A 55289-nucleotide genomic window follows, 5' to 3' on the forward strand; every position below is an offset into this window, starting at 1 on the left:
TTCGACGGTGATGGTGAAGCTGTCGCCGGCTTCGATCGTGCCGCCCAGCGTCACCTGGGTGACCTGCGCGGTGCCCGTCTTGGCCGCCGTCGTCGTGTTGGCGGCCATGGTCTGGCTGTTGTCGAAGTAGGTGATCGTGCGCGACTCGTCGCCGTCCGTGATGATGAACGACCGCTCGCGGCCCGACGCGCCGCGGACTTCGATCTGCACGTCGGAGAAGCTGCCGAGCGTGCTCGCCATCGTGCCGGACAGCTTCAGGCCGACCAAGCCGTGGGCCATTTCGGCGCTGTTGATCTCGCCGGCCGCGCCCTCGATGGAGCCGTCGCCCTTGATGCGCACCGTGTAGGTGTCGGCTGACACCACGTTGGTGATGCGGGCGTTCTCGATGCCCTGGATGGTGTTGACGGCGCGGCGCGACTCGCTGGTGGAGTCCATGCGCAAGCCGTTGCCGGCCAGCAGGTTCTTGCCGGCATAGCCGCTGTCGCCGGCCAGCTTGTCGATCTGCTCCTTCAGCGCGTTGAACTGCGAGGCGAGCGTCTTGCGGGTGGCGACCGCGCCGGCGTCGGAGCCCAGAGCGGAGTAGGCGGCGGTGGTCAGGCCGCGCGCCTGCTCGATCATGCTTTCGATCGCGGTCACGCCCTTGTCGGCGGCCTTGATGGTGCTGATCGACTGACCCATGGCGTCCTTCAACGACGACAGGTCACCGGCGCGCTGGGTCAGGCTCTTCGCTGCGAAGAACGAAGTCGGGCCGTCGAGCGCCGAGTTGATCTTGTTGCCGGTCGAGAGGATGTTCTGCTTGACACCGATCTTGTCGTTCACGCTCTGCAGCTGCAGCAGATTCGTGCGCATTGACGCGGTGAGAGTGACGTCGTTGATGGCCATGGTTCCAAGTCTCCTTCTGAGGCTCGCCCCGCGGCTGGTGCTTGAAACCGAAGCGAGGCAACGTGCATTTGCGCGGTCCTCCCCTATCAAGACCCGTGCCAGTTTGTGCGTTTTCCAATAAGATATTGATATCAAACAAAATAAATGATGCTTGCGCGATGAGTCGCCGACAGCCGCCGGGATGGTCCTTCCCACGGTGGCGGAAAGTTTTGCCGGGCAGAAAGGGTGTTGCGCTCCGGACTCCGGGACAAAACTTCCCAGTTGGGGCGAGTGCGTGCGGTGCCGGTAAGCTCTTGGTGACGGCGGAGGAGGGAGCTATCGTCGGGGTCTCGCACCCATCGGGGCGCCACCCATCGGAGCGTACTCGGCGCCCGCAACGAAGACGGAGGGATGAGCATGGCCGGACGCATCGAGGCGCGGCTGAAGGAGTTGGGGATCGAGCTGCCGCAGGCGGCGGCTCCGGTGGCGGCCTATGTGCCCTACACCCAGTCGGGCAACACGCTCTACGTGTCGGGGCAGGTCACCGTGTGGAACGGCGAGCGCCGCTTCGTCGGCAAGCTGGGCCAGGACTTCACGGTGGAGCAGGGCCAGCAGGCGGCGCGGCTGTGCGCCCTGAACATCATCGCCCAGGCGAAGGCAGCCTGCGGCGGCGATCTCGACCGGGTGGCGCGCGTGCTGCGGCTGGGCGGCTTCGTCAACGGCACGCCGGATTTCCACGACCAGCCGCTGGTCATCAACGGTGCGTCGGAGCTGATGATGCAGGTGTTCGGCGACGCCGGGAAGCACGCCCGCGCCGCGGTCGGCGCCCCGTCGCTGCCCGGCAACGTGGCGGTCGAGGTGGACGCCATCCTCGAACTGGCCTGATCCGGGCTCCCGATCGGGGGGAGGGGGCGGGCCTCTTGCCGCGGCGCGGCAAAGTGCCCACCTCCCTCGGCGTACCCGCGAAGGAGAGAGCATGCCCGACGGCAAGGACAGCGGCCCCACCCCCGGCGCCGACCCCGCGGCCGGGGGGACGATCACCGTCAAGGTCCTGACCGGCATTGGTCTGGCCGATCCCCAGGAATGGGACGCCTGCGCCGGGCCGGACAACCCGTTTCTCAGCCACGCCTTCCTGCTGGCGCTGGAGGAATCGGGATCGACCGTCGGCCGTACCGGATGGCAGCCCAGTCACCTCGTCGCCCTCGACGGGGAAGGGCGGATCATGGGCGCGGTGCCGCTCTATCTGAAGAACCATTCCTACGGCGAGTATGTCTTCGACCACGCCTGGGCGCACGCCTATGAGCGGGCGGGCGGGCAGTATTATCCGAAGCTGCAATGCGCCGTGCCCTTCACCCCGGTGCCGGGGCCGCGCCTGCTCGTCCGGCCCGGCGCCTCGACCCAGGGGATGGACGCGGTCGCCGGTGCCCTGATCCAGGGGATGGAGGAGGTGGCGCGGCGCTACGGCGTCTCCTCCGTCCACGTCACCTTTCCGGAGGAGGGCGACTGGCGCCGCCTCGGCGAGGCCGGCTGGCTGCTCCGCGAGGGCGTGCAGTATCATTGGGAGAACCGCGGCTACACCAGCTTCGACGACTTCCTGGGCACCTTGAACAGCCGCAAGCGCAAGGCCATCCGCAAGGAGCGCCGCGAGGTGGCGGAGAGCAGCGTCCGCTTGCACAGCCTGACCGGCGCCGACCTGAAGCCGGAGCATTGGGACGCCTTCCACCGTTTCTATCTGGAGACCGCCGACCGCAAATGGGGCGGCGGCTATCTGAACCGCGCCTTCTTCCGGTTGCTGGGCGAGACCATGGCCGACCGGGTCATGCTGGTGATGTGCGAGGACGACGGGGAGTGGGTGGCCGGCGCCCTGAACCTGATCGGGACCGATGCCCTCTACGGCCGCAATTGGGGCTCCGACGGCAGCTACCGCTTCCTGCATTTCGAGGCGTGCTATTACCGCGCGCTGGACTTCGCCATCGAGCGCGGCCTCGGCCGGGTCGAGGCCGGCGCCCAGGGGGAGCACAAGATCCAACGCGGCTATCTGCCGGTGCCGACCTACAGCGCCCACTGGGTGGCCGACCCCGGCTTCCACCGCGCCATCGCCGACTACCTGCGCCGCGAGCGGCCCGGCGTGGCGGCGGAGCGGGAAGCGCTGATGGAGTTGTCACCCTACCGCCGGGACGGCCATTTGGATCAGTAAGGAACGCGGTCGGGACGGGCGGCCCAGTCGTCGAAGACGGCGCGCGCCTCGTCGGCCAGAAGGCGCTGCATGGGAATCGCCCGCTGCTCCAGCGGCAGGGCGATCTCGGTGTAGAGGAAGGCGTCGTCGAAGCCGATGGCCGCCGCGTCGTCGCGCGCGTTGGCGTAGACGATGCGCTCGATCCGCGCCCAGTAGATGGCCGACAGGCACATCGGGCAGGGCTCGCAGCTCGTGTAGACGGTCGCCCCGGCGAGGCTGAAGCTGCCGAGGTCGCGGCAGGCGTTGCGGATCGCGACGACCTCGGCGTGCGCCGTCGGGTCGTTGGTGGAGGTCACGCAGTTCCACCCCTCGCCGATGATCCGGCCGTCCCGCGCGATGACCGCGCCGAAGGGGCCGCCGGCGTTGCCCTGCATGTGTGTGCGGCTGAGCGCGATGGCGCGGCGCAGGCAGTCCGTGTCGAAACTCGTCATGCTATCCCTCTCCCAAACCCTAACCGTGTTGTCGTTCAACCGTTTGGCAACCGACCCACAGCCCGGTCGGACATGCGTCCGGGACATTGCAGGGGCGGCGGACGATTGGGGATTTCCCCTTTACTGCCCCTGCGCAAGGCGTAGTGTGGGCGCGAACAGCCGACCGACGGACCCGCCCGATGACCGACCGCACCATGGAATTCCTGAAGCAGGTGCGGGACCATCTATTCTATCTCAAACTGAAGCCGGGCGGTGTGCGCCTTCAGGCGAAGGGCGTCGATCTGTCGAGGCTCCGGCTGAAGGGCTTCAACCTGCAAACGGCTATCCTCACCCAGGGCAATTTCTCCGATGCCCAGCTCGAGGAGGTCAGCTTCGCCATGTCGGATCTGTTCGGGGCAAATTTCAGCCGGGCGAAGCTGGTGGGCTCCTCCTTCGCGCGGGCGGACCTGCGCGGAACGAACTTCCTGAAGGCCGACCTGACCCGCACCGACTTCGAGGGGGCCGATCTGCGCCCCGGCCAGATCATGGTCCACCGCGCCGGGCGCGAGGACGAGGAGGAGCGGCGGCCCGCCAACCTGACGGACGCGCGGATGGACGGCGTCAACTTCAAGGGCGCCGACCTCAGCCACGCCGAATTGGCCAACGCCTCGACGGCGGGCGGCAACTTCAGCAACGCCAACCTGTTCGCCGCCAATCTGGCCGGGGCCGACCTGACCGAGGCGAACTTCAGCGGGGCCAAGATGAAGCGCGCCGTGCTGAACGGCGCCAATCTGACCCGCGCCATCCTGCGCAACGCCGACCTGCGCGAGGCGACCCTGCGCAACGTCGACCTGACCGTGGCGGACACGCAAGGCGCCAACCTGAGCGGCGCCGTCTATATGAGGAACGCCGACGCTCTGCCGACGCCGGTGCGCGGCGTGCTGGACGCCCACATCCTGTGGATCAACAGCGGCGGCGGGGCCGGGCTGCGGGCGGACTTCACCGGGATGGACCTGCGCGGGCTGGACCTCACCGCCTGCGACCTGTCGGGCGGGGTGTTCCGCGACGCCAATCTGGACGAGGCCCGGCTGTCCAACGCCTCGCTTTCGCTGGCCGATTTCGGCGGGGCCAGCCTGCGCCGGACGCGGCTGGATCAGGCGGTGCTGACCGGGGCGAACCTGAGCGGGGCCGACCTGACCGGGGCGGATCTCCACGGCGCCGATCTCGGCATGGTGGAGTTGCGCAACCCGGACGGCACCCCGACCGGGCGGAACTGGCCGGCCAACCTGACGAACGCCACGCTGGCCGCCGCCGACCTGCGCGGCGCGCGGCTGACCGGGGCCAAGCTGGCCGGCGCCAGCTTCGAGATGGCCAACCTCGCCTCCGCCGACTTGCGCGGCTGCGACGACGCGGCGGCGAACCTGTCGAAGGCCAGCCTGATGGGCGCCCGCCGCGGCCCGCTGGACGCGCGGCCGCCGCGCGACGGCGGCGGGCCCCTCATCGCCCTATAGGCCTCACGTCCAGGTGGCGAGCACCGCGGCCGCCGTGGACTCGCGCAAGGGAGCCCGCTCGGGCGGAGTCCCGCCATCGACGCGCAGGCCCATCAGGGTCTCCACCAGCGGCTCCGGTCCCGACGTGACGCGGATCTGGCCGCGGGCGGCGATGTGCGGGTGGTCCGGCATTTCCGCCAGCGTCGGCAGCGCCTCGAAGCAGCAGTCCACCGGATCGAGCAGCGCCTTCCAGTCGGCGAGGCTGCGGCTGGCGAACAGGGCGCCCACCTCCTCAATCAGGGCGGTCTGGGGCAGCGGGTCGGCTTCTTGCCGGACGATCCAGTCGGGGCGTCCCACCGCTTCGCAGAAGCCTTGCCAGAACTTGGCCTCCAGCGCCGACAGGGTGGCGAAGCGGCCATCGGCGGTGCGGTAGATGCGGTAGCAGGCGGCCCCGCCCGACAGCAGCGCCTCGCCGCGGGCCGGGACCTCGCCGCGGGCGTCGGCGGTCAGGTTGACGCCCTGCCAGCCCAGCACCGTCTCCATGATCGACAGGTCGAGGAAGCAGCCCTCGCCGCTGCGCTGGCGCCCGAACAGGGCGGCGACCACAGCCAGCGCCGCCTGCTGCGCCGAGGCGAAGTCGGCGACCGGCGGGTGGCTGATCGAGGGACGGTCCGGTGTGCCCGACGAATCCAGCCCGCCGCCGACCGCCATGTAGTTCAGGTCATGGCCGGCCCGCCGGGCGTAGGGGCCGCTGCTGCCCCATCCGGACAGGCTGGCGTGGACCAGCCGCGGGTTCAGCGCGCGCAGCCGGGCGTGGCCCACCCCCAGCTTGTCCAGCACGCCGGGGCGATAGCTTTCCACCAGGGCGTCGGCCCCGGCGATCAGCCTCTCGAAGGCGCCGCGGTCGCCCTCGTCCTTCAGATTCAGGCGGATGACGGTCTTGCCGGCGTTGAGCAGCTTGTAGGCGGCGGTCGTGCCGTCTGCGTCGGTGGGGCCCATCTTGCGCAGCGGATCGCCGCTTGGGGCCTCTACCTTCACCACCTCGGCGCCGAGGTCGGCGAGCATCTGGGCGGCGTAGGGACCCGGCAGATACTGGCCGAGATCAATGACGCGCAGTCCGCTCAGGAAGGGCAGGGGCATGGTGCGTTTCCTCCGTCTTCATTCTGTGGGCGCCGCCGCTGAGGAGTGTCCGTGATGCGGCGTCGGGAATGCAACCGTCCGCCCCTCACATTCGTGCCGTCTCCGCCGTCCGTATCAGACCAACGGCGAGGAGGACAACATGTCCACGGGCAAGGCTCCCAAGTACAAGGTCTACAAGGATCACCGCAACGAATGGCGCTGGACCTTCCTCGCCGCCAACGGAGAAGCCATCGCCGTCAGCAGCGAGGGCTACACGGCCGAGCGCGACTGCCTGCACGGCATCGCCCTGATGAAGAGTTCCAACGACGCGGTCGTCCTGGTCGAGGAATAAGCGCCGGCAGGCTTTTCCGAATGCCGCACAAAAAGAAAGGGGGCCTTGCGGCCCCCTTTTTCGCGTTCCGTGCGACGTGGCGTCATTCCGCCAGTTCGTGCACGACCTCGTCCTCGTCCTCGTCGCCGGAGCGCCGCTTGCGCGACCCCTCGGTGTAGTCGAAGGCGGGCTTGTCGTCCTTCACCGTGACCTTGACCAGACCACCCTTGGCGAGCTTGCCGAACAGCAGCTCCTCCGCCAGCGGCTTCTTCAGGTGCTCCTGGATCACGCGGCCCAGCGGACGCGCGCCGTAAAGCGGGTCGTAGCCCTTCTTGCCCAGCCACTCGCGGGCCTGATCGTCCAGCTCGATCGTGACGCCGCGGTCTTCGAGCTGCGCTTCCATCTGCATGATGAACTTGTCCACCACGCGGTTGATGACCTCCTGGGTCAGCGGCGCGAAGGGAATGATCGCATCCAGACGGTTGCGGAACTCCGGCGTGAACAGCTTCTCCACCGCTTCCATGTCCTCGCCGACCCGACGCTCGCGCTCGAAGCCGATGGCCGGCTTGGCCATGTCCGCGGCGCCCGCGTTGGAGGTCATGATGAGGATGACGTTGCGGAAGTCCACCGTCTTGCCGTTGTGGTCGGTCAGCTTGCCGTGATCCATGATCTGCAACAGGATGTTGAACAGATCCGGATGCGCCTTCTCGATCTCGTCGAGCAGCAGCACGCAATGCGGATGCTGGTCGATGGCATCGGTCAGCAGGCCGCCCTGGTCGAACCCGACATAGCCCGGAGGGGCGCCGATCAGGCGGGAGACGGTGTGCCGCTCCATGTACTCCGACATGTCGAAGCGGGTCAGCTCGATGCCCAGCGTGAGGGAGAGCTGGCGGGCCACCTCGGTCTTGCCGACGCCGGTCGGGCCGGTGAACAGGTAGTTGCCGATCGGCTTCTCCGGTTCACGCAGGCCGGCACGGGCCAGCTTGATCGCGGAAACCAGCGCGTCGATGGCCTTGTTCTGACCGAAGACCATGGTCTTCAGGTCGCGTTCCAGGTTGAGGAGCGTTTCCTTGTCGTCGCGGCTGACCGACTTCGGCGGGATGCGGGCGATCTTGGCGACCACCGCCTCCACGTCCTTGACGGAGATCTTCTTCTTCCGCTTGTTCTCCGGCAGCAGCATCTGCGCGGCCCCGACCTCGTCGATGATGTCGATGGCCTTGTCGGGCAGCTTGCGGTCGCCGATGTACTTCGCGGACAGCTCCACCGCCGAACGGATCGCGTCGTTGGTGTAGCTCACCCGGTGATGCTTTTCGTAGTAGGTCTTGATCCCCTGGAGGATCTTGATCGCATCCTCGACCGTCGGCTCGTTGACGTCGATCTTCTGGAAGCGCCGGACGAGCGCCCGGTCCTTCTCGAAATAGTTCCGGTATTCCTTGTAGGTCGTCGAACCGATGCAACGCAGCGAGCCGGAGGCGAGGGCCGGCTTCAGCAGGTTCGAGGCGTCCATCGCACCGCCCGAGGTCGCACCGGCGCCGATGACCGTGTGGATCTCGTCGATGAAGAGGACGGCACCTTCCGTGGCCTCCAGTTCGGAGACGACGGCCTTGAGGCGCTCTTCGAAGTCGCCGCGGTACCGCGTACCGGCGAGCAGGGAGCCCATGTCGAGCGCGAAGATGGTGGCGCCCTTCAGCACCTCCGGAACCTCGCCATGGACGATGCGGCGGGCCAGCCCCTCGGCGATGGCGGTCTTGCCGACACCGGGGTCACCGACATACAGCGGGTTGTTCTTCGACCGCCGGCACAGGATCTGGATGGTCCGTTCGACCTCCTGCTCCCGTCCGATCAGCGGATCGATCTTCCCGCTGGCCGCCTTCTTGTTCAGGTTGACGCAATAAGCCTCTAGGGCTTCGCTGCCTTTCTTCACGACCTTCTCCGCCGCCGCGTCCTCGTCGGCTCCGGTAACGCGCTTCGCTTCCGAGCGGCCCGGGGCCTTCGCGATTCCGTGAGAGATGTAGTTCACCGCGTCGAAACGGGTCATCTCCTGCTCCTGCAGGAAATAGACCGCGTGGCTTTCGCGTTCAGAGAACAGGGCGACGAGCACATTTGCTCCCGTCACCTCTTCACGCCCCGACGACTGGACGTGGATGGCCGCGCGTTGCAGCACCCGTTGGAAGCCAGCCGTCGGCTTCGCATCATCGGGCCTGTTCGTGATCAGGTTCGCAAGCTCGTTGTCGAGGTAATCCGAGAGTTCGGCGCGCAGGCGGTCCAGATCGACCCCACAAGCGCGCAAGACGGCCATTGCATCGGCATCCTCGGTCAATGCGAGCAGCAAGTGTTCGAGCGTCGCGTATTCGTGCCTGCGCTCGTTCGCATGGGCCAGGGCTCGGTGCAGCGTCTGTTCCAAGTTACGCGACAGCATCTGTGGCCTTAATCCTTTTCTAGCGTACATTGCAGCGGGTGCTGGTTCTGGCGCGCAAAGTCCATCACCTGCGTGACTTTCGTCTCCGCCACTTCGTAGGTGAACACACCGCACAAGCCCACGCCCCGCCGGTGCACATGCAGCATGATCCGTGTCGCCTCCTCGCGCGACTTGGCAAAGAAGCGCTCCAAGACATGAACGACGAATTCCATAGGTGTGTAGTCGTCGTTCAACATCAAGACCTTATACATCGAAGGCTTTTTAGTCTTAGGCTTGGTTTTGATGACCACGCCCGTAGTGGTGCCCTCGTCGCCGTGTTTGTCGTTTTCGGCCATGGTCTCAACAGGTCAGCATCGCGATGTACGTCGCATGAATGATATGAGAACTCCGGGCACGGTGGGAAGGGGCCGTTTTCGGTGAGTCCCCATTTGGGAGAGGCCCATTCGGAACGAAACCTGCCCGGCTACCCCGGAATTGGTGGAAAACATCCGTTTTGCGGCAGAACTGCCACGCCGGCGTGCCAAAAATGGCACGGCCGGCGCCCGGTGCCGGCATCCTGTAGATGCCCATCGCCCGAAAACAAACAAGCCCGGCGGTTTGCACCGCCGGGCTTTCCCGGAACTTCACAATGCCGTGAGGCGGTAGGATCTAAAGCGGTACCGCCTTGCGCCGTCCACGCCCCCGGACGGTTGCGTCCCGGGGGCGATGGAGGTGGGAGCCGCCCCGGCCTCGCGGCCGGGCCTGTGAAATTGCTGGCTCCGGGTCATTTTGTCTCAGGCTGACGTCTGGGGCCGGCCTGGATCAGGCGGCCTTCGCCACAACCGTCTTGGACACCGGCTTGGACAGCGTCTCGACCGTGACCTGGAGGCGGTCGTTGATCGGCGCGAAGGCGTCCTTGGCGGTCTTCAGCGACAGCTCCTGCAGCTTGGCGCTCTCCTTGACGAAGGTCTCGAAGCTCGCCTTGGCGAAGCTGCTCTGCAGCTCGACCAGCTCCTGGATGGTCTTAACGGCCAGCAGGGCCTTGCCGGTGGCGGCGCTCTTCTCCAGCGAGGACTGGGTGAAGGAGGCGACCTGCTTGCCGGCTTCCTCGGCGCCCTTGGCGACGATGGTGCCCGACTTCACGACGGCGTCGACGTTGCCCTTGGTCAGGGCGGTCAGCTCGTCGAAGCCCTTCAGGATCTGGGCCGAGGCCTTCTCGAACTGCTCCTGCTGGGACTTGACCAGGCCGTCCACGTTCAGCTTGGCGGCGGACACGGCGTCTTCGAAGGTCTTGGTGGCGGCGGCGAACTTGTCGGTCATGGAACGGCTCCTCGAATTTCATCGGGTTGACCCGCGCCGGACCCACCGATTGGCGACCGCGCGGATGATCCGACCAGCGACCCCGTGGCTTCGGGCGTCGGGTCGATGCTGCAATGCAGCATGACTAAACTTAGGGCAGGGGAAGGCGCCTGTCAACGGGATTTTGTGCGGTGCACAAAAACTTTGGCGCGTCTCGGCCAGCCCCTTCACGCGCGAAACCCGGCCGTTGGGGAACGGCCGGGATTCGGCGTGCGGCCGCGTCAGGCGGCGATCGGCTTGGACAGGGTGCTGACGGTGACCGACACGCGGTCCTTCAGCGGGGTCAGGGCCGCCGTGGCGACGCGGGTGCCGATGCCCTGGAGGCGGGAGGATTCCGCGACGAAGGCGTCGAAGCTGGCCTTCACATACTCGCTCTGGAGATCGACGACCTCCTTCAGCGACTTGGCGGTCAGCAGGGCCTTGCCGGTGGTGACCGACTTGTCGAAGGAGGCTTGGGCGTAGGCCGACACCTCGCGGGTGAACTCCTCGGCGCCCTGGGTGGCGATGCTGCCGCTCTGGATCAGCGCTTCCACGTTGGCCTTGTTGAGGGCCTGAAGCTCGGCGGAGATCTTCAGGAGCTGGGCGGACAGCTTCTCGACCTGCTCCTTGGTGACGGAGGCGGTCTGCTCGAACGTCTTCGCGGCCTGCTCCTGGCCGGCCTTGACGAAGCCCTCGACCTGCTCCTTGGCCTGGGCGGCGGCGCTCTCGAACGCCTGGGTGGGGGCGGGGGCCGGCTTGGCCTTCGTCACGGTCGTCATGCCTTCGTTCCTTCCTTCGTCGAAGCCCGGCGCGCATCAACCCGGACCGGCGGACCGTCCGCCTGTGGGGCGCAGACCGGCTGCGTTGGGGAAGCCCGGACGGGTCCGGGCCCAAAATTGCTGCAGTGCAGCAATGGCTAAACTATGGGCAGTTGTCCGTGGAGTCAACAAAAAATCTTGTGCGCCGCACAATATATCAGTTGAGCCTGTCCCCTTTGCTTGGCGGTACGGCGCAAGCCCCACCGTTCCGCCAAAGGGGAAAACCGATCCACTTCGGTTCGACTGGGCGGAGCCTTTACGAAAGCTTTACCGCCGATCGTGCCCAATCCTACCCTGCCCGCCGAAGGGACGCGCTTCGGCCAAAGGTCAGACCAACCGCGGCGGAACGTCGCAGCTTTCAGTTCGGGAACGTTCTTTCATGACCTATTGCCTCGGCATCAAGACCCGCGACGGCCTGATCGGCCTGTCGGACGGGCGCATCACCAGCGGCTCGCAGCTGTCGTCCGCGCGCAAGGTGACCATGGTGGGCAGCGGCGGGGACCGCTTCTTCATCCTGAACTCCGGCCTGCGCAGCGTGCGCGACAAGACGCTGGCCTACCTGCGCCGCGACATGTCCCGGCGCCGCGGCGAGACCTACCCGACCATGCTGGACGCGCTGTCGGCCTTCACGGCCTGCCTGCGCCAAGTGGCGACGGAGGACAAGGAGTCGCTGGAGGCGTCCAAGCTGGCCTTCAACCTGCACGCCATCATCGGCGGCCAGCTCGCCGAGGACCGCGAACCGTACATGTTCCTGGTCTATCCGGAGGGCAACTGGATCGAGGTGGACGAGCGCACGCCCTATCTGTCGATCGGCGCCACCGCCTACGGCAAGCCGATCCTCGACCGCGCGCTGTCCTACAGCACGGACATGCAGACGGCGCTGAAGATCGCCTACCTGTCCTTCGACAGCACGCGCTTCTCGTCGAACGACGTCGGCTTTCCCATCGACATGGTGACGTTCAACGCCCAGGAGCGGCTGTGGCGCCAGTCGAACTTCGACTACGACGACCTGGTCGAGCAGCGCCTGTGGTGGAACCGGAACATCACCGAACTGGCCCGCCGCATGCCGGACGGCCCGTGGGTGGACACGCTGCTGTCCGCGGGCGCGCGGGCGGATGTCGCTGAAGAGGAAGTGGTCTAAACCTTTGCCCCCACCCTAACCCTCCCCCGCTATCGCAGGGGAGGGGACTGATCTCCCTCTCCCGCCCAGCGGGGGAGGGCCGGGGAGGGGGGAATGTCAGCCCTGCTCGCTACTTCCCGGCGAACAGCCAGGTACCGAAGGGCGCGGTAGGCCCGACCAGCGCGTCGCGGCCCACCTGGACCTCGAAGACCACGCCGGCGCTGTCCACCTGTCCGCCGGTCGGCAGGGTGCGCGGCGCGTCCTGCGGGCGCGGCAGGGCAGGGTAAGGCACGCCGGTTCCCTGGTCTCCGCCGTCAAGCTCCTTCAGCGGCCCGTCGAAACGGATGTCGGAGAAGCGGTCGGAGGGGTAGGGGTAGGCGTTGAAGAACCAGCTTCCCCGCCGGCAGCCGTTGATCAGCCAGTAGACGCCGTTGGACGGCAGGCGCACCCCGCTCGGCGCCGGCTCGAAGGCGCCGCTCTCGTAGAGGCGCAGGACGAACAGGGCGAACTGGCGCGGCGACAGTTGGGCCTTGGCGACCGGGCCGCGGGCGACCGCCGCCGGGTCGTCCAGGTCGATGCGGGCGAGGTCGGTGGCCTCCAGCACGCGCGCCTCGACCATCGCGCCGCCGGTGCTGCGGTCGCCGACGATGTCGTAGGTCCGCACATGCTTCTGATAGTCGGCGTTGAAAACCAGCCGGTAGCGGTCGGTCTCCCCCTTGGTGCAGGCGGCGCGCAGGTCGTCGCCGTTGAGGTAGCTGACCCAGGTGAGCTTGCGCGCCACCGGATTGTCGGTCGGCCCGACCGAGGCGCAACCGGCGAGGAGGCCCGCCACGGCCAGTCCCGCCGCCAGCCCCACCGCCCGCGCCATCCGTCCTCTTCGTCCATCCCGGACGGCAGCGCGCGAAATCGTCGGGCGTCGCTTGGGCGGGCGTGTCATGAGGTGCCTCGCGTCCGGTATGGATGGGGTGGGATGGTCCTGCCCTTCCGGGAAGATGGATCGACGGTCGCGCTCCTTCAACGCGGTTCGCCCCGGACGGGTCCCCGCCTTATCCAATTGCGTCACAGCGGCGCCGAAGAAATCGAGGCGATAAATTAACGAATTGTCGCTAGACACTGATTTCCATGGAATTTACCATTGCGCCAAACAGCAAGTATTAGCCTTTGGCGGGGGCATCATGAACGTAACGGGCCAGACCGTTCGAAGCCTGCTTTTCGCATTCGCTTGGGGCGGGCGCGAAACGGAGGGGGAACAGGCCACAGAACGTTTGGCGAATGGACGTTCGACTCTGGGAAGTGCCTTCGGCATTACCCCTTTCGTTAGAAGGCTGTGCGGCACGCTGGCGGTTCTGGCGGCGACCGTGCTGGCGCCGCTGCCGGCGCTGGCTGCGAAGTACGCGGCGATCGTCGTCGACGCGCGCACGGGTGAGGTTCTGCACGAGGAGAACGCCGACACCCTCACCTATCCGGCGTCGCTGACCAAGATGATGACGCTCTACCTGACCTTCGACGCGCTGGATTCCGGGCGGCTGCGGTTGGACCAGGCGCTGCCGGTGTCGGCCTGGGCGGAGGCGCAGTCCCCGACCAAGCTGGGGCTGCGCGCCGGCAAGACGCTGCGGGTGGAGCAGGCGATCCTCGGGCTGGTTACCAAGTCGGCCAACGACGCCTCGGTCGTGCTGGCGGAGGCGCTGGGCGGCAGCGAGGCGAAATTCGCCGAGATGATGACCCGCAAGGCCCGCGAGCTGGGCATGCGCAACACCGTGTTCCGCAATTCCAACGGCCTGCCGAATATGGAGCAGCTGACCACGGCGCGCGACTTCTCCATCCTGTCGCGGGCGATGCTGTCCGACCACTCCCGCTACTACCCCTATTTCAGCCGTCGCGCCTTCGTCTATGGCGGGCGCAGCCTGAACAACCACAATCGGTTGATGTCGCGTTACGAGGGCATGGACGGTATCAAGACCGGCTACACGGTGGCCAGCGGCTTCAACCTCGCGGCGTCGGCGGTGCGCGACGGGCGCCGGCTGGTCGCCGTGGTGCTGGGCGGCAAGTCCGCGGCCTCGCGCGACGCCCGTATGGAAGCGATCCTGGACCGGGCGTTCGACAAGCCGAGTCGCGGTTCGGAGGCGCCGGTCGTCGCCCGCGCCGGGGACGAGGACACGCCGCGCGCCACCGCCAAGGGCAGGCCGCCGGCCCGGCCGGAGACCATCGCGCAACTCGCCTCCACCGTCTCCACCCCCGCCGCGGKCCGCCCGCCGGCCCGCGCCCGTGACGAGGACGGCGACTCGCCGAAGACGGACGGGTCGAAATGGGGTGTGCAGGTCGGCGCCTTCTCCACGCGGGAGGCCAGCAAGCGGGCGCTGACCCAGGCGACCAAGCAGGCGCCCTTCCTGCTGCGCGCCGCCAAGCCGGCGGTGACCCCGGTGAAGTCCAACGGCTCCACCGTCTACCGCGCCCGCATGGTCGGGCTGGACGAGGGGACCGCTCGCAAGGTCTGCTCGGAACTGACCCGCAGCGGCCACCGCTGCGTCCCGGTGTCGCTGAACGAGAAGCTGTAGGCCGGCTTCTTCCAGCGGGCTCTTTTTCCGCCATATGAAAAAGGCGCAGCCGCGGGGCTGCGCCTTTTTTCATGTCCGCGGAGCGGGGGCGGTCAGGCGCCCGGCTCGTTGGCGTTCGGGAAGAACAGCGGTTTGCCGTTGATCGTGTAATCCGCGATGGCCTGCTGGCCCTCGGCGGAGACCAGCCAGCTCACGAAGGCCTGCCCGTCGGCGGCTTTGACGTGGCTGAACTTGGCCGGGTTGACCAGCATGACGCCATACTGGTTGAACAGTCGCCTGTCGCCTTCCACCAGCACATCGAGGTCGCCGCGGTTCTTGAAGCTGAGCCAGGTCGCGCGGTCGGTCATGGCGTAGCCGTTCACCGCGGCCGCGGTGTTCAGCGTGGCGCCCATGCCCTGGCCGATGGCGCGGTACCAGCCGTCACCCGCCGTGGGGTCGACGCCGGCGGTCTTCCACAGCGCCTGTTCCGACTTGTGGGTGCCGCTGTCGTCGCCGCGCGACACGAAGGGAGCCTTGGCGGCGGCGATGCTCTTCAGCGCGGCGGAGACATCCTTGCTGCCGCCGACCTTGGCCGGGTCGGCCTTCGGCCCGACGATCACGAAGTCGTTGTACATGACCGGCTTGCGCTCGGTGCTGAAGCCCTCGGCGACGAACTTGTCCTCGGACGGCTTGTGATGGACGAACAGCACGTCGGCGTCGCCGCGCTTGGCGATGTCGATGGCCTGGCCGGTGCCCTTGGCGACCACGCGGACCTCGATCCCGGTCTTCTCGGTGAACTTCGGCAGGATCGACTTGAACAGGCCCGAATCCTCGGTCGAGGTCGTGGAGGCCACGGTGATGAAGCGGTCGGCGGCGGTGGACGGCTGAACGGAGCCGAGCAGCAGAGCCGCCGCGGCGGCGCATCCCAGCACGAAAGAACGGCGCAGCATCGGACTATCCCTCTCCAGGTTCATGCCCGCCTTGGTTGCAGGCTGTGGCGGCGACTATGGGAAAGTTCGAACGGCATTGCAAATTTTCCAGAATCGCGGAGGCAGCGGAGACTCAGGCCCGCCGCGTCTCCCCCACCATCGCGGCGGCGAGGTTCACCGACAGCGACAGGGCCATCAGGATGACGCCGAGGCCGAGCGCCAGCGGCAGGTCGCCCTTGCTGGTCTCCAGCGCGATGGAGGTGGTCATGACGCGGGTCACCCGGTCGATGTTGCCGCCGACGATCATCACCGCCCCGACCTCCGCCGAGGCCCGCCCGAAGCCGGCCAGCACGATGGTCAGCAGGCTCCAGCGCGCCTCCGACAGCAGGGTGCACAGGGTGGTCAGCGGCCCGGTCCCCATCACCCGCAGCAGGTCGCCATACTCCACCAGCAGATCCTCGACGATCTGACGGGTCAGGGCGGCGACGATGGGCACGATCAGCACGGTCTGGGCCACGATCATCGCGGTCGGGGTGAACAGCAGCCCCAGCACGCCGAGCGGGCCGGAGCGCGACAGGATCAGATAGACGATCAGCCCGACCACCACCGGCGGCAGCCCCATCGCCGTGTTCAGGAACAGGGTCACGGCGCGCCGTCCCGGAAAGCGGAAGGCGGCCACGGCGGCGCCCAGCGGCAGGCCGATCAGGGCCGACAGCAGGACGGCGGTCAGGCTGACGCGCAGCGACAGGCCGACGATCCCCACCAGACCGGGGTCGAGGTCGGCGATCAGGTGGAAGGCGGTGACGAAGGCCAGACCGAACTCATTCATATGGATACTCGTGCATACCAGGCGCTCGCGCGTCAAATCGGGACCGCATCGCTTCCGTCTTGCGGGAGCCGATCATCCGCCGCTTGCCCCGGCGCGCAATCTTCCCCACTCTTCCGGTCATGGACCTCTCGGAATTCACCATAAAGCCGGACCCGGCGAATCCCAAGCTGACGGAGCGCGTTTCCGGGCTGGATCAGGACGGGCGTCCGGTGGAGGCGTCGGTCACCGTGGAACGGCCGCTGACGCTGTACCTGAACGGGCAGGAGATCGTCACCATGATGACGATCGCCGACTACCCCGATTATCTGGCGGTGGGCTATCTGCTCAACCAGAACATGCTGAAGCGCGACGACCGGATCACCGGCATCGACTACGACGAGGAGATCGACACCGTCGTCGTCCGCACCGAGCGCGCCACGAATTACGAGCAGAAGCTCAAGAAGAAGACGCTGACCTCCGGTTGCGCCCAGGGCACCGCCTTCGGCGACGTGATGGAAACCTTCGAGTCGGTGCGCCTGAACCCCGACGCGCGGCTGAAGACCTCCTGGATCTACGCCCTGTCGAAGAAGATCAACCTGACCCCCAGCCTGTATCTGGAGGCCGGGGCCATCCACGGCTGCGTGCTCTGCCAGGAGGACCGCCCGCTCGTCTATATGGAGGACGTCGGGCGGCACAACGCGGTGGACAAGGTGGCGGGCTACATGCACCTGCACGGCGTGCCGGCGCATGACAAGATCTTCTACACGACCGGGCGCCTGACCTCGGAGATGGTCATCAAGACGGTGCAGATGGGCATCCCGATCCTGATCTCCCGCTCCGGCTTCACCGCCTGGGGGGTGGAGCTTGGGCGGCAAGCCAACCTGACCATGGTCGGACGGGCCAAGGGCAAGCGCTTCCTCGCCCTGGCCGGCACCGACCGGCTGGACTTCGACGCCGACCCGGCCGCGGTCGGGGACGAGGGCGGACGCCACCAGCGCAAGGGGAGCCGCGATGACGAGTGAGGGCATTGCCGGCGTGCTGCTGGCCGGCGGCCTGTCGCGGCGCATGGGCGGCGGCGACAAGAGCCTGCGCACGCTGGGCGGGCGCAGCATCCTGGAGCGCATCGTCGCCACGGTGCGCCCGCAGGTCGGGCCGCTGGTGCTCAACGCCAACGGCGATCCGGCGCGCTTCGCCGCCTTCGGCCTGCCGGTGGCGGCGGACGTGGTGGAGGGCTTCGCCGGGCCGCTGGCCGGGGTGCTGACCGGAATGGAATGGGCACGGGCCAACGCGCCGAGCTGCCGCTGGCTGGCCAGCTTCGCCACCGACGCGCCCTTCATTCCCGGCGATCTGGTCGCGCGTCTGGTCGCGGCGGTGGAGCGCGAAGGCGCCGACCTCGCCTGCGCCCGCTCCGACGGGCAGGAGCATCCGGTTTTCGGGCTGTGGCGGGTGGACCTCGCCGATGACCTCCGCCGCGCCATGGTGGAGGAGGACATGCGCAAGGTGGACGCCTGGACGGCCCGGTACCGTCTGGCGGTTGCCGACTTCACCACCGATCCGGTAGACCCCTTCTTCAACACGAACCGTCCCGACGATCTGGCGGAGGCGGAACGGCTGATGGCGGCGGGACTGGTCCGATGAGCGAAGCGCTGAACAGAACCGAGACGATGGCCCTGGGCATCGTCCTGGAGCGCCGCAAGGGCGCCAGCCCCTGGGCGGACTGGGTGTGGCGTCCGGTCTCGGTGATCCCCGGCGCTCCGCCGGTCGACGGTCCCTGGCGGTTGCTGCGCGATGGGGAGGGTTGGGCACACTTCCACGCCGCGACCCTGCCGCTGGAACTGTTCCGCAGCGACACCGAAGGCTACAAGCTGAACCTGTCGCAGGAGCCGCCGCGCCTCTGGGTCGTGCTGCGTCCGGACGAGACAGGTGAGCCGGGGGGCGTCGTGCCCTTCGTCGTCACCGCCTCCGCCCACGAATGCGAAGCCTATCAGGTGAGCGGCGTGGAGATGGTGGAGACGGTGCCAATGCCGCCGGAGGTCACGGCGCTGGTCCGCGACTTCACCGAGCAGCACCATGTGGATGTCCCCTTCGTGAAGCGTGAGCGCAAGCGGCACTTCCCGAAGCAGGGGTGATGAATTCTTGAAGGGGCTCCGGCGCCGCGCCCCCCTCCCGGCCTCCCCCCGCTCTCGGCGGRCCGAAGGTCCGCCTGCCGCGTCAGCGCAAACCTCTGGTTTGCGCGAGAGCTTCGCAGGGGGAGGAGCTGATTCCCTCCCCTGCGAAGCGGGGGAGGGTTAGGGTGGGGGCAAGGTCTGGCAATCCCTGAGACGCACAGCATGACCGACGAATCGTTCCTCTCCCGCTGGTCCCGCCTGAAGCGGCAGCCCGCCGCCCCCGCCCCGGAACCGGCCCTGGAGCCTGTGCCGCCGCCGCCGGCCGAGGAACCGCCCGCGCAACTTCCGGTGGACGCGGTGGCCGAACCGGCCGAGACCGCGCCGGAAGCTGACGACCCACTGAAGGACCTTCCCCCTGTGGAGGATCTGACGCTGGAGTCCGACTTCACCCCCTTCCTGCGGGCGGAGGTCCCGGACGACTTGCACCGGCAGGCGCTGCGCAAGCTGTGGACCTCCGACCCGGTCTTCGCCAACGACGACGGGTTGAAGGACTACGCCGACGACTACGCCAGCCTGTTCACCGGTTCCTCGCCGGTGAAGACGCTTTACCGCGTCGGCAAGGGCTTCCTCGACGCCTCGGAGGAGGCGGCGGAGGCGGCGGAGGCGGCGGAGCAAGGAGCCGGTGAGGCGGCCGCGGACGGCGGCGTCGATGAAGACGGGAAAGAAACAGTGGCGCTTCCCGAAGGTTCGGAGCCGGAACAGATCCCCTCCGCTTCGCAGGAACCGGACATCGATATGACAAAAAGGGCATAGCGCTAGTCCAGCCCAAGTCGCGGTAAGCACACTTCTGAGTCAACCTTTGTTGACAAACACCGCGAATCTGCCCTTTAATACCCCGACACTGCACGTTAAGCCTCTGATGTGGCGAGGCTTTTCGCGGGTGCAATATGAGGTTGTCGGTCCAGGGCGTCTCGGGCGCCGGCCCTTGACGCCGTGAGCCTGCAACGGGCGAGCCAATGCGCCGCCGTTGTCGCGACGGGTGGGGCCGGGTGCCGGAGTTTTGCCGATCTGGTCCTTTTGTCGTGTCGGGAGGGATGAACGCCGTGTCCGTGACCGGTGAACACGATCCGTCGGCCCTGCCGCCGGAAGAGATGCAGCGGGCGCAGCTCTACGCCCTGCTGGCGCATCTGCTTGCCCGCCCGCCCGGCGGGGAGTTCCTGGCCGCCCTGTCGGCGCTGGACGGCGACGCGAGCCCGCTGGGGCAGGCGCTGCGCGGTCTGGCCGAGGCCGCCCGTGGCACGGACGCCGCAGCGGTCGAGGAGGAGTTCAACACCCTCTTCATCGGCGTCGGCGGCGGCATCCTGTCCCCCTACGGCTCCTACTATCTCACGGGTTTCCTTCACGAAAAGCCGCTGGCGGAGCTGCGCGGCGACATGGCGCTGCTGGGCATCGCCCGCGCCGACGAGGTGAAGGAACCGGAAGACCACATCGCCGCCCTGGCCGAGATGATGGCGGGTCTGATCACCGGGGCCTTCGACGCCCCGGCCGATCTGGAGGCGCAGCGCCGCTTCTTCGACCGCCACATCGGCTCCTGGGCCGGCAGGTTCTTCACCGATCTGGAATCCACGCCGTCCGCCGCCTTCTACCGCGCGGTGGGCACGCTGGGTCACCGGTATCTGGAGGTCGAGGGGAAAGCCTTCGACATGGCGGCGTGACGGGGCGGCATGACCGCACACCGGCACCGTCGCCGAACAGGCAACAAAACAACGAGACCGGCCCACGACAAGGCCGGTCCGGAAACGCTGAAAACAAGGCCCGGAAACCGGGCGGCACATCGGTCTTCAGTCTCGGGGAAGCCGCGAAGAATAGGGTGAAGCTATGACGGACAAGAAGGAAAAGACCACGCTGGCGCGGCGCGACCTGTTCCGCGCGGCTGGATTGGGCGTCGGCGCGCTGGGCGCCGCCGCCGTGGGCGCCGTGGCGGGTGCGGAGCCGGTGCAGGCCGCCGAGCCCGCTCCCGCGCAGGGCTACCGCGAGACCGACCATGTCCGGACGGTCTACGAACTGAGCCGCTTCTAAGAAGGACCGCCGCACATGCTGACAAAGAAGAAGGCGGCTGCTTCCGGCGGCCGTTCACTGGCGAAGATGGTTTCCGGCCTGACCGGTAACACCGTCGATCGTCGTTCGTTCCTCCGCACCTCGGGCATCGCCGCCGGTGGCGCCGCCATCGCCGCCACCATGCCCTTCGGCATGGTAAAGAAGGCCGAGGCGGTGACCGCCACCCCCGCCGCGGGCGCGCCGGTCAAGCTGGTCAAGAACGTCTGCACCCACTGCTCGGTCGGTTGCACAGTCACCGCCGAGGTGCAGAACGGCGTGTGGATCGGCCAGGAGCCGAGCTTCGACAGCCCGATCAACCTGGGCGCCCATTGCGCCAAGGGTGCCGCGGTGCGCGAGCACGCCCACGGCGACCGCCGCCTGCGCTACCCGATGAAGATGGTGGACGGCAAGTGGACCCGGATTTCCTGGGACCAGGCCATCCAGGAGGTCGGCGACAAGCTGCTGGCGATCCGCGAGAAGTCCGGCCCGGATTCGGTCTTCTGGCTCGGCTCGGCCAAGCACAGCAACGAGCAGGCCTACCTGATCCGCAAGTTCGCCGCCTTCTGGGGCACGAACAACGTCGACCATCAGGCCCGCATCTGCCATTCCACCACCGTCGCCGGCGTGGCGAACGTGTGGGGCTATGGCGCCATGACGAACTCGTACAACGACATCCAGAAGTCGCGCGCGATGTTCTTCATCGGCTCCAACGCCGCGGAGGCCCACCCGGTCTCCATGCTCCACATCCTGAAGGGCAAGGAGCAGAACAACGCCCCGCTGATCGTCGCCGATCCGCGCTTCACCCGCACCGCGGCCAAGGCCGACGAGTACATCCGCTTCCGCCCCGGCACCGACGTCGGTCTGATCTGGGGCATCCTCTGGCACATCTTCGAGAATGGCTGGGAGGACAAGGAGTACATCGCCAAGCGCGTCTACGGCATGGACGAGATCCGCGCCGAGGTCGCCAAGTGGACTCCGGAGGAGGTCGAGAAGGTCACCGGCGTTCCGGGCTCGCAGCTGAAGCGCGTCGCCCGCACGCTGGCCTCCAACCGTCCGGGCACGCTCGTCTGGTGCATGGGTGGCACGCAGCACCACATCGGCAACAACAACACTCGCGCCTACTGCGTGCTCCAGCTCGCTCTGGGCAACGTCGGCGTGACGGGCGGCGGCACCAACATCTTCCGCGGCCACGACAACGTGCAGGGCGCCACCGACTTCGGCGTCACCTCGGACTCGCTGCCCGGCTACTACGGTCTGGCGGAAGGCGCGTGGCGCCACTGGGCGCGCGTCTGGGACGTCCCCTATGACGAGGTCCTGGCCCGCTTCAAGGACAAGAAGCTGATGGAGGCCACCGGCATCCCGGTGTCCCGCTGGTTCGACGGCGTCCTGGAAGCCAAGGAGAACATGGACCAGCCCGAGAGCATCAAGGGCATGGTCTTCTGGGGTCACGCGCCGAACAGCCAGGTCCGCCTTCCCGACATGAAGAAGGCGATGGAGAAGCTGGAGCTGCTGGTCGTCGTCGATCCGTTCCCGACGATGACCGCCGTCCTGTCCGACCGCAAGGACAACTTCTACCTGCTGCCCGCCGCCACCCAGTTCGAGACCGTCGGGTCGCGCACCGCGTCCAACCGCTCGGTCCAGTGGTGCGACAAGATCATGGAGCCGCTCTTCGAGGCGAAGACGGACCATGAGATCATGTACCTGTTCGCCAAGAAGTTCGGCTTCGCCGAGCCGATGTTCAAGAACATCAAGCTCCACGGCAACGAGCCGGACATCGAGGACACGACGCGGGAGTGGAACCGCGGCATGTGGTCGGTCGGCTACACCGGCCAGTCGCCGGAGCGGCTAAAGCTGCACATGCAGCATCAGGCGACCTTCGACAAGACCACGCTGCGCGCCAACGGCGGCCCGTGCGACGGCGACTATTACGGCCTGCCGTGGCCCTGCTGGGGCACGCCGGAGATGAAGCATCCGGGCACGGCCAACCTCTACGACACCTCCCTGCCGGTCGCCGAGGGCGGCGGCGCCTTCCGCGCGCGCTTCGGCGTCGAGCGCAACGGCGTGACGCTGCTGGCCGAGGGCTCCTACCCGGTCGGGTCGGAGATCAAGGACGGCTACCCGGAAGTCACCTACGCCATGCTGGACAAGCTGGGCTGGACCGGGGACCTGACCGAGGCCGAGATGGCGGTCATCCGGAAGATCGGCGGCGAGAAGATCGGCGCCGTGTCCTGGACCACCGACCTGTCGGGCGGCATCCAGCGCGTGGCGATCAAGCACGGCCTGAACCCGCCGGGCAACGCCAAGGCCCGCTGCGTCGCCTGGAACTTCCCGGACCCGGTGCCGGTGCACCGCGAGCCGCTCTACACGCCGCGCCGCGATCTGGTCGCCAGCTACCCGACCTACAAGGACACCAAGTCCTGGCGCCTGCCGACGCTCTACAAGTCCATCCAGGACCGCGACGTGTCGAAGGAGTATCCGATCATCCTCACCTCCGGCCGTCTGGTCGAGTATGAGGGCGGCGGCGACGAAACCCGGTCGAACCCGTGGCTGGCCGAGCTGCAGCAGGACATGTTCGTCGAGATCAACCCGTTCGATGCCAACAACGCCGGCATCAAGGACGGCCAGATGGTCTGGGTCGAGGGTGCCGAGCAGGGCAAGGTGAAGGTCAAGGCCATGCTGACCGAGCGTGTCGGCCGTGGCGTCGCCTTCATGCCCTTCCACTTCGGGGGCCACTTCCAGGGCCAGGATCTGCGCGCCAAGTACCCGCAGGGCGCCGACCCGATCGTGCTGGGCGAGGCGGCGAACACCGCCACGACCTACGGCTACGACTCGGTCACGCAGATGCAGGAAACCAAGACCACCCTCTGCCGGATCTCGGCGGCCTGAGACGCTAGGAGTTCATCACCATGGCCCGCATGAAATTCCTCTGCGACGCGGACCGCTGCATCGAATGCAACGCCTGCGTCACCGCCTGCAAGAACGAGCACGAGGTGCCCTGGGGCATCAACCGCCGCCGCGTCGTCACCATCAACGACGGCAAGCCCGGTGAGCGGTCGATCTCGGTCGCCTGCATGCATTGCTCCGACGCGCCCTGCAAGGCGGTCTGCCCGGTCGACTGCTTCTACCAGACCGAGCAGGGCGTGGTCCTGCACAACAAGGACCTGTGCATCGGCTGCGGCTACTGCTTCTACGCCTGCCCGTTCGGCGCCCCGCAGTACCCGCAGGCCGGCAACTTCGGCACCCGCGGCAAGATGGACAAGTGCACCTTCTGCGCCGGCGGCCCGGAGGCCGACAACACGGACGCGGAGTACAGGAAGTACGGCCGCAACCGTCTGGCCGAAGGCAAGCTGCCGCTCTGTGCCGAGATGTGCTCGACCAAGGCCCTGCTGGCCGGCGACGGCGACAAGGTGTCGGACATCTACCGCGAGCGCGTGGTCGCCCGCGGCTTCGGGTCCGGCGCCTGGGGCTGGGGCACCGCCTATCAGATGAAGGCGGGGTCGTGACCGTGATCCGCCGCACCGTCTGTGCGATGGCGCTTCTCCTCGTCACCCCGCTTCTGGCGGGGTGCAACGAGGAGGAGCAGGCGCGCCCGATCCATCTGGAGAAAGGCGTCTATCGCGGCGCCGCGGACAGCCAGCTGTCCGCGGATCAGGTCCGGGCGCTCCAGCAGCGTTCCGCGGGGCAGCGTTTCTGATGGGCGCGCTTCTCAAGGGAAGGGCTGACGCAATGACGTCGAATCATTCCATGGCCGGACTGGCCAAGAGCGGGCTGGGCAAGACGCTGCACATCGTGCTGCTGGGCGTCGCCATGCTGGCGCTGACCCTGGTCATGGCCAACGTCTCCTCCGCTTCGGCGGCGGAGGCGTTCCCGCCGGTCGCCAGCCAGCCGGCGGACGGCACCTCCAAGACCGACCTGTGGCGCGGGGTCCGCTCCGGCGAACAGGGCTATGTCTCCATCCCCAACAAGAGCGCCGGCGTGCTGGTGCAGTCGGAAGGGGAGGCGTGGCGCTCGGTCCGCAACGGCCCGCTGTCCACCTACGGCGGCTGGGTGCTGGGGGGCATGCTGGGTCTGCTCGTGCTGTTCTTCCTGGTGCGCGGGCGCATCCGGATCGACGGCCAGAAGACCGGGCGGACCATCCAGCGCTTCAACGCCTTCGAGCGGGGGGTGCACTGGCTGACCGCCGGCAGCTTCGTCATCCTGGCCTTCACCGGGCTGAACCTGATGTACGGGCGCTACACCATCCTGCCGCTGCTGGGGCCGGAGACGTTCGCCGGCATCACCCAGTACGGCAAGTTCGCCCACAACTATCTGGGATTCGCCTTCATCCTGGGCATCGTCCTCATCTTCGTGATGTGGGTGAAGCACAACATCCCGGAGCGCAACGACATCACCTGGGCGCTGAAGGCCGGCGGGCTGTTCAGCAAGGGTGTGCATCCGGCGGCCAAGAAGTTCAACGCCGGCCAGAAGGTGATCTTCTGGGCGACGGTGCTGGGCGGCGCGGCGCTGGGCTTCACGGGCGTGCAGTTGCTGTGGCCCTTCTCCTTCGCCTCGCTGGCCGACCTGCAACTCTACCAGTTGATCCACGCCGCGGTGGCGGTGGTGCTGACCGCGGTCATCATCGCGCACATCTACATCGGCTCGGTCGGCATGGAAGGCGCCTTCGACGCGATGGGCACCGGCGACGTCGAACTCCAGTGGGCGCGCGAGCACCACTCGCTGTGGGTTCAGGAGGTCACGGGCGAGACTCCGCGTTCGCACCACGGCCGTCACCGCGCGCCCGCCGAGTGAGGATCTCATCCATGCGCTCTTTCCTGATCGGCCTGCTGCTGGCCGGGGCGGTCGCCGCTCCGGCCGCCGCCCAGACCTCCGCCCAGACCTCTCTGGCGGCCAAGCCGGCGGACGAGGTGAAGCGGATCGTCGAGCAGACCTACAACGTGCAGGTCCTGCGCGTGACCGAGGCGGCGCTGGAGGACGGCACCGCCGTCTACAAGGTCGCCGCCATGATGCCGGGGACCGCCGGCAACGCCGCCTTCATGGTCAACACCCTGACCGTCGATCCGGTGACCGGCCTCGCTTTGCCGCCCTTCCGCCACCACGCGGCGGGCTACAGCCTCCCCCAGGGCGGCAGCTACGAGCCGAACCGGACCTCCAACAACCCCGCGGTCGCCCGCGGACACACTTGGCGCTGAGGACAGATCGGCGCCGACACCTGTTACCCCCTGACCGGCGGCTGTAAGGCCGCCGGTCTTTTCCTTTTCGGGAGGCGGTTCGGGCATGGGGAGAGGGCGTCATCCGGGGAACCCGCCGTGCCACACCCGCCGCCGGCTGCTCGCGCTGGCCGCGGCCACGCCCGTCCTCACCGGCCCCCTGCTGTCCCGCGCCGCCGACTTGATCGGCCACGGCGCCATGGTCAACGCCGTCGCCGTGTCGCCCGAGGGCACCCGCGTCCTGACCGGGAGTTGGGACTATTCGGCCATCCTCTGGGACCTCGCGTCCGGCTCCCAACTCTCCTCCTTTCACGAGCACGCCGCCGGGGTGACCGCCGTGGCCTTCCTGCCGGACGGCAAACACGCCCTGACCGGCAGCCGCGACGCCGCCATCATCCTTTGGGATCTGGGGAGCGGCCGCTCGCGGCGCCGTTTCGAAGGCCACAGCGCCACCGTGGCCGGTCTGACGGTGGCGCCGGACGGCCGGAGCTTTGCCTCCGCGGGCTGGGACTTCGCCATCCGTGTCTGGGACCTGGAAAGCGGCGCCGCGCTGCGGGTGCTGGAGGGGCATGGAGCCAACGTGAACGCCGTGGCTTACACCCCGGACGGCGGGCGGCTGGTGTCCGCCGGTTACGATTTCCAGATCCGCGTCTGGGACGCCGCCAGCGGCGCGGAGAGGGCCGTATTGGAGGGGCATGAGGGCAGCGTCAATGGCTTGGCCCTGTTCCCCGACGGGCGGCTGGCCGCCACGGCCTCCAGCGACGAGACGGTGCGGCTGTGGGACCTGGAGGCCGGGACGCTTCTGCGCACCCTCTATGGGCACAGCGGCTTCGTCACCTCCGTCGCCGTCTCGCCCGACGGCCGGACCTTGCTGTCCGGCGGGGGCGGGGACCGGCGCGTCCGGCAGTGGGACGCCGCCACCGGGCGGCAGCTCGCCTCCTTCCGCGGCCATGAGAAGCCGGTCCTGGCGGTCGCCTTCACCCCGGACGGACAGGGCGCCTTGTCCGCCGGCTACGACGCGGTGGTCCGCCATTGGGACCTGACGAGTAAGGCGGGCGCCGACCGTCCTTGACAGGGGGCGTCCGCCCATGGCCCGTTCCCCCACCGCCGTTCCACAAGCGAGACCGCACCCCATGACCAGCCTGTCCCACCCGGCGCAGCGCCGCGCCATCATCGACACCTGCCTCGCCATGAACGCTTTGGGCGTCAATCAAGGCGCCTCGGGCAACCTGTCGGTGCGGGTGGAGGGCGGCTTTCTGATCACGCCCAGCAGCCTGCCCTATGACGAGACCGTGCCCGAGGACATCGTGGAGATGGGCTTCGACGGGACCTATGTGGGTCGGCGGCGGCCCTCGTCGGAATGGCGCTTCCATCGCGACATCCTGAAGGCGCGGCCCGAGGTCGATGTGGTGCTGCACGCCCATTCGACCTTCGCGACGGCGCTGGCCGTCCATGGTCGGGGCATCCCCAGCTTCCATTACATGGTGGCGCTGGCCGGCGGCGATTCGATCCGCTGCGCGCCCTACGCCACTTTCGGCACGCAGGAACTGTCCGACCACGCTGTGGCGGCGCTGGAGGGGCGGCTGGCCTGCCTGCTGGCCAACCACGGCATGATCGTGCTGGGCAAGACGCTGAAAGCCACCCTCGCCCTGGCGGTCGAGGTGGAAACGCTGGCCCGCCAGTATCTCCACGCCCACCTGCTGGGCGAGCCGGTCATCTTGCCGCCGGAGGAGATCGCACGCGTCGCCGAGAAGATGCGCCGCATGAAGTACGGCCTGCCGCCCGACGAGGACGCCGCGCCGGAGGACACCGCCCGCCCGCGCGAGGCCTGACGGTCAACGACTTCGGGCGTCAGGAGGCCAGTTGGGCGACCGGCCGCAACGGGCCGACGGTGACCAGCGGACGCTTGGCCGCACCGGCGGTGCCGACCTGGAGCGGGCGCTCCTCCGCCGGGGGCTGGTAGTAGGCGGGCAGGGCCACCGTGACACGCGTGCCCTGGCCGGGCTCGCTGGCCACCTCGATATCGCCGCCGAGCATGGCGGCGTAATGGCCGACCAGGGTCAGGCCGAGCCCGGCACCGCGCCGCCTGGTGCCGCTGCCACCCTGGACGAAGGGCTGGAACAGCCGGGCGGTCTGGCTGGTGGCGAAGCCGCTGCCGCTGTCGGTCACGGTGAAGCGCAGCCAGGGCTCGCCGTCGCGCTCGGCCCGCTCGGCGGCCAGCAGGACGGCGCCGCCCTGGGTGAACTTGCAGGCGTTGTCCAGCAGGTTGAGAAGCGTCTGCCGGACCTTGCCGAAATCCGAATACATCTGGCCGAGCGCCGCGGTCTCGGCCTGGAGCGTCACCGCGTTGCCGTTGAGGTCGGCGGCGGGCAGGGTGCGCTCCCGCGTCTCGATCAGCAGCCGGTGCACGTCGAAATCCTGAAGCACGACGTCCATGTTGCCGGCCTCGATCCGGGCGTAGTCGAGGATCGCATCGACCAGGGTCAGCATCTGCTCGCCGGTCCACTGGATCTGCTCGATGTCGGTCGCCAGTTCGCCGGCGCCCAGCCGGTGCAACTCGCCCATCAGCGACTGGCTGGAGGCGACGATCTCGTTGAGCGGGGCGTGAAGCTCCTGCCCGATGTTGACCAGGAAATGGGTCTTGGCCTCGTTGGCGGCGTCGACGCGCTCCTTGTCGCGCAGAAGCTGGCCGTGCCGGTCGGCGGCCTCCCGGCGCTGGCGCTCCATCTCCGCGCTGTTGTCGCGCAGGATGCGGACGGCGCGGGCCATGGCGGCCACTTCGTCCACTCCCTCGTCGGGCGGCAGGGCGATGTCGGTCCGCCCGGCGGCGAGCGAGGTCACGGCGGCGGCCATGCCGGCGACCGGACGGGCGACCCGGCGGTTGACGAACCAGACCATCGCCAGCCCCGCCAGCGTCACTCCCAGCGCCGCCCACAAGGCGATGCGCACCGTGCGCCAGGACTGGTCGGCCAGACCGCTGCGCAGCGCCGCCGCGACAGCCTCGTTGCGCTGGCGGATCTCCGCCGCCTGGGTGGCGACGGCGGCGGCGTTGGGCGTCAACCGCTCGGCGCGCAGCCCGTCCTCGTCGGCGAGAGAGGCCTCGATGCCGTCCAGCACCTCGTCGATGCCGGCCAGCGCCGCCTCCACCTCGTCGATGGTCTGGCGGGTGCCGGGGACCCAGAGATAGCGGTTCATCTCCGCCAGCTTGGCGCGGGCGTTGCCCAGCTCGGCGCGCATGCGCAGCGAGTCGCGGTCGTCGCGCCGCGCCACGTAACGGCCGAGATGGTCCTGCATCATCAGGATGGCGACGGTCGCGTCGCCGGCCAGCGCCGCCGAATCGACGCCGCCCGCATCCTTCAGCCGGCCCAAACCGGCGCGGATCTGGGAAATCTGCGGCTCCAGCACCGACTCGGTCAGTCGGGCGCGCTCGCCGCGCAGGGCGACCAGCGCCTCGAAGCCGCTCCAATAGGCGTCCAGCGCCCTGCGCGCGCCTTCCACCGAGCGGCGGTCGGCATCGTCCTGCACCATTCCGGCCAGGGCGGTCAGCCGCTCCACCAAGCCGTCGCGGCGCAGCCCGGCGTCGAGCAGGCTTTGCTGGTCGCCCTCGGCCAGATGGTCGCGGATGGAGACCTCCAGGTCGCGCAGCCCGATGTCCAGGTCGGCGGCGGTCTGGGAGGCGTCGGCGTGACCGGAGAAGGTGCCGACCTCGCGGCTGACCCCGTAGAGCGAGGCCACGCCGATCAGCGCCAGCAGAAGGACCAGGGCCAGCACCACGCCGAAGCCCAGCCCAACGCGCGCGGCGAGCGTCAAATCGTCCAGGCGGCGCAGGAGACCGAGCCCCGGAAGGGAGCGCGCGAGGCGGGCCGGGGAACCGAGGGGGGAGGGGGCGTCGCCGGACCGGGGCAGGGTTCCGTTCCGCTTCACGCCACGTCCCGTACGCGCTGTCGTTGGTAAGCCACGAGATCCGGCCGAAGGTTGCGGGCGGGAAAAGCCCGACGTTGTCAGAAACCCTTCCGTGTGCACGGACGGGTGGCGCGGATTGTAGCTTGGCGAGACAACGGCGCAAACAGACAAGTGCGTCGGTTCAGCCCCCTTTAAACATCTCCGGTACCGCCTCAGGCCGCGCCGTGGAAGGCATAGGCTTGCATGCCGATGCTGCCATGCTCGAACCCGCTGTGAAGCCGCTCCGTCCGCACCGCGCTCCCGGCGGCGCCGAAGGCCACGGGCAGGGGCAGGAAATGCTCGTCGGTGGGGTGGGCCGCCTTGGCCTGCGGGCAGAGCGTCTTCCAGCCGGCCAGCGACGCCTCGTCGCCCGCCGTCAGCACCCCGTCGAGCCAGCCGGCGAAGTCTTCCGCCCAGCCGGCCACGTCGTGTTCGCCGAAGCGGAAATCGCCGAGATTGTGGACGGCGCCGCCGCTGCCGAGGACCAGCACGCCTTCGCTCCGCAGGGGGGCCAGGGCGCGGCCTAGCGCGATGTGGTCGGCGGCGGTGGCGCCGGGCTGGACGGACAGCTGGGCGACCGGGATGTCGGCCTCCGGATACATCAGCATCAGCGGGACCCAGGCGCCATGGTCGAGGCCCTGGCCGGGGTCGACCATGGCGCCGGTCAGCGCGCGCACGCGGTCGGCGAGCGCCGGGGCGCCGGGTGCCGTGTAGCGCATCGCGTAGAGGGCGCGGGGGAAACCGTAGAAGTCGTGGATGGTGTCCGGCTGGGCGGCTCCGCTGATCGCCGGGGCCTGGGTCGTCCAGTGGGCCGACACCGCGATCACCGCGCTCGGGCGGCCCAGCCGTTGGCCCAGCCCGGCCAGGAAATGGCGGCCCGGCGAATCCTCGATGATCAGGGTGGGGGCGCCGTGGGAGACGAAGACGCTGGGGAAGGGGGAGGGCAGGGGGGTGGCCGGCTGGGTCGTGGTCATGGGATGGGCTCCGGGTTTCCGGACCATTCCACCAAAGAAAAACCCCGGCGCCTAGGCCGGGGTTGTTCGAAAGACCGTTGCCGGTGGAGCAACGATCTTAGTGCAGGTGCTTCGGCAGTTCGGCGATCGACTGTTCGATCAGCTTGTCCGCCTGGGCCGGCTGAATGCCGGCTTCCAGGATGCGGCGGCTGGCGTCCATGGCGACGTCGACGGTCAGATTGCGGACCTCGGCCAGCGCCCCGGCTTCCGCCTGGGCGATGCGGTCCATGGCCTGGGCCTCGCGGCGCTTCAGCGACGCTTCGAGATCGGCGCCGGCCTGCGAGCGGAGACGGTCGGCCTCCTCGCGGGCGTGGGCGATGATGGCCTCGGCCTCCTTCAGCGCGTCGCGCTGACGGCGCTGGTAGTTGGCGAGCAGCGCCTGGGCGTCTTCACGCAAGCGCTGGGCCTCGTCCAGTTCCGCCCGGATCTTCTCGGCGCGGGCGTCGAGAAGGCCGGTGATCGCGCCGGACGCCTTCTTCCACACCAGGGCGGCGAAGATGATGAAGGCGATGGCGACCCACATTTCAGGCGTGTTCATGACCGGCGCTCCTCGATCACGGCGGCGACCGCCGCATCGGCCTGGGCCGCGTCGACATTCAGCCCGGCCAGACGGCCGGCGACGTCGCGGGCGATGTCGGCGGAGATGGAGCGGACGTTGGCGATCGCCTGCTCCTTGGCCGCGGCGATGTTCGCCTCGGCGCTGCGCAGACGCTCGGCGTTCTCGGCGCTCAACTGGGCCTGACGGGCGTGGTTGTTCGCGTCGATCTCGGCGGCCACCTGGGCGATCAGGGCCTGGGCTTCGGAACGGGCCCCGGCGAGGGACTGATCGACCTGGGCCATGGAGGCCTCGGCCTCTTCCTTGAGCGAAGCGGCCTTGCTCAGGTCGCGCGAAATGCGCTCCTGGCGCTCCTCCAGAACCTCGGCCACGCGCGGCAGCGCTTTCTTGGACAGAAGGTAGTAGAGGGTGATGAAGGTCAGCGCCAGCCAGAAGATCTGGGTGGGGAAGGTGGCGGGATTGAGCTGCGGCAGGCCGCCGGCGGCATGTTCGCCGCCATGGGCGGCTTCCGGCGCGTGCTCCGCCGTCGCCGCCAGGACGTTACCGGCAAGCACGGTCAGAGTGGCGAGCGAGGCGCCCGCAGCACCCGACCAGCGGACCAGCCGTCGCTTGGCCAACAGGTTCGGCATGGATCGGTCCCCCTAGGCAAGAATGCGGCGCCGAAACTTCGAGAGCCCGGCGCCGCGTCAGAGCGAAATATGACGTTCGCTCGGGCCTTAGGCGAACAGGATCAGGAAGGCGATCAGCAGGGCGAACAGCGCGACGGCTTCCGTCAGCGCGAAGCCCAGAATGCCGATCGGGAAGACCTTCGGCTGGACGGCCGGGTTGCGGGCGATCGAACCGATCAGGGTCGAGAAGATGTTGCCGATACCCAGGCCGACGCCGGCGAGGGCGATAACGGCCAGACCGGCACCGACGTACTTGGCGGCTTCAGCTTCCATGGTACTCATTCCTCTAGGTAAGGGTGAACTGTGGTGGAAAAGGTAAAAAGGTGATCCGGGTCGGCGCTGGGGCTCAGTGCAGTTCCAGAGCGTCGCGGATGTAGAGGCAGGTCAGGATCGAGAAGACGTAGGCTTGCAGGAACGCGACCAGGAACTCGAAGCCGGTCAGCGCGATGTTGATGGCCAGCGGGACGAGGCCGGCGAGGAAGCCGACGGCGCCCAGGCCGCTGATCATCATAACCGTGAAACCCGCGAACACCTTCAGCATGGTGTGACCGGCCATCATGTTGGCGAACAGTCGGATCGACAGGCTGACGGGGCGCATCAGGTAGGAGATCACCTCGATCGGGATGAGGATCGGGGCGAGCATCACCGGCGCGCCGTGCGGCATGAAGAAGCTGAAGAAATGCAGGCCGTGCTTCATCAGGGCCAGGACGGTCACGAACACGAACACCGTCGCCGCCAGCGTGAAGGTCACGATGATGTGGCTGGTGAAGGTGAAGGTGAACGGGATCATGCCGACGAGGTTGCCGAACAGCACGAACATGAAGATCGCGAAGACGAACGGGAAGTACGGGCGGGCGTCGTGCCCGGCGTTGTCCCGAACCATGTTCGCGACGAATTCGTAGAAGATCTCGGCCAGGGACTGCAGGCGGCCCGGAACCAGGGCGCGGCCAGACATGCCGAAGACGAGCAGCGCGTAAATCAGCGCGACCGCCACGACCATGAAGAAGGCCGAGTTCGTGAAGGACACGTCATACCCGGCGATCACGATCTGGAGGATCGGGTTGATCTGGAACTGGTGCAGCGGATCCAAGGTCGTCCTCGCTCAGTGTGCGTCGCCGTTGGGGCGCTCGTTGTCATCCTCACGGGCCCGGCGGTAGCCGGGGGCTAATCCGAGCCCGGTGATGGCCCGGTAGACATTCAGAATTCCGGCCGCCGCGCCGAGGAAGAACATGACGATCAATCCCCAGGGCGCCGTTCCGAGCCAGCGGTCGAGCAGAAGCCCGCCACCGACGCCAACGATCATGGCAGCGACCAGCTCGCTCCCGATTCGAAAGGCGATGCCGAGAGGACTCTGCGGCAGCCGGTGATATTTCCCCGGACCGCTCTGCGATTCCTTCCCTTCACGCGCCTTCTTCAGTCGGGCGTCAAGCTCTGCCAGAGACGGCGGGGGCTTTTCGTCGCTCATGTCGCTTCGTTGTCCCCGTTGTCTCGCAGCCACGCGAAAGCGGCGAGACCATACGGACAGGGCACAACCCTGTCAAGCCGCAAAACCCTTAATACAAGTGCTTGAAAACCCAACGAAACAGCGTCGAAACCTTGGTATTACCGGGTCAAAGGGTGCGGTTCCGCTCCTGTTTTCCGTCAGCCGGCAATACGGGTGCCCAGATCCTGGGCCACGCGGTCGGCGGTGGTGCCCGCCGGATACACCCCGAGGAAGCGCCCGTCGGGGCCCATCAGGTAAAGAAAACTGGAGTGATCCATCAAGTAATCCTCCGGTTTCCCGCCCTCCTGCGGCGCCTTGGCGTAATAGACCCGGTAGGCCTTGGCCGCCGCCTTGACCTGCTCCGGCGTGCCGGTCAGCCCGACCAGATTGGGGTGGAATAGCCCGACATAGTCCTTCAGATGCGCCACCGTGTCGCGCTCCGGGTCGACCGAGATGAACATCGGCTGCACCTTGTCCGCCTGCACGCCCAGCAGATCCATGGCGCGGGCCATCGTCCCCAGCTCCGTCGGGCAGACGTCGGGGCAATAGGTGTAGCCGAAATAGATCAGCAGGTACTTGCCGCGATAGTCGGCGTCGGTGACCGTCTTCCCGTCCTGGTCGGTCAGGGTGAAGGGTCCGCCGATGGGCACGCTGCTCTGCACCGTGCTGGAGGCGTTGTCGACCTGCCACCAGGCGATGCCGGCGGCGATCACGAGCCCCACGGCGGAGGCGGCGGCGATGCGGATGAGTCGGGCTTTCATGACCGACTGGAATGGGGCGGCGCACGGTCCAGGTCAAGAGGACAATCTGCCCAAGGAGCGGGCGCCGCGCGTTCACCAGAGGCGCCGCGCGGCCCAGCGCAGGGCCAGCGCCCCTGGGACCGTCGCCAGCGCGATCAGGAAAAGCGTAGTGCCGGTCAAGGTGCCGGTCGTGGTGTAGATCGCAGCGGCGGCGAGTCCTCCCGGAATGCCGAAGAGCAGCCAGGTCAGGCGGGGCTTGCAGGTTATGAAGCCGACGAGAGCCCAGGCTATCAGCCGTACCAGCACATGGATCACCCAGTCCATCTGAGACCCTGCTCCGTTTCCGGCTGCTCACGCTGCCTTGCGCGTCGGTTCGCCCGGCCGGGCCAGATGATGTCCGATGCGCTTGTCGAAGCGTTGGATGTGGCCGGTCAGCCAGTCGCGGAACAGCGCCAGCAGATCGTCGCCGACCCGCGCCTCCCCGGCCGCGAAGCGCTGCTTCAGCTCGGCCACGCGCTTGCGCAGGGCGTCGTGCTGCGCCTTGTGCTGCACGAAATCGGGATAGCCCGAGCGCTGCATCACCCGCTCCTCCTCCTCGAAATGCAGGACCGTGTAGGCGACGAGCTGGTCGATGGCCGACCCGATGGCCTGCGGCACTTCGCCGCCCCGGATGCGCCGGGCCGCCCGGTTGATCAGCGCGACCAGGATCATGTGGTCGTTGTCGATGTCCTCCTGCCCGACGGCCAGCGTGTCGTTCCAGGGCATGAAGACCTCCTCCCCGGCCGGGGCGAAGAGAGTGGCCAACTCCGCGCTGTTGATCGCCTCCACATTGATCAGGAAGGCGTCCACCAGATTGCGCAGGGACCCGGCCTGCTGCGCAAGGCTCTCCGCGGCATCGAGCAGGCTGTTGGCGGCCTTTTCCGTCTCCAGGGCGGAGGCCGAGACCTCGTCAATGCTCGTGGAGACCTGCCGCGTGCCCTGCGCCGCCTCCCCCGCGCTGCGGGCGATCTCGCCGGTCGCCGCACCCTGCTGTTGGACCGAGGCGGCGATGGACGTGCCGATCTCGTCGCTGCGGGCGATGATCCCGGCGATCTCGCGGATGGCGGTGACGGCGCCCTGCGACGCCTGCTGGACCTCGGTGATCTGGGCGGCGATCTCCTCCGTCGCCTTGGCGGTCTGGCCGGCGAGGTTCTTCACCGCTGGCAATGCTGGTGATGAGGTCGGCGACCTCGTTGATCTTCTGCGCGGCGTGGCCCAGCCCGTCGATGCGCTCACTGGCTTGGCGGGAGGCGTTCACCGCCTCCATCGAAATGTGCGAGGAGGTGGCGACCTGGGTGCCGATCTCCGCGATGGCGCTGCTCAGCTCCTCGGCGGCGGCGGCGACGGTCTGCACGTTCACCGAGGCCTGCTGCGACGCCCCGGCGACCGAGGCCGCTTCGCGCATGTTGCGGTCGGCGGTGTCGGACAGCGAGCGCGCCGTGTTCTCCAGCGCCTGCACCGCCTGCCCGACCGCGCCGACCATGGCGCTGACCGTGGCGTCGAACCGCTCCGTCAGCCGTTCAAGGGCGCGGGCGCGCTGCCCGGTCACGCGGTGCTCCACCTGCTGGCGTTCCCAATGGCGCTGCAGGTCGATCTGGTTGTTGCGGAAGATGTCCAGGGTGCGGGCCATGACGCCGATCTCGTCGCCGCGCTGCGTGCCGGACACGGTCACCGCCGTGTCGCCGCCGGCGAGCGCCTGCATCACGCCGGTCATCGCGTGCAGCGGGTGGACGATGGCGCGGCTGACCAACAGGGCGATTGCCGTCGCCACGAGGGCGATCAGCAGGCCCAGCCCGCCGAGGAACAGGGCGGCCTCGCGGAAGGCGGCGTCGACGTCGTCGATATAGATGCCGGAGCCGATCAGCCATTCCCAGGGTTCGAACCCGCGCACGTAGGAGATCTTCGGAACCGGCTCGGCCTGACCCGGCTTCGGCCACAGGTAGTCGACGAAGCCGCCATCGGCCGCGAGGCCGACGCGGGTCATCTCGACGAACAGCAGTTTTCCGTTCGGGTCGGCGGTGCGCGACTGGTCCTGCCCATCCATCTCCGGGCGGATGGGGTGCATGATCATGCGCTGCGCGCGGTCGATGACGAAGAAATACTCCGATCCGGCATAGCGCAGCCGGCGCAGCGCGTCCTTGGCGGCCGCCTGGGCGGCGTCGCGGGTCAGGGTGCCCTTGCGCTCCATCGCCTCGTAATGGGCGACGAGGCTGTGCGCGACCTCCACCACGCTGCGGGTCTTGTCCTGGCGGTCCTTCATCATCTCGGCGCGCAGGCCGAACAGGCTGACGGCGGCGACCAGGGCGAGGCCAACCGCCGCGACGCCCAGGATGACGGAGATCTTTCCCTTGATGCTGATGCGCTCGAACACCTGACGTTCCTCCGGAATCGTTCCTTGTTCCGGCGCACCGGCGCCGGTCCCGGACGGAGCGATGACCGCCCGGAAATTCTGCTAAATTTTTTGTTACTTTTGCTCCGATGGCCTGATCGTCGTCAAGGCGGATCAACCCACGGTGAGAAAACGTCGCGGGTCTCTTTCCAAAAGTTCGGAAGGAGAGGCGTGCTGCGCCGCAAAAAAGAAAAGGGAGGCCCGCAGGCCTCCCACAGTTGTGATCGGTGCGCCGATGATGAAGCGTCGGCGCCGTTCGTTTGCCGACGACTTCAAAGCACGGTCAGCATGCTGGCGACCAAGGGGTGGCGGACGATGTCGGTGTCGCTCAGCCGGACGACGGCGATGCCCTCCACCGCCTCCAGCCGGCGCGCGATGTCGGCCAGACCCGACAGGTTGTCCAAGAGGTCCGTCTGGTCGGGATCGCCGGTCAGGACCATGGTGGAGTGCCAGCCCAGCCGGGTCAGCAGCATCTTGATCTGGGCGTAGGTGCAGTTCTGCGCCTCGTCGATCACCACGAAGGCGTTGTTCAGGGTGCGCCCGCGCATGAAGCCGACGGGCGCGATCTCGATGGTGCCGTCGGCCATCAGGGCGCGCAGGCGCTTGGCGCCCAGCCGCTCGCTCAGCGCGTCGTAGAGCGGGCGCAGGAAAGGGGCCATCTTCTCGTGCATGTCGCCCGGCAGATAGCCGATGCTTTCACCCGCCTCGATGGCCGGGCGGGACAGCACGATGCGGTCGACCTTGCCCTCCTCCAGCGCCTCCACCGCGGAGGAGATCGCCAGATAGGTTTTGCCGGTGCCGGCGGGGCCGAGCGCCACAACGAGGTTATGGTCCTTGATCGCCTCCATCAGCCTCTTCTGGTTGGGGCTCTGGGGCTTGACCTTGCGGAGATAGCTCTGGTCGCGGCGGTCGGCGCCGCCCACGGGGTCCCAGCCGGCGGCGGGGAACAGCGGGTGGACCGTCGACTCGGACGCTGAAACGGCACTGCCTTTGGTCTGGCGTCTGGCCATATCGCTCTCCTAACGTCACGTTGGTGGGCGGCGGCTCCGGGCACAAAAAAACCTCCCGCAAGGGGGAGGTCGTCGATGCTGCTGTGCGACAGGATGGCCGGAGTCTGGCTTGCCGGTGCGAGGCGTGCGTCCCGTCGGCTGCGCCCGTCATGGGGTGCCGGCGACAATCGGACGCTCGGGAACGAAGCAGGATGCAAGCGGAACCTCTTCGTCAGGACGTGGACCTCACATTAGGAAGATAGGTCTTGCAGCGGCGAACGTCAGTCGAAATTGCGAGCGTCGCGAAAGATTCACACAAGATGTTGTGGGTGAGTCGCAGGTGGAAGCGCAGCGGCGACGGGCTACCGCCAGAGGCGGAGGGAACCCGCGGCCGCCGCGACGAGGGGATGTGTTGAGGTTGTGGGAACCATCTTTGCGGGCGTTGTCGCGAGGGAAAGATGCCGCAGCGCGAAAAGGGCATATCCCTGCAAAACCCTTTGCCCGGCGAATCCAGTTCCATTACCATACTTTGTGGTGAGACCTTCCGCCGACGCAACACATGGACCTCCAGCCCGGACGGGGACGCCCTGTTCCGGCCCGTGGCGCGTGTGTCCGGCGGTTGTCACTCCTTCGGCGCCGGGAAAGGCTTGAACGGATGGGGTCCGCGCCGCTAGAACCCGGGTGGTTGACCCTTCCGCCCTGGTGCCTGGCCGATGGCCCCAGACATGCGGACGACGCGGATTCGGCAGGAACACAAGCAGGATGGCAGCGGTGAGCAGCGCCAGGCAGGGTGCCGATCGGGACGGTCCGTTCCAGTTGCGGGGCAATTCCTTCACCATGATGGTGCTGAAGGTGAATGATCCGGCGTCGCCGGACTTCTTCACACAGCTCGCCGTCAAGGTGCGGCAGGCGCCCAACTTTTTCCGGAACGCCCCCGTCGTCCTCGACTTCGAGGAATTGACGGAGGACACCCCGCGTTTCGACATCGCCGCTCTGGTGACCAACCTGCGCGCGCTGTACCTGCTGCCGGTCGGCTTCCGGGGCGGTCCACGCCCCGTCCATGAGGGGGCGCTCGCCGCCGGGCTGACCCCGATGCCTGCCGGGCGTGCCGCCAAGCTGGAGTCCGCGGCACCCCCCGCCGCCGACCCGCAGGCCGGCGCCGCCCCGATCCCGGCCCCGCCGCCCGAACCGATCTACCGCCCGGCGCTGCTGGTGACCGAGCCGGTGCGTTCCGGCCAGCAGATCTACGCCGAGAAGACGGATCTGGTCATCACCGCCCCGGTGTCCCCCGGCGCGGAGGTGGTGGCCGACGGCAACATCCACGTTTACGGCGCGCTGCGCGGCCGGGCGCTGGCCGGCGTGTCCGGCGACACCAACGCGCGCATCTTCTGCCACAGCCTGGAGGCCGAGGTCGTCTCGGTGGCCGGGCTGTACCGCGTCAGCGAGGATTTCGGGAACGACGTGCTGAAGAAGCCGGTGCAGATCTTCCTGCGCGACGGCTATCTTCACATGGAGCCCCAATGATGACGCTTTTGAGCGCTTTCTGTCGAACGGCCCTCTGTGCGAGGACGGTGTCACGCAAAGCGTGCCCGGCACAGGCCCCGATCTGCGTAACCCGGTAACCGGACCTTGGCGGCAACATTTAGGAACGTGGGAGAAGCTCCGTTGGGCAAGATCATCGTCATGACTTCCGGCAAGGGCGGCGTCGGCAAGACGACCTCCTCCGCCGCTTTCGCGACCGGACTCGCCTTGCGCGGCTTCAAGACGGTCGTCATCGATTTCGACGTCGGGCTGCGCAACCTCGACCTCATCATGGGCTGCGAGCGGCGCGTGGTGTTCGATTTCATCAACGTCATCAACGGTGAAGCGAAGCTGAGCCAGGCGCTGATCAAGGACAAGCGCATCGACAACCTGTCGATTCTGCCGACCTCGCAGACCCGCGACAAGGACGCCCTGACCCGCGAAGGCGTGGAGAAGGTTCTGAACGAACTCTCCAAGGACTTTGACTACATCGTCTGCGACAGCCCGGCGGGCATCGAGCGGGGCGCCCTGATGGCGCTGTACTTCGCCGACCACGCGGTGATCGTGACCAACCCGGAAGTCTCCTCGGTGCGCGACAGCGACCGCATCCTCGGCGTGCTGGCCTCCCGCTCGCGCCGGGCGGAGCAGGGGCTTGAGCCGGTGACCCAGCAGCTTCTCCTCACCCGCTACGACCCGGAGCGGGTGGAGCGGGGCGAGATGCTGAAGGTCGACGACGTGCTGGAGATCCTGGCGATCCCGCTGCTCGGCGTGATCCCGGAGAGCCAGGCCGTGCTGCGCGCCTCCAACGTCGGCATGCCGGTCATCCTCGACGAGGCGTCCAACGCCGGCCAGGCCTATCTGGACGCGGTCTCCCGCTTCCTGGGCGAGGACGTCGAGCACCGCTTCGTCACGCCGCAGAAGAAGGGTCTGTTCAGCCGCCTCCTCCGGAGGTCCGCATGAGCATCTTCAGCTTTTTCCGGTCCGCCCCGCGCGCGTCGGCGGTCCAGGCCAAGGAGCGTCTCCAGATCGTCATGGCGCATGAGCGCGCCGGGCGGACCGGGCCGGACTATCTGCCGATGCTCCAGCAGGAGCTTCTGGCGGTCATCGCCAAATACATCGACATCGACCAGAACAAGGTCGAGGTCAAGCTGGACCGCGGCGGCGACTGCTCGACCCTGGAGCTGAACATCGAGCTGCCGGCCCGCGAGGCGGCCGCCAAGGCTCTGAAGGAAAGCGCCAAGCTGGCGGTGGCCGGAAATCGTCCGGTGGCGGCCAAGGACGGCGACGAGTCCGATGCGGTCAAGCTGGCCGCCGGCGGCTCCCTGACCAACGGCGGCGTCAAGAAGCGCCGCTGACCGTCCCGTGCGCCCGGTGAACCGATCCCGCCGCAGCCGGCCCGCTGCGGCGGGATTTTTCATGCCCTTCGGGAGGCCTGCCGCGCGGTCATAGGCCGCAGTTCCCCGGCGGGCTGGACTTCCGTGCGGGTTTACCTCCGCCGTTCGAAGAGGTATCAACGGATTGGAGCCCGTCAGGGACCGGCCCTCGCGGGCCAAACCCTCACCGGGCGGCGTTGCGGCAGTGAGGGAGTGGCGGCCGATGTTCTTCGAATGCTCGCGGCTGATCGACGGCAACCAGCCGCGCCTGTCCAATGGCATCACCGTGGCCGACGTCGACGGTGACGGGGCATTCGAACTGGTGGTCACGGGCTACGCCACCAACAACCTCGTCCTCAAATGGGACGGCTCCCGGCTGGTGGACATCGCCGGGCCGCTGCTGGCCGACGCCTCGGGCTGCGCGGTCGCCATCGCCGCCGCCGACGTGGACGGCGACGGGCGCGAGGAGCTGTATGTCCTGAACTCCGACCGGGCGAGCGGGCCGAAGGAGATGGGCGACCGGCTGTTCGCCTGTTTCGGCAAGCACTGGCTCGACCTGCTGGCCCAGCCGGAGAACGCCGGCATGGCGAACCGCGTCGCCGGGCGGTCGGTGGTCGCCATGGACCGCCACGGCCATGGCCGCTACGGCTTCGTCGTGGCGGCGGACGGCGGTCCTTTCCGCCTGTTCGAGCTGAGCCGGCGCGGGCGGCTGGAGGACGCGGCGGAGGACGCGGGCATCGACCTGATCGGCGCCGGGCGCGGGCTGCTCGCCTTGCCGTTCCTGTCCGACCGCGTCGACCTGTTCGCCTGCAATGAGGGCGGGCCGAACTTCCTGTTCCGCAACCTGGGAGACGGCACCTACGAGGAAATCGCCGAGGAGCGGGGGGTTGCCGATTCGCGCTTTGCGGGGCGGGCGGTGGCCGCGGTGGACGGGCCGGGCTATGGCGGGTTCGGGCTGCTGGTCGGCGCCTGGGAGGGACCGCAGCGCCTGTTCGTCCAGCGCTCCGGCGGCGGCTTCGTGGACGAGGCCGATCCCGAGATGTCCTTCCCAGGCCGGGTGTCCAGCGTGATCGCCGCCGATTTCGACAACGACGGCTATGAGGAACTGTTCTTCAACCTGCACGGCGAACCCAACCGCCTGTTCGGCTGGCGCGATGAGCGCTGGCAGGCCATCGATCTCGGCGACGCGCAGGAGCCCAAGGGGTTGGGGACCGGGGCCGCTGTGGCCGACATCGACGGCGACGGGCGGCTGGAACTCCTTGTCGCGCACGGCAATGGAGTAGGCGGCGGGCATGGCGGCGGATCGCCGCAGCCCCTGTCGCTGTACCGCACGGCGGCGAACCACAACGGGTGGCTGCGCGTGCTGCCGCTGACCCCCTACGGCGCGCCGGCCCGCGGCGCCGTGGTCACCTGCACGGCCGACGGGCGGCGGCAGGTGCGGTCCGTCTGCGCCGGGTCGGGCTATCTCTGCCAGATGGAGCCGGTGGCCCATTTCGGGCTGGGCACCGCCCGCGCGGTGGAGCGGCTGGAGGTGCGCTGGCCGGACGGCATGACGGCCATCGTCGAGAACCCGCCCATCGGCCGGCAACTGACCGTTCCCTATCCGCCGGAGTGAGGCGAGGCACAATCTTGCGTCCGGTCAACGGTTGAGCGATGTCGGGCGGACGGTTGAGCTGAATCATATTTCCGTCCGGCAACAAATTTAATCTTTTGTATAACCTGCATGGTCTTTATTTTGCGGCGTCCGCCAGTGCCCGATGGGAACGCGCGGATGGGGAGATGTACGCCCTGTAACCGACCGCGAACCAATAAGGGGGCGCCGGGCTCTCGGCCCGCGACCGCAGGCACATGGCACACAGCGCTGTTCTCAGTCCCGGCCCCCGCGACCGGACGCTGACCGGGGTCGAGCGGTTCTTCGACGCCGACGAGGTCATCGTTTCCAAGACCGACCTGAAGGGCCGTATTACCTACGCCAACCGCGTGTTCCAGCGTGTCGCCGGCTACAGCGAGGCGGAGCTGATGGGCGCCCCTCACTCCATCGTCCGCCATCCGGACATGCCGCGCTGCGTGTTCAAGCTGCTGTGGGACACGCTGGGGGCGGGGCAGGAGATCTTCGCCTACGTCGTGAACCGGGCGCGCAACGGCGACCATTACTGGGTCTTCGCCCACGTCACCCCCAGCTATGACGTCAACGGTCGGCTCGTCGGCTACCACTCCTCGCGCCGGGTGCCGGACCGCGGCGCGATCGATAAGGTGGTGCCGCTCTACCGCACGCTTCTGGACATTGAAAACCGCCACGAAGACCGCAAGCAGGGCATGAACGAGGCCTTCGCCACCGTTGTCGGGCTGCTGACGGAGAAGGGGATCGGGTATGACGAATTCGTCTTCTCTCTCTAAGGCGTTCGCGCTGGGGGCGGTCGCCGGGCTGCTCGTCGCAGCGCTGTTGGTGACCGATTCGCTGGACGTCGGCGGCGCGCCGCTGCGCATCGCGATCGGGGCCGCCGCGCTGGCCGCGCTGGTCGGCGTCATGCTGTGCATGGTGCGCGCCCGCGCCGCGGTGGGGCAGGCGGTGGCCGTCTGTCAGGCGGTGTCGCGCGGCGACTTCGAGGCGCGGGTCGTCAACGTGCGGGAGAAGGGCGACCTCGGCGAGCTGATGCACGCCCTGAACGACTCGATCGACCGCACCGACGCTTTCATCCGCGAGGCCACGGCCTCGATGAGCTACGTGTCGGCCAACAAGTATTTCCGGCGGATCGTGCTGAAGGGCATGCAGGGCAATTTCCTGCACGCGTCGCGCACCATCAACACCGCCACCGACGCCATCGCCGGCAAGGTGAAGGGCTTCGCCGGGGTCACCGACCGCTTCGAGACGCAGATCCGCGCGGTGTGCGAGCAGGTCTCCGGCACCGCCCATCAGCTGGAGATGTCAGCCCGCACCATGGAAACCGACGCCCAGACCGCCACCGGCAAGGCGTCCTCGGTCGCCGCCGCGGCGTCGCAGACCGGCTCCTCGGTCGGCAGCGTCGCCGTGGCGACGGAGGAGCTGTCGGCGTCCATCCGGGAGATCGCCCGGCAGGTGGAGGAGGTCGCCAAGGTCGCCGCCAACGCCGCGGGCGAGGCCGAGCGCTCCAACGCGCTGATCGCCGAGCTGTCGGGAGCCGCCAAGACGGTGGGCGAAGTGGTCACCCTCATCAACGACATCGCCAGCCAGACCAACCTGCTGGCGTTGAACGCCACCATCGAGGCCGCAAGGGCCGGGGAGGCCGGCAAGGGCTTCGCCGTGGTGGCCCAGGAGGTCAAGCGGCTGGCCGACCAGACGGCCAAGGCCACCGGCGACATCGCCGGGCAGATCGCCGGCATCCAGTCCTCCACCGACGTGGCGGTCGCCTCCATCGTCGGCATCGGCCACACCATCCAGGACATCAACCAGATCGCCGGCGGCATCGCCGCGGGCATCGGGCAACAGGGTTCGGCGATCCGCTCGATCGTCAGCAACATGGATCAGGCCGCCGCCGGCACCCGCGCCGTCACGGTGGACATCCAGGACGTCACCACCGCCGCCGAACGCACCAGCGGCACCGCCCACGAGGTGTTCGCCGCGTCGGAGCGGATGAGTGTCCAGGCCGACCGCCTGACCCGCGAGGTTCAGCTTTTCCTCGACGAGATGCACAAGGTCGCCTGACGCGATCTTGTGCGATCCGCCGCTTGTTTGTCCCGGATTTTGCACTTGCTTATACGGTGGGCATTGATCAGCCGCTGGGCGTTTGCTTGTATGCTGAGCAGCGCCGGAGCGCCGGACGGGGGTCGTGCGACCTTTTGCCTCATTTTTTAGGAGAAACCGGTGCTTTTGTTGCGGCGCACGCGATGCGCGGGGTGCGGCGCAGCGAGGACGGTGCCGCGTGTGATTGTTCGGACTCCAATATGACGCCGAATTCATCACAATTTCGAAACTGACATCTCAGAAACGTTGAGGCCGAACCCGGGGCGCCGCCCGCAAACGCAGGCGTTCCGCGGCTTTGCGCGTCCCGATGGTTCCGAAAGGGCATTTGGCACAGCGTTTGATGGTTGGACGTCTAAAAAAGATATCCCACCCAAACTCACAGAGGTGTTCGGGATGAGTGTGGCCGGAAACGAACTGTTCGAGCTTTCCCGAGGCGTCCTGGACGTCGCCTCGCGGAAGGTGTCTTTGATCGAAGACATCACCCGCCGCACCAAGATGCTGGCGATGAACGCCTTGATCGAGGCGTCGCGGGCCGGCGACGCCGGGCGCGGGTTCGCGGTTGTCGCGAACGAGGTTTCCGAGATTTCCAAGCAGGTGAACACCATCACCAAGGAGCTGCGGTCGGAGATCGTCTCGCGCGTCGACCACCTGACCACCACCGGCAGCGCCATGGTGCAGGAGATGCACGGGCGGCGTCTGGCCGACCTGTCGCTGAACATGATCGAGATCATCGACCGGAACCTGTACGAGCGGTCCTGCGACGTGCGCTGGTGGGCGACCGACAGCGCGGTGGTGGACTGCGCCGCCGACCCGACCGAGGTGAACCGCCAGCACGCCTCCCATCGGCTGAGCGTTATCCTGGAATCCTACACCGTCTATCTCGACCTGTGGATCGCCGACTTGAAGGGGGAGGTGATCGCCACCGGCCGTCCCGGCCGCTACCCCGGCGCCCAGGGCGCCCGCGTGGGGGACGAGGGGTGGTTCCGCCAGGCGCTGGCCACGCGCAACGGCGGCGAGTTCACGGTGGGCGACGTGGCGCGCAACGGCCGCCTGGAGGACCGGGTGGTCGCCACCTACGCCACCGCGATCCGGCGCGGCGGAGAGACGGACGGCGATCCGATCGGCGTGCTGGGCATCTTCTTCGACTGGGAGCCGCAGGCCTCCGCCGTCGTCCAGGGCGTCCGGCTGGAGGATGAGGAGCGCTCCCGCTCGCGCTGCCTTCTGCTCGACGCGCGGCACCGGGTGATCGCCTCGTCCGACGGGCGCGGCATCCTCAGCGAGACCGTCCAACTCCGCCGCAGCGGGGAGAGCATGGGCCATTACGCCGACGCCGCCGGGCGCACCTACGGCTACGCCCTGACGCCGGGTTATGAAACCTACAAGGGGTTGGGCTGGTATGGGGTGATCGTGCAGGACCCGGACCCGCGCCAGCAACAGGCGCCCACAACCGCCGGTATGAATGGGCGCGTGGGAATGAACGGGGCCGGGCTCCACGGGTAAGGCTGGCATTCCGACCCTGCTCTGGTCATCGCGGCGGGTTTGCTTACACTTCGGGTCCGCCGCGTTGCTGGAGAGTTTCATGTCGTCCACCGCCCGCCGTCTTTACGTCCGCCGCGATACCTTCCCCATCGCGGGGACCTTCCGCATATCGCGCGGCGCCAAGACCGAGGCCGAGGTCGTGGTCGCCGAGGTGGTCGAATCCTGCAAGCGGGGCCGCGGGGAGTGCGTGCCCTACGCCCGCTACGGGGAATCGCTGGACGAAACCGTCAAGACGCTGGAGTCCCTGGCCGGGGCGGTGGCGGACGGGCTCGACCGCGAGCGGCTGCGCACCCTCCTGCTGCCGGGGGCCGCGCGCAACGCGCTGGATTGCGCGCTGTGGGACCTGGAGGCCAAACAGGCGGGCAAACCGGCTTGGCGGCTCGCCGGCTTGCCCGACGCGCCGAAGAAGCTGACCACCTGCTACACGCTGAGCGTGGACGAGCCCGCGGCGATGGCCGCCTCCGCCAAGGCGCGGGCGGCGGACCATCCGCTGCTGAAGATGAAGCTGACCGGGGAGGGCGACCTCGATCGCGTGCGTGCGGTGCGCGAGGCCGCCCCGGCCACCCGTCTGATCGTCGACGCCAACGAGGCCTGGACGCTGGAGATGCTCCACCGCTTCGCCCCGGTGCTGGCCGAACTGGGGGTGGAGCTGATCGAGCAGCCGCTGCCCGCCGGCGAGGACGAGGTGCTGCGCGGGATCGACTGCCCGGTGGCGCTGGGCGCCGACGAGTCCTGCCACGGGCTGGACTCGCTCGACCGGCTGAAGGGCATCTACCGGGTGGTGAACATCAAGCTGGACAAGACCGGCGGCCTGACCGAGGCGCTGCTGCTGAAGCAGGCGGCGCAGGAGTCCGGCTTCGACATCATGGTCGGCTGCATGGTCGCCACCTCGCTGGCCATGGCGCCGGCCGTCCTGCTGGCCCAGGGCGCGCGCTACGTCGATCTCGACGGGCCGCTGCTGCTGGCCGAGGACCGCACGCCGGCCCTGCATTACGACGGCGGCACGCTGTGCCCCCCCGCCCCCGAATTGTGGGGATGAACGTCCCGGCCGGCAATCTGCTGGGGGGGCTGCCGTCTGGTTCCTTACCGGACGAGCTTTTCACAACATTGACGGAAACGGCATCGTCCGGGACGGTGCGCATTGAGCGCATCCTGTCCACCGGTCAGGCATCGCCGGACGGCTTCTGGTACGATCAGGGCTGGGACGAGTTCGTGCTCGTCGTCCAGGGCGCCGCCCGCTTGCAGATCGAGGGTGAGGCGGAACGCGCGCTCGGCCCCGGCGACTGGCTGATGATTCCCGCCCGGCGGCGCCACCGTGTGGCCTGGACCGATCCCGGCGTTCCGACCGTCTGGCTGGCCGTCCACATCGGCGAACCGGATGGGTTGACTGAAGGAATGGACGAATGACCATCGACGTCGCGCGCGCCCGCGCGGAGACTCCGGGGACCCGGCACGTCGCCCACTTCAACAACGCCGGGGCTGCCCTGGCGCCTCAGCCGGTGCTGGACGCCGTGACCGCGCATCTGGCGCTGGAGTCCACCATCGGCGGCTACGAGGCGGCGGAGCGGGCCGACGACCGGCTGGAGGGCGTCTACGACTCCGTGGCCCGCCTGCTCGCCTGCTCGCGCGAGGAGGTGGCGCTGACGGAAAGCGCGACGGCGGCCTGGGGCATGGCCTTCAACGCGCTGGCCGCCCTGCCGGGGGAAGGCTTCCGGCCCGGCGACCGCATCCTGACGGCACGCGCCGAATACGCTGCCAACCTGATCCCCTTCCTGCAAGCCTCGCGTCGCACCGGCGCGGTGGTCGAGGTGATCCCCAGCGACGAGACCGGCCAGACCTCCGTCGCGGCGCTGGAAGCGATGATCGGGGAGCCGGGAAAGGGGCCGGTCCGGCTGATCGCCATCACCCACATTCCGACCAACGGCGGGCTGGTCAACCCGGCGGCCGCCATCGGGCGGGTGGCGCGGCGGCACGGCATCCCCTATCTGCTCGACGCCTGCCAGACGGTGGGCCAGATGCCGGTGGACGTCGAGGAACTGGGCTGCGACTTCCTGTCGGCGACCGGGCGCAAGTTCCTGCGCGCGCCGCGGGGCACCGGCTTCCTCTATGTCCGCAAGGACTGGCTCGACCGCATCGAGCCGCACACGCTGGACCACAGCGGCGCCGCCCTGACCGGGCCGGACCGCTACGCGATGCGCCCCGACGCCCGCCGCTTCGAGTTGTGGGAGAGCAACGTTGCCGCCCGGCTCGGGCTGGGGGTGGCGGTGGACTACGCGCTGTCCTGGGGGATGGAAGCGATCCGCGACCGCGCCTTCGCTCTGGCCGACACGCTGCGGCACGGTCTGGCAGGACTTCCCGGAGTGACGGTGCGCGATCTCGGGGCGGAACGCTGCGCCATCGTCACCTTTACGGTGGGCGGCCATGAGCCGCGGGCCATCAAATCCGCTCTGCGCAGCCAGGGGATCAATCTGTCGGTGTCCTCCGCGCCCTCGACCCCCTTCGACATGGAGGCGCGCGGCCTGACCGAGGTCGTCCGCGCCTCCTCCCACTATTACAACGACGAGGCGGAGGTGGAGCGGCTGCTGGCGGCGGTGAAGGCGCTGTAGGCGTTACAGCACCGACTCGACGACCTCCGCCACCCCGTCCGCGTAGCGGTCCCAGGTCAGCCCGGCCAGGAAGGCGGCGCCCGCCCGCCCGATGGCCACGGCGCGGGTGCGATCGGCCCACAGCCCTTCCAGCGCCGCGACGATCTCCTCCACGTCGCTCTCGCCCCAGCCCTCGGTGCCGAAGTCGGTCCGGACGGTGCCCTGCCGGGTCAGCGGGATGCAGCGGTCCGCCGCGATCAGGTCGAGATGCCCGGTGTTGGCCGACAGGATGGCGGGCACGCCGCAGGCCATGCACTCCATGGCGACGAGGTTGGTCCCGCCCTCGCCGCGGTTGGGGAACAGGCCGACGTCGACCTCGCGCAGGATGCGGGCCATGTCGGCGTTGGGCACCGGGCCGAGGTCCATCACCTGATCGGCGCGCAGCCCATTGGCGATGGCCCAGCCGGCTCCGTCGAACTGCCCGTTCTCGTGGAAACGGACGGGCGCCACGGCGGGGTTGGCCTCCAGCGAGCGGGCGCTTTCCGGCCAGGGGTTGTGCCACGCCGTGAGCAGCAGCGCCTCCGGATGGCGCTCGGCGAAGGCGCGGAAGCCGAGCAGGGCGAGGTCCTGCCCCTTGCGGAACTCCGGCTTGCCGCCGGAGAAGACGACGAAGCGGTCCTTGAACCAGCCGACCCTGGGCGCCGGATGGAAATGGGTGGGATCGACGCCCTGCAGCACTGTCCGCACCCGCCCGATGCCGGCGCCGGTCAGCACCCGCTCGACGAAGCTGGACCCGGCGACGATGGCCGCGCATTGCTCCGCCCGCGCCCGGCCCTCCGCGTCTATGGCGCTGTCCTCCAGATAGCAGACGCCGACGGTGGCACGGCCCGTCAGGGTCACGCCTTCCGCCGACCGGCTGCCGACGAGGTTGTTGCCGAGCCCGCGCAGCACCGGCACCGACACCCCGACCTCCTGCCCGGCGTGGGGGGCGATCTGCCGGCAGAGCGCTTCGGACTCGCGGACGAAGCCGGCCATGCGCCGCCATTCCAGCGGGGACAGCGCGATGTCTTCCAGCCGCAGCGGCAGCGAGCAGACCGGCACCAGCCGCCCGCTGCGCGTCCAGCTCAGCGCCAGCTGCAGCCCGTTGACGCCCCAGCCGCTGTAGCTGGACAGGCCCCATTGGATGACGGCGGGCTGGGCGGTGGGCATGGTTCGTCCTTCGGGCTGATTTTCCCTCGCCCCTCCGGGGAGAGGGGGATGCGCTTGGGCCGGACGTACCGCCACGCGCACCCCCCTCACCCTAACCCTCTCCCCGGAGGGGAGAGGGGAAAAAGTTGAGGAAAGGGCGAAATCAACCATGCCGCGCGGTGGGGGAGACGTCGCCCATGGACTCCGACACCGGGGCGTAGGGTTCGTCCATCAGCCCTTCGACCTTGGCAGCCATGATGAAGTCGTTCTCGTGCAGGCCCTTGATCTTGTGCGTCCAGAAGGTGACGGTGCAATGGCCCCAGCCGTAGAGGATCTCGGCGTGGTGGCCCTCCGCCTCGCACAGGTCGCCGACGCGCATCGCGAAATGCTGGGCCTCGCGGAAGTTGGAAAAGCGGTAGTCGCGCTCCAGCCGGTCGGGGTCCGGCCTGATCGACCAGCCGGGCACCTGCACCAGATAGTTTTCCGCCATGGCGCGGTCCATCGGGGGAATGCCGCCGCGGCAGGGTTCGCAGCTCTTTCCTGCCAGCTCCTGGTGTGTCGCCATTTTGTGTTCTCCTGTGTTGTTCGTTTTGATCCCTGTTTCGAACAATGCTGGGGCCGAAGCATCCCAGCGGCAAGTCTCACGGCAAGCAACGGGAGTGCACATGACGGACCTGCCCTTCGCCGACTACCAGCAGCCCACGCAGACCGCCGCCGGGCCGCGCCTCGCCATCGTGGGGGAGGCGCCGGGGGCGGAGGAGGCGCGGCGCGGCGTGCCCTTCGTCGGGCGCAGCGGCCAGCTCCTCGACGAGACGCTGAAGGCGGCGGGGGTGGACCGGGCCGAATGCCTCGTCGCCAACGTCTTCCGTTACCAGCCGCCAGGCAACAAGGTGGGCCATTTCTTCGCCTCGCGCACCCGCGCCAGGAAGGAGGGGCGGGCGCTGGACGAGCGCTGGGGGCCGTTCGGCACCTCCGACTGGGTGCTGGCGGAGTTCTCCGGCGAGATCGAGCGTCTGCAGCGGACGCTGGAGGGCTTCGCCCCCCGCGTGATCGTCGCGCTCGGCCGCACGCCGCTGTGGGCGCTGACCGGGCTGAACGGCATCATGCAGTTGCGCGGCACGGTCCAGCCCTGCCGCCTCGTGCCGGGGGCGGAGGTGGTGGCGACCTTCCACCCCAGCTACATCCTGCGCGGCCAGCTCGCCGAACAGCCCACATTCCTGGCCGACCTGAAGCTGGCCGCGTCGCGGCTGACCGCCTGAGCGCCGTTACGCCCGCTCGGCGGCCTCTGCCAGACCGAGGAAGGCGGGAAGCTCGTGAATGATGACGTAGGTCGGGATGGGCGCCAGAAAGTCGCGCATCCGGCCCTTCTCCATGAAGCGCTTGCGAAAGCGGGAGTGCGTGAACAGGGTGCCCAGCTTCGGCACGATGCCGCCCGCGATGTAGATGCCGCCGCGCGCGCCCAGCGTCAGCGCGAGGTTGCCCGCCACGGTGCCGAGCATCGCGCAGAACATCTCCACCGCCTCCACGCAATGCGGGTTGGTGTTGGCGGTTGCCGCGTCCGACACCTGGGCCGGGGTGAAGGATTCCGGCTCCTGGTGGTCGAGGACGCACAGCGCCTGATAGAGGTTGACCAGCCCCGGCCCGGACAGCACCCGCTCCGCCGAGACATGGTCGAAGCTCTTGCGGAGCTGGGCGAGGACGGCGCTCTCGCGGTCGCTGACCGGCGCCATGGTGACGTGGCCGCCCTCCGCGGCCAGCGCGGTCCAGCCCTCGGCGCCGGGCACCAGCCCCGACACGCCCAGCCCGCTGCCCGGCCCGATCACGCCGACGACGCGGCCCGGTACCGGCGCTCCCTCGCCCACTTGGCGCACATCGGCGGCGGTGAGGCGGGGCACCGACAGGGCGACGGCGGTGAAGTCGTTGATGACGGCCAGCCGTTCCAGCCCCAGCTGGCCGCGCACCTCGGCCGTGGAGAAGGACCAGCCGCGGTTGGTCATCAGCACCGCGTCGCCGGTCACCGGGCCGGCGATGGCGAAGGCGCCGCGGCTGGGCCGGGCGTCGTGCGCCACGCCGCCCAGATAGGCGAGAGCCGCCGCCTCCAGCGACGGGAAGTCGGCGCAGCGCAGCACGCGCGACCCGTGGATGCCCGTGCCGTCGATCAGGCCGAAGCGGGCGTTGGTGGCGCCGATGTCAGCGACCAGGGTGACGGGGCCGGAAGCGGCGGTGCGGTCTGTGATGGTGTGGTCTGCGGTCATGCAATCAGTTTCACCCGTACGGCGCGCGCGTCAAGGCATCGACGTAGCTTTCCCGCCACCAGCCGATGTCGTGGCTGCGCAGGATGCGCATCATCGCGGCGTGGCGCTCCTTGCGCTCGGGCAGGGACATGGTCAGGGCGCGCTGGAGGGCGTCGGCCACCGCCTCGATGTCGAAGGGGTTGACGATCAGCGCCGAATCGAGTTCCCGCGCCGCGCCGGCGAAGGTGGACAGCACCAGCACGCCGGGATCGTCGGCGTCCTGGCAGGCCACATACTCCTTGGCGACGAGGTTCATGCCGTCGCGCAGCGGGGTGACCAGCCCGACATGGGCGGTGCGGTAGAAGCCGGCCAGCACGCGCCGCCCGAAGCTCTTGTTCAGGTAACGGATCGGCACCCAGTCGAACTCGGCGAAGCGCCCGTTGATGCGGCCCGACAGCTCCGACAGCTCGCGCTTGATGGCGATGTATTCGGGCACGTCCTCCCGGCTCGGCGGCGCCACCTGGAGGAAGGAGACGCGGTTGCAATGCTCCGGATAGGCCGCCAGGAGCTGTTCGAAGGCCTGGAAGCGCTGCGGCAGGCCCTTCGAGTAGTCCAGCCGGTCCACCCCGATGATCAGCCGCCGCCCGACGAGGCTTTCCTTCAGCCGCTGGGTGTGGCGGGAGCGGGCGGCGATCTCGGCGATGCCCACCAGATTTTCGGTGTCGATGCTGATGGGAAAGGCGCGGGCCAGCAGCGTGCGTCCGAAGGCATGGATCAGCATGCCGCCCTCGGGGCCGCGGTCCTCCACCTCGCCGTCCAGCTCCTGGCGGATGTAGTCGGCGAAGCTGCGCAGGTCCACCTGGGTGTGGAAGCCGACAAGGTCGTAGGCGCAGAGCTCCCGGATCAGCTCCCGATGGTTCGGCAGCGCCACCAGGATCTCCGGCGCGGGAAAGGGGGTGTGCAGGAAGAAGCCCATGCGCTGGGTGCAGCCGCGCTGGCGCAACTCCTCGCCGAAGGGGATCAGGTGGTAGTCGTGGACCCACACCATGTCGTCGGGGCGCAGCAGCGGGACCAGCTTCTCCGCGAAATAGCCGTTGACCCTCTTGTAGCCCTCGCGCGTGCGGCGGCTGACCTCGATCAGGCCGACGCGGTAGTGGAACAGCGGCCATAGGGTCTGGTTGGCGAAGCCGTTGTAATATTCCTCGAAGTCGCGGCGGCTGAGGTCGAGCGTCGCGTAGGTCAGGCGCCCGACGTCGGTGCGCCGGGGTTCGCTCTGCGATTCCTCCTCGACCACCGTGCCGCTCCAGCCGAACCAGATGCCTCCGGTCTTCTTCAGCGCGGCGAGCACCGCCACGGCGAGGCCCCCGGCGGCCTGTTTGCCTTCATCGATGGGGGCGACGCGGTTGGATACGACGACCAGTCTGCTCACGTGGGTGGTTCTCCGGTACCGGACGGCCGCGTTGAAAGACGACCGAATGGCGCGTGGCGGGGCGCACCCCGGGACGCGCAGGGACGAAACGACCGTGTCGAGGGTTGGTTCCCTATTGGTCGAATGGGTTATGCCGAAGGACCGGGGTGGGTTGGCGGACGCGCCGCCAGCCCCAGATTGTGCGGAAGCAGAGCCGGGATTCTGTGTGCAATGCAGCATAAACGGCTGTTTGCGCCGCGCCGGAGTTTTGTCTTAACTTTGGTTAAGCCATTGAATGACATGAAAAAACATTTTCCCTCTTGATCCCTGAGCGGGGCTTCGTCATATTGTGCAGTGCGGCATCGATCGTGTCTGCGATGCGGGCGATGCCGTAACGCACTTCTTGGGCGTTTCCTCCCTAGACTCGGGCCGCCGGTTTCCGGCGGCCCTTTTTTTATAAAAATCAGAGGTTTCCGCATATTAGAAAACCCAGATTGTATCCGGATGGTATGCTGGTCTTGTGTACCGTCCAGATGGGCGTCGATGGGGTGAACGACAACCGCCTTCGGGTGACCGTCTTTGCGGCACAACTCTTCCCTGCAAGCTGAAGCACACGGAAGCCTCCGCAGGCGGCATCGTCTCCAGGCCGATCATCGCTCGCCAGGAAATGGATTCTCGAAGCGTGCGGCAGCACCGAGTTCCCGCTCGATCTCCAGCAGGCGGTTGTATTTGGCGATCCGTTCGCTCCGCGATGCCGAGCCGGACTTGATCTGGCCGCCGCCCATCGCGACGGCGAAGTCGGCCATGAAGGTGTCCTCGGTCTCGCCGGACCGGTGTGAGATGACGTACCGCCAACCGGCCTGCCGGCACAGGTCGATGGCGTCGATGGTCTCGGTCACCGTGCCGATCTGATTCAGCTTGATCAGCACCGCGTTGGCCGACCTCTCGGTGATGCCCCGCCGGATGAAGCGGGTGTTGGTGACGAAGATGTCGTCGCCGACGATCTGCACCGCATCGCCCAGAGCGGCGGTTTGCTCCCGGAATCCCTCCCAATCATCCTCGGCGAGGCCGTCCTCCAGCGACACGATGGGGTACTTGGCGATCCATTCCTTGAACAGGGCCGTCATGTCGGCACTGGACTTCCGCCCCTGGCCCGACTTCGCCAGATCGTAACCGCCGTCCGCCCGAAACGAACTGGCCGCCGGGTCTAGGGCGATGGCCACGTCCTGGCCGGGCTTCAACCCGGCTGCCTGGATCGCCTCCACGATGAGGTCGCACGCCTCGTCGTTGCTCTTGAGATCGGGGGCGAAGCCGCCTTCGTCCCCGACGCCCGTGGCATAGCCCCGCTGGTGCAGGATGGACTTGAGGGCATGGAAGGTCTCCGCCCCGTACCGCAGGGCCTCGGCGAAGCTCGGAGCCCCGACCGGCATCGCCATGAACTCCTGGAAATCCAAGCTGTTCTCGGCGTGCTTGCCGCCGTTCAGGATGTTCATCATCGGCACCGGCAGCCGCCGGGCTCCCGGACCCCCGAGGTAGGCGTAGAGCGGCAGCCCGGCCGCCATGGCCGCGGCCCGTGCCACCGCCATGGAGACGCCAAGGATGGCGTTGGCTCCGAGGTCGGCCTTGTTCGGGGTGCCATCCAGGTCGATCATCAGGCGGTCGATCTCGGCCTGCCGGGTGGGATCGAGGCCTATCAGGCTGGGGGCGATCCGCTCTTCGACGGCCGCGACCGCCTTCAAGACCCCTTTTCCGCCGAACCGGGCCTTGTCGCCATCCCGAAGCTCGACGGCCTCGTTCTCGCCGGTCGAAGCCCCGGACGGTACGGATGCCGACACGGCGATCCCGGAGGCCAGGGCGACGTGGACACGCACGGTCGGGTTCCCGCGGCTGTCCAGGATCTCCTGGGCATGCACGGCGGCGATGCTGCGATTCGTCATCGGTGTCTTCCTTCTTGGGTGAGCCTTGCTGTGGGAATGGGATCAACCGACGGAAGGTCCTGGACCGTCACCCGGCTCCGGTGACCCGTACCGCAGCACCCGGACCCGTTCGAGGGTGACGGTGCCGGTTTCCATCATCTGGTCGAGCACCGGCAGGAAG

57 protein-coding genes and 1 pseudogene (1 of these 58 running past the window's edge) are annotated in these 55289 nt (G+C 68.2%); 30 read left to right on the forward strand and 28 right to left on the reverse strand.

The genetic code is table 11. The features are described 5' to 3' along the window. Positions 1 to 882 (reverse strand): flagellin (locus AC1DVI_RS22275; RefSeq protein WP_476959830.1); only part of this gene is annotated, 882 nt, incomplete at its 3' end. A gap of 396 nt (positions 883 to 1278) precedes the next feature. Here AC1DVI_RS22275 and AC1DVI_RS22280 point away from each other — a divergent pair. Together AC1DVI_RS22280 and AC1DVI_RS22285 are read left to right on the forward strand one after the other, a co-directional pair. Continuing rightward, the gene (locus tag AC1DVI_RS22280; RefSeq protein WP_149166645.1) at positions 1279 to 1746 is read left to right on the forward strand and encodes a RidA family protein; all 468 of its coding nucleotides are present in this window, start codon (positions 1279 to 1281) and stop codon (positions 1744 to 1746) included. Between the two features lie 91 nt (positions 1747 to 1837). Continuing rightward, the gene (locus tag AC1DVI_RS22285; RefSeq protein ID WP_476959831.1) at positions 1838 to 3058 is read left to right on the forward strand and encodes a GNAT family N-acetyltransferase; all 1221 of its coding nucleotides are present in this window, start codon (positions 1838 to 1840) and stop codon (positions 3056 to 3058) included. Here AC1DVI_RS22285 and AC1DVI_RS22290 read toward each other — a convergent pair. Beyond that, the gene (locus tag AC1DVI_RS22290) at positions 3052 to 3528 is read right to left on the reverse strand and encodes a nucleoside deaminase (protein ID WP_476959832.1); all 477 of its coding nucleotides are present in this window, start codon (positions 3526 to 3528) and stop codon (positions 3052 to 3054) included. The two genes, AC1DVI_RS22285 and AC1DVI_RS22290, sit on opposite strands and share 7 nt — an antisense overlap. A gap of 179 nt (positions 3529 to 3707) precedes the next feature. Between AC1DVI_RS22290 and AC1DVI_RS22295 the strand changes: the two genes are divergently transcribed. After that, complete coding sequence (locus tag AC1DVI_RS22295) at positions 3708 to 5018, forward strand: pentapeptide repeat-containing protein (RefSeq protein ID WP_476959833.1); 1311 nt, start codon at positions 3708 to 3710, stop codon at positions 5016 to 5018. Between the two features lie 3 nt (positions 5019 to 5021). On the opposite strand, the gene AC1DVI_RS22300 is transcribed toward AC1DVI_RS22295, so the two are convergent. Further along, complete coding sequence (locus AC1DVI_RS22300; protein ID WP_149166649.1) at positions 5022 to 6137, reverse strand: CaiB/BaiF CoA transferase family protein; 1116 nt, start codon at positions 6135 to 6137, stop codon at positions 5022 to 5024. A 139-nt stretch (positions 6138 to 6276) separates the two neighbouring features. On the opposite strand from AC1DVI_RS22300, the gene AC1DVI_RS22305 reads away from it, so the two are divergent. After that, complete coding sequence (locus tag AC1DVI_RS22305) at positions 6277 to 6468, forward strand: YegP family protein (RefSeq protein ID WP_476959834.1); 192 nt, start codon at positions 6277 to 6279, stop codon at positions 6466 to 6468. 82 nt (positions 6469 to 6550) lie between these two features. Here AC1DVI_RS22305 and clpA read toward each other — a convergent pair whose 3' ends face one another. The 4 genes from clpA to AC1DVI_RS22325 all read right to left on the reverse strand — a co-directional run bounded on the left by clpA (position 6551) and on the right by AC1DVI_RS22325 (position 10962). Beyond that, entirely contained in the window at positions 6551 to 8866 is a 2316-nt protein-coding gene (gene clpA / locus AC1DVI_RS22310) for an ATP-dependent Clp protease ATP-binding subunit ClpA (RefSeq protein WP_145626772.1), read from the reverse strand. Between the two features lie 8 nt (positions 8867 to 8874). Then, a complete protein-coding gene (clpS, locus tag AC1DVI_RS22315) occupies positions 8875 to 9201 on the reverse strand; it encodes an ATP-dependent Clp protease adapter ClpS (RefSeq protein ID WP_035672033.1) in 327 nt (108 codons plus the stop codon). Between the two features lie 466 nt (positions 9202 to 9667). Then, the gene (locus AC1DVI_RS22320; protein WP_476959835.1) at positions 9668 to 10165 is read right to left on the reverse strand and encodes a phasin family protein; all 498 of its coding nucleotides are present in this window, start codon (positions 10163 to 10165) and stop codon (positions 9668 to 9670) included. A 260-nt stretch (positions 10166 to 10425) separates the two neighbouring features. Further along, positions 10426 to 10962, reverse strand: a complete 537-nt coding sequence (locus tag AC1DVI_RS22325) for a phasin family protein (RefSeq protein ID WP_149166651.1) — start codon at positions 10960 to 10962, stop codon at positions 10426 to 10428. Between the two features lie 418 nt (positions 10963 to 11380). On the opposite strand from AC1DVI_RS22325, the gene AC1DVI_RS22330 reads away from it, so the two are divergent. Next, positions 11381 to 12142 carry a proteasome-type protease gene (locus AC1DVI_RS22330; protein ID WP_476959836.1) on the forward strand — a complete coding sequence of 254 codons (762 nt, stop codon included), beginning with the start codon at positions 11381 to 11383 and terminating at the stop codon, positions 12140 to 12142. A 109-nt stretch (positions 12143 to 12251) separates the two neighbouring features. On the opposite strand, the gene AC1DVI_RS22335 is transcribed toward AC1DVI_RS22330, so the two are convergent. Continuing rightward, positions 12252 to 12989, reverse strand: a complete 738-nt coding sequence (locus AC1DVI_RS22335; protein WP_476959837.1) for a hypothetical protein — start codon at positions 12987 to 12989, stop codon at positions 12252 to 12254. Between the two features lie 397 nt (positions 12990 to 13386). On the opposite strand from AC1DVI_RS22335, the gene AC1DVI_RS22340 reads away from it, so the two are divergent. Then, positions 13387 to 14676: a D-alanyl-D-alanine carboxypeptidase gene (locus tag AC1DVI_RS22340; protein ID WP_476959838.1), complete on the forward strand. Its 1290-nt coding sequence runs from the start codon at positions 13387 to 13389 to the stop codon at positions 14674 to 14676. A 92-nt stretch (positions 14677 to 14768) separates the two neighbouring features. On the opposite strand, the gene AC1DVI_RS22345 is transcribed toward AC1DVI_RS22340, so the two are convergent. Both AC1DVI_RS22345 and AC1DVI_RS22350 read right to left on the reverse strand, forming a co-directional pair. Continuing rightward, complete coding sequence (locus AC1DVI_RS22345) at positions 14769 to 15605, reverse strand: ABC transporter substrate-binding protein (RefSeq protein ID WP_476959839.1); 837 nt, start codon at positions 15603 to 15605, stop codon at positions 14769 to 14771. A 112-nt stretch (positions 15606 to 15717) separates the two neighbouring features. Further along, positions 15718 to 16413: an ABC transporter permease gene (locus AC1DVI_RS22350; protein ID WP_476959840.1), complete on the reverse strand. Its 696-nt coding sequence runs from the start codon at positions 16411 to 16413 to the stop codon at positions 15718 to 15720. Positions 16414 to 16532: 119 nt separating this feature from the next. On the opposite strand from AC1DVI_RS22350, the gene fdhD reads away from it, so the two are divergent. The 13 genes from fdhD (at position 16533) to AC1DVI_RS22415 (ending at position 27636) form a co-directional block, all read left to right on the forward strand. Beyond that, positions 16533 to 17414 carry a formate dehydrogenase accessory sulfurtransferase FdhD gene (gene fdhD / locus AC1DVI_RS22355; RefSeq protein WP_476959841.1) on the forward strand — a complete coding sequence of 294 codons (882 nt, stop codon included), beginning with the start codon at positions 16533 to 16535 and terminating at the stop codon, positions 17412 to 17414. Beyond that, on the forward strand, positions 17404 to 18030 hold the full coding sequence (mobA, locus tag AC1DVI_RS22360) for a molybdenum cofactor guanylyltransferase MobA (protein ID WP_476959842.1): 627 nt from the start codon (positions 17404 to 17406) through the stop codon (positions 18028 to 18030). Before fdhD ends, mobA begins: the two co-directional genes overlap by 11 nt. Further along, a complete protein-coding gene (locus AC1DVI_RS22365) occupies positions 18027 to 18521 on the forward strand; it encodes a DUF3305 domain-containing protein (RefSeq protein WP_476959843.1) in 495 nt (164 codons plus the stop codon). Before mobA ends, AC1DVI_RS22365 begins: the two co-directional genes overlap by 4 nt. Before the next feature lie 201 nt (positions 18522 to 18722). Continuing rightward, positions 18723 to 19313 (forward strand): DUF3306 domain-containing protein, encoded by a 591-nt coding sequence (locus AC1DVI_RS22370; RefSeq protein WP_476959844.1) that lies wholly within the window; start codon positions 18723 to 18725, stop codon positions 19311 to 19313. A 290-nt stretch (positions 19314 to 19603) separates the two neighbouring features. After that, positions 19604 to 20215: a TorD/DmsD family molecular chaperone gene (locus AC1DVI_RS22375; protein ID WP_137115811.1), complete on the forward strand. Its 612-nt coding sequence runs from the start codon at positions 19604 to 19606 to the stop codon at positions 20213 to 20215. 163 nt (positions 20216 to 20378) lie between these two features. After that, entirely contained in the window at positions 20379 to 20579 is a 201-nt protein-coding gene (locus AC1DVI_RS22380; RefSeq protein WP_038529100.1) for a hypothetical protein, read from the forward strand. A gap of 15 nt (positions 20580 to 20594) precedes the next feature. Further along, on the forward strand, positions 20595 to 23483 hold the full coding sequence (locus AC1DVI_RS22385; protein ID WP_149166661.1) for a formate dehydrogenase subunit alpha: 2889 nt from the start codon (positions 20595 to 20597) through the stop codon (positions 23481 to 23483). Between the two features lie 20 nt (positions 23484 to 23503). Beyond that, entirely contained in the window at positions 23504 to 24100 is a 597-nt protein-coding gene (fdh3B, locus tag AC1DVI_RS22390; RefSeq protein WP_038529096.1) for a formate dehydrogenase FDH3 subunit beta, read from the forward strand. Then, positions 24097 to 24291 carry a hypothetical protein gene (locus AC1DVI_RS22395; RefSeq protein WP_476959845.1) on the forward strand — a complete coding sequence of 65 codons (195 nt, stop codon included), beginning with the start codon at positions 24097 to 24099 and terminating at the stop codon, positions 24289 to 24291. Before fdh3B ends, AC1DVI_RS22395 begins: the two co-directional genes overlap by 4 nt. 32 nt (positions 24292 to 24323) lie before the next feature. Continuing rightward, the gene (locus AC1DVI_RS22400) at positions 24324 to 25385 is read left to right on the forward strand and encodes a formate dehydrogenase subunit gamma (RefSeq protein ID WP_476959846.1); all 1062 of its coding nucleotides are present in this window, start codon (positions 24324 to 24326) and stop codon (positions 25383 to 25385) included. Between the two features lie 11 nt (positions 25386 to 25396). Then, positions 25397 to 25786, forward strand: a complete 390-nt coding sequence (locus tag AC1DVI_RS22405) for a hypothetical protein (protein WP_476959847.1) — start codon at positions 25397 to 25399, stop codon at positions 25784 to 25786. An 85-nt stretch (positions 25787 to 25871) separates the two neighbouring features. Further along, positions 25872 to 26876, forward strand: coding sequence for a WD40 repeat domain-containing protein (locus AC1DVI_RS22410; protein ID WP_476959848.1), 1005 nt, complete (start codon positions 25872 to 25874; stop codon positions 26874 to 26876). Between the two features lie 61 nt (positions 26877 to 26937). Then, the gene (locus tag AC1DVI_RS22415; protein ID WP_476959849.1) at positions 26938 to 27636 is read left to right on the forward strand and encodes a class II aldolase/adducin family protein; all 699 of its coding nucleotides are present in this window, start codon (positions 26938 to 26940) and stop codon (positions 27634 to 27636) included. Positions 27637 to 27655: 19 nt separating this feature from the next. On the opposite strand, the gene AC1DVI_RS22420 is transcribed toward AC1DVI_RS22415, so the two are convergent. From AC1DVI_RS22420 to AC1DVI_RS22475, 12 genes are all read right to left on the reverse strand, one after another. Continuing rightward, the gene (locus tag AC1DVI_RS22420; protein WP_476959850.1) at positions 27656 to 29728 is read right to left on the reverse strand and encodes a sensor histidine kinase; all 2073 of its coding nucleotides are present in this window, start codon (positions 29726 to 29728) and stop codon (positions 27656 to 27658) included. Positions 29729 to 29919: 191 nt separating this feature from the next. Next, positions 29920 to 30720, reverse strand: a complete 801-nt coding sequence (locus AC1DVI_RS22425; protein WP_476959851.1) for a DODA-type extradiol aromatic ring-opening family dioxygenase — start codon at positions 30718 to 30720, stop codon at positions 29920 to 29922. A gap of 97 nt (positions 30721 to 30817) precedes the next feature. Beyond that, positions 30818 to 31297, reverse strand: coding sequence for a F0F1 ATP synthase subunit B family protein (locus AC1DVI_RS22430; protein ID WP_476959852.1), 480 nt, complete (start codon positions 31295 to 31297; stop codon positions 30818 to 30820). Further along, the gene (locus tag AC1DVI_RS22435; protein ID WP_149166669.1) at positions 31294 to 31944 is read right to left on the reverse strand and encodes a F0F1 ATP synthase subunit B family protein; all 651 of its coding nucleotides are present in this window, start codon (positions 31942 to 31944) and stop codon (positions 31294 to 31296) included. Before AC1DVI_RS22435 ends, AC1DVI_RS22430 begins: the two co-directional genes overlap by 4 nt. A gap of 87 nt (positions 31945 to 32031) precedes the next feature. Then, on the reverse strand, positions 32032 to 32256 hold the full coding sequence (locus AC1DVI_RS22440) for an ATP synthase subunit C family protein (RefSeq protein WP_014239727.1): 225 nt from the start codon (positions 32254 to 32256) through the stop codon (positions 32032 to 32034). A gap of 73 nt (positions 32257 to 32329) precedes the next feature. Further along, positions 32330 to 33073 carry a F0F1 ATP synthase subunit A gene (locus tag AC1DVI_RS22445; protein WP_145622494.1) on the reverse strand — a complete coding sequence of 248 codons (744 nt, stop codon included), beginning with the start codon at positions 33071 to 33073 and terminating at the stop codon, positions 32330 to 32332. A gap of 12 nt (positions 33074 to 33085) precedes the next feature. Continuing rightward, the gene (locus AC1DVI_RS22450; RefSeq protein ID WP_476959853.1) at positions 33086 to 33448 is read right to left on the reverse strand and encodes an AtpZ/AtpI family protein; all 363 of its coding nucleotides are present in this window, start codon (positions 33446 to 33448) and stop codon (positions 33086 to 33088) included. Between the two features lie 176 nt (positions 33449 to 33624). Next, complete coding sequence (locus AC1DVI_RS22455) at positions 33625 to 34227, reverse strand: SCO family protein (protein ID WP_200484428.1); 603 nt, start codon at positions 34225 to 34227, stop codon at positions 33625 to 33627. A gap of 72 nt (positions 34228 to 34299) precedes the next feature. Next, positions 34300 to 34530 (reverse strand): hypothetical protein, encoded by a 231-nt coding sequence (locus tag AC1DVI_RS22460; RefSeq protein WP_476959854.1) that lies wholly within the window; start codon positions 34528 to 34530, stop codon positions 34300 to 34302. 27 nt (positions 34531 to 34557) lie between these two features. Then, positions 34558 to 34971: a bacteriohemerythrin gene (locus tag AC1DVI_RS22465; RefSeq protein WP_476959957.1), complete on the reverse strand. Its 414-nt coding sequence runs from the start codon at positions 34969 to 34971 to the stop codon at positions 34558 to 34560. 184 nt (positions 34972 to 35155) lie between these two features. Beyond that, complete coding sequence (locus AC1DVI_RS22470) at positions 35156 to 36616, reverse strand: cache domain-containing protein (RefSeq protein ID WP_476959855.1); 1461 nt, start codon at positions 36614 to 36616, stop codon at positions 35156 to 35158. Between the two features lie 290 nt (positions 36617 to 36906). Continuing rightward, entirely contained in the window at positions 36907 to 37644 is a 738-nt protein-coding gene (locus AC1DVI_RS22475) for a PhoH family protein (protein WP_476959856.1), read from the reverse strand. Between the two features lie 741 nt (positions 37645 to 38385). Between AC1DVI_RS22475 and minC the strand changes: the two genes are divergently transcribed. The 10 genes and pseudogenes from minC to AC1DVI_RS22525 all read left to right on the forward strand — a co-directional run bounded on the left by minC (position 38386) and on the right by AC1DVI_RS22525 (position 48383). Further along, positions 38386 to 39147 (forward strand): septum site-determining protein MinC, encoded by a 762-nt coding sequence (gene minC, locus AC1DVI_RS22480; protein WP_211111781.1) that lies wholly within the window; start codon positions 38386 to 38388, stop codon positions 39145 to 39147. A 141-nt stretch (positions 39148 to 39288) separates the two neighbouring features. After that, the gene (gene minD / locus AC1DVI_RS22485; RefSeq protein WP_109068620.1) at positions 39289 to 40104 is read left to right on the forward strand and encodes a septum site-determining protein MinD; all 816 of its coding nucleotides are present in this window, start codon (positions 39289 to 39291) and stop codon (positions 40102 to 40104) included. After that, a complete protein-coding gene (minE, locus tag AC1DVI_RS22490; protein WP_454019000.1) occupies positions 40101 to 40499 on the forward strand; it encodes a cell division topological specificity factor MinE in 399 nt (132 codons plus the stop codon). Before minD ends, minE begins: the two co-directional genes overlap by 4 nt. 241 nt (positions 40500 to 40740) lie before the next feature. Then, on the forward strand, positions 40741 to 42132 hold the full coding sequence (locus AC1DVI_RS22495) for a CRTAC1 family protein (RefSeq protein ID WP_476959857.1): 1392 nt from the start codon (positions 40741 to 40743) through the stop codon (positions 42130 to 42132). A gap of 233 nt (positions 42133 to 42365) precedes the next feature. Next, complete coding sequence (locus tag AC1DVI_RS22500; RefSeq protein ID WP_094305923.1) at positions 42366 to 42914, forward strand: PAS domain-containing protein; 549 nt, start codon at positions 42366 to 42368, stop codon at positions 42912 to 42914. Between the two features lie 793 nt (positions 42915 to 43707). Next, positions 43708 to 44199 (forward strand): annotated as a pseudogene (locus AC1DVI_RS22505) (methyl-accepting chemotaxis protein); the annotation flags it as partial. A gap of 432 nt (positions 44200 to 44631) precedes the next feature. Further along, positions 44632 to 45738, forward strand: a complete 1107-nt coding sequence (locus tag AC1DVI_RS22510; protein WP_476959858.1) for a methyl-accepting chemotaxis protein — start codon at positions 44632 to 44634, stop codon at positions 45736 to 45738. Positions 45739 to 45817: 79 nt separating this feature from the next. Then, positions 45818 to 46816 carry an N-acetyl-D-Glu racemase DgcA gene (gene dgcA, locus AC1DVI_RS22515; protein ID WP_476959859.1) on the forward strand — a complete coding sequence of 333 codons (999 nt, stop codon included), beginning with the start codon at positions 45818 to 45820 and terminating at the stop codon, positions 46814 to 46816. Beyond that, a complete protein-coding gene (locus AC1DVI_RS22520) occupies positions 46813 to 47184 on the forward strand; it encodes a cupin domain-containing protein (protein ID WP_476959860.1) in 372 nt (123 codons plus the stop codon). Before dgcA ends, AC1DVI_RS22520 begins: the two co-directional genes overlap by 4 nt. Continuing rightward, positions 47181 to 48383, forward strand: a complete 1203-nt coding sequence (locus tag AC1DVI_RS22525; protein ID WP_476959861.1) for an aminotransferase class V-fold PLP-dependent enzyme — start codon at positions 47181 to 47183, stop codon at positions 48381 to 48383. The genes AC1DVI_RS22520 and AC1DVI_RS22525 overlap by 4 nt, the downstream gene beginning before the upstream one ends. A 3-nt stretch (positions 48384 to 48386) precedes the next feature. Here AC1DVI_RS22525 and AC1DVI_RS22530 read toward each other — a convergent pair whose 3' ends face one another. After that, positions 48387 to 49571: a glycosyltransferase family 4 protein gene (locus AC1DVI_RS22530; RefSeq protein ID WP_476959862.1), complete on the reverse strand. Its 1185-nt coding sequence runs from the start codon at positions 49569 to 49571 to the stop codon at positions 48387 to 48389. Positions 49572 to 49713: 142 nt separating this feature from the next. Further along, on the reverse strand, positions 49714 to 50115 hold the full coding sequence (locus AC1DVI_RS22535; protein WP_476959863.1) for a 4a-hydroxytetrahydrobiopterin dehydratase: 402 nt from the start codon (positions 50113 to 50115) through the stop codon (positions 49714 to 49716). A 100-nt stretch (positions 50116 to 50215) separates the two neighbouring features. Here AC1DVI_RS22535 and AC1DVI_RS22540 point away from each other — a divergent pair, with 100 nt between their 5' ends. Beyond that, positions 50216 to 50809, forward strand: coding sequence for a uracil-DNA glycosylase (locus AC1DVI_RS22540; protein WP_476959864.1), 594 nt, complete (start codon positions 50216 to 50218; stop codon positions 50807 to 50809). Between the two features lie 6 nt (positions 50810 to 50815). Here AC1DVI_RS22540 and AC1DVI_RS22545 read toward each other — a convergent pair whose 3' ends face one another. From AC1DVI_RS22545 to AC1DVI_RS22560, 4 genes are all read right to left on the reverse strand, one after another. Further along, positions 50816 to 51805 carry a glucokinase gene (locus AC1DVI_RS22545; RefSeq protein WP_476959865.1) on the reverse strand — a complete coding sequence of 330 codons (990 nt, stop codon included), beginning with the start codon at positions 51803 to 51805 and terminating at the stop codon, positions 50816 to 50818. Between the two features lie 10 nt (positions 51806 to 51815). After that, positions 51816 to 53213 (reverse strand): alpha,alpha-trehalose-phosphate synthase (UDP-forming), encoded by a 1398-nt coding sequence (otsA, locus tag AC1DVI_RS22550; protein WP_149166685.1) that lies wholly within the window; start codon positions 53211 to 53213, stop codon positions 51816 to 51818. A 629-nt stretch (positions 53214 to 53842) separates the two neighbouring features. After that, positions 53843 to 55129, reverse strand: a complete 1287-nt coding sequence (eno, locus tag AC1DVI_RS22555) for a phosphopyruvate hydratase (protein ID WP_476959866.1) — start codon at positions 55127 to 55129, stop codon at positions 53843 to 53845. Positions 55130 to 55171: 42 nt separating this feature from the next. Beyond that, positions 55172 to 55289, reverse strand: partial view of a DUF190 domain-containing protein gene (locus tag AC1DVI_RS22560; RefSeq protein ID WP_476959867.1) — the end only. Its footprint extends 248 nt past the window's final position; the window shows 118 of its 366 coding nt (coding positions 249–366); its start codon lies off the right edge, out of view — the gene reads right to left on this strand; the stop codon is at positions 55172 to 55174.

The organism is Azospirillum sp. P4_B5, from assembly GCF_056402275.1.

Coding starts and splice junctions, on each gene's coding strand:
- AC1DVI_RS22440 (WP_014239727.1), bottom strand. CDS start 32,256: ATGGAAGCTGAAGCCGCCAAGTACGTCGGTGCCGGTCTGGCCGTTATC.
- AC1DVI_RS22465 (WP_476959957.1), bottom strand. CDS start 34,971: ATGCCCTGGAACGACACGCTGGCCGTCGGGCAGGAGGACATCGACAAC.
- AC1DVI_RS22410 (WP_476959848.1), top strand. CDS start 25,872: ATGGGGAGAGGGCGTCATCCGGGGAACCCGCCGTGCCACACCCGCCGC.
- AC1DVI_RS22525 (WP_476959861.1), top strand. CDS start 47,181: ATGACCATCGACGTCGCGCGCGCCCGCGCGGAGACTCCGGGGACCCGG.
- AC1DVI_RS22455 (WP_200484428.1), bottom strand. CDS start 34,227: ATGAAAGCCCGACTCATCCGCATCGCCGCCGCCTCCGCCGTGGGGCTC.
- AC1DVI_RS22335 (WP_476959837.1), bottom strand. CDS start 12,989: ATGGCGCGGGCGGTGGGGCTGGCGGCGGGACTGGCCGTGGCGGGCCTC.
- AC1DVI_RS22285 (WP_476959831.1), top strand. CDS start 1,838: ATGCCCGACGGCAAGGACAGCGGCCCCACCCCCGGCGCCGACCCCGCG.
- AC1DVI_RS22530 (WP_476959862.1), bottom strand. CDS start 49,571: ATGCCCACCGCCCAGCCCGCCGTCATCCAATGGGGCCTGTCCAGCTAC.
- AC1DVI_RS22400 (WP_476959846.1), top strand. CDS start 24,324: ATGACGTCGAATCATTCCATGGCCGGACTGGCCAAGAGCGGGCTGGGC.
- AC1DVI_RS22320 (WP_476959835.1), bottom strand. CDS start 10,165: ATGACCGACAAGTTCGCCGCCGCCACCAAGACCTTCGAAGACGCCGTG.
- AC1DVI_RS22510 (WP_476959858.1), top strand. CDS start 44,632: ATGAGTGTGGCCGGAAACGAACTGTTCGAGCTTTCCCGAGGCGTCCTG.
- AC1DVI_RS22305 (WP_476959834.1), top strand. CDS start 6,277: ATGTCCACGGGCAAGGCTCCCAAGTACAAGGTCTACAAGGATCACCGC.
- AC1DVI_RS22535 (WP_476959863.1), bottom strand. CDS start 50,115: ATGGCGACACACCAGGAGCTGGCAGGAAAGAGCTGCGAACCCTGCCGC.
- mobA (WP_476959842.1), top strand. CDS start 17,404: ATGACGAGTGAGGGCATTGCCGGCGTGCTGCTGGCCGGCGGCCTGTCG.
- AC1DVI_RS22350 (WP_476959840.1), bottom strand. CDS start 16,413: ATGAATGAGTTCGGTCTGGCCTTCGTCACCGCCTTCCACCTGATCGCC.
- AC1DVI_RS22330 (WP_476959836.1), top strand. CDS start 11,381: ATGACCTATTGCCTCGGCATCAAGACCCGCGACGGCCTGATCGGCCTG.
- AC1DVI_RS22450 (WP_476959853.1), bottom strand. CDS start 33,448: ATGAGCGACGAAAAGCCCCCGCCGTCTCTGGCAGAGCTTGACGCCCGA.
- AC1DVI_RS22385 (WP_149166661.1), top strand. CDS start 20,595: ATGCTGACAAAGAAGAAGGCGGCTGCTTCCGGCGGCCGTTCACTGGCG.
- AC1DVI_RS22370 (WP_476959844.1), top strand. CDS start 18,723: ATGACCGACGAATCGTTCCTCTCCCGCTGGTCCCGCCTGAAGCGGCAG.
- AC1DVI_RS22540 (WP_476959864.1), top strand. CDS start 50,216: ATGACGGACCTGCCCTTCGCCGACTACCAGCAGCCCACGCAGACCGCC.
- minC (WP_211111781.1), top strand. CDS start 38,386: ATGGCAGCGGTGAGCAGCGCCAGGCAGGGTGCCGATCGGGACGGTCCG.
- fdh3B (WP_038529096.1), top strand. CDS start 23,504: ATGGCCCGCATGAAATTCCTCTGCGACGCGGACCGCTGCATCGAATGC.
- AC1DVI_RS22290 (WP_476959832.1), bottom strand. CDS start 3,528: ATGACGAGTTTCGACACGGACTGCCTGCGCCGCGCCATCGCGCTCAGC.
- AC1DVI_RS22365 (WP_476959843.1), top strand. CDS start 18,027: ATGAGCGAAGCGCTGAACAGAACCGAGACGATGGCCCTGGGCATCGTC.
- AC1DVI_RS22495 (WP_476959857.1), top strand. CDS start 40,741: ATGTTCTTCGAATGCTCGCGGCTGATCGACGGCAACCAGCCGCGCCTG.
- AC1DVI_RS22405 (WP_476959847.1), top strand. CDS start 25,397: ATGCGCTCTTTCCTGATCGGCCTGCTGCTGGCCGGGGCGGTCGCCGCT.
- dgcA (WP_476959859.1), top strand. CDS start 45,818: ATGTCGTCCACCGCCCGCCGTCTTTACGTCCGCCGCGATACCTTCCCC.
- AC1DVI_RS22280 (WP_149166645.1), top strand. CDS start 1,279: ATGGCCGGACGCATCGAGGCGCGGCTGAAGGAGTTGGGGATCGAGCTG.
- AC1DVI_RS22545 (WP_476959865.1), bottom strand. CDS start 51,805: ATGACCGCAGACCACACCATCACAGACCGCACCGCCGCTTCCGGCCCC.
- fdhD (WP_476959841.1), top strand. CDS start 16,533: ATGGACCTCTCGGAATTCACCATAAAGCCGGACCCGGCGAATCCCAAG.
- AC1DVI_RS22430 (WP_476959852.1), bottom strand. CDS start 31,297: ATGAACACGCCTGAAATGTGGGTCGCCATCGCCTTCATCATCTTCGCC.
- AC1DVI_RS22475 (WP_476959856.1), bottom strand. CDS start 37,644: ATGGCCAGACGCCAGACCAAAGGCAGTGCCGTTTCAGCGTCCGAGTCG.
- eno (WP_476959866.1), bottom strand. CDS start 55,129: ATGACGAATCGCAGCATCGCCGCCGTGCATGCCCAGGAGATCCTGGAC.
- AC1DVI_RS22345 (WP_476959839.1), bottom strand. CDS start 15,605: ATGCTGCGCCGTTCTTTCGTGCTGGGATGCGCCGCCGCGGCGGCTCTG.
- AC1DVI_RS22325 (WP_149166651.1), bottom strand. CDS start 10,962: ATGACGACCGTGACGAAGGCCAAGCCGGCCCCCGCCCCCACCCAGGCG.
- AC1DVI_RS22460 (WP_476959854.1), bottom strand. CDS start 34,530: ATGGACTGGGTGATCCATGTGCTGGTACGGCTGATAGCCTGGGCTCTC.
- AC1DVI_RS22415 (WP_476959849.1), top strand. CDS start 26,938: ATGACCAGCCTGTCCCACCCGGCGCAGCGCCGCGCCATCATCGACACC.
- AC1DVI_RS22425 (WP_476959851.1), bottom strand. CDS start 30,720: ATGACCACGACCCAGCCGGCCACCCCCCTGCCCTCCCCCTTCCCCAGC.
- AC1DVI_RS22300 (WP_149166649.1), bottom strand. CDS start 6,137: ATGCCCCTGCCCTTCCTGAGCGGACTGCGCGTCATTGATCTCGGCCAG.
- AC1DVI_RS22435 (WP_149166669.1), bottom strand. CDS start 31,944: ATGCCGAACCTGTTGGCCAAGCGACGGCTGGTCCGCTGGTCGGGTGCT.
- clpA (WP_145626772.1), bottom strand. CDS start 8,866: ATGCTGTCGCGTAACTTGGAACAGACGCTGCACCGAGCCCTGGCCCAT.
- clpS (WP_035672033.1), bottom strand. CDS start 9,201: ATGGCCGAAAACGACAAACACGGCGACGAGGGCACCACTACGGGCGTG.
- AC1DVI_RS22295 (WP_476959833.1), top strand. CDS start 3,708: ATGACCGACCGCACCATGGAATTCCTGAAGCAGGTGCGGGACCATCTA.
- AC1DVI_RS22520 (WP_476959860.1), top strand. CDS start 46,813: ATGAACGTCCCGGCCGGCAATCTGCTGGGGGGGCTGCCGTCTGGTTCC.
- minE (WP_454019000.1), top strand. CDS start 40,101: ATGAGCATCTTCAGCTTTTTCCGGTCCGCCCCGCGCGCGTCGGCGGTC.
- AC1DVI_RS22500 (WP_094305923.1), top strand. CDS start 42,366: ATGGCACACAGCGCTGTTCTCAGTCCCGGCCCCCGCGACCGGACGCTG.
- AC1DVI_RS22380 (WP_038529100.1), top strand. CDS start 20,379: ATGACGGACAAGAAGGAAAAGACCACGCTGGCGCGGCGCGACCTGTTC.